Source organism: Pelomonas margarita (genome assembly GCF_043555875.1).
GTDB lineage: Bacteria > Pseudomonadota > Gammaproteobacteria > Burkholderiales > Burkholderiaceae_C > Pelomonas > Pelomonas margarita.
Genome location: NZ_JBIGHW010000001.1, coordinates 115343 through 170021, shown reverse-complemented (window position 1 = coordinate 170021; position 54679 = coordinate 115343). Strand labels below are relative to the sequence as shown.

Annotated in this window: 55 protein-coding genes and 1 pseudogene (2 of these 56 cut by a window edge); 34 read left to right on the top strand and 22 right to left on the bottom strand. The window is 68.9% G+C overall.

Annotated elements, in window-relative coordinates:
* On the bottom strand, positions 1-273 hold the beginning of the coding sequence (locus ACG0Z3_RS00760; RefSeq protein WP_394394504.1) for a glutathione S-transferase family protein. 450 nt of this gene lie to the left of the window's left edge; only the first 273 of its 723 coding nucleotides appear in the window; its start codon is at positions 271-273; the stop codon falls past the left edge of the window.
* A gap of 101 nt (positions 274-374) precedes the next feature.
* Here ACG0Z3_RS00760 and ACG0Z3_RS00755 point away from each other — a divergent pair, with 101 nt between their 5' ends.
* On the top strand, positions 375-1586 hold the full coding sequence (locus ACG0Z3_RS00755) for a polyhydroxyalkanoate depolymerase (protein ID WP_394394502.1): 1212 nt from the start codon (positions 375-377) through the stop codon (positions 1584-1586).
* A 12-nt stretch (positions 1587-1598) separates the two neighbouring features.
* Here ACG0Z3_RS00755 and glmM read toward each other — a convergent pair whose 3' ends face one another.
* The 4 genes from glmM to ACG0Z3_RS00735 form a co-directional block, all read right to left on the bottom strand.
* Positions 1599-2930 carry a phosphoglucosamine mutase gene (gene glmM, locus ACG0Z3_RS00750; RefSeq protein WP_394394500.1) on the bottom strand — a complete coding sequence of 444 codons (1332 nt, stop codon included), beginning with the start codon at positions 2928-2930 and terminating at the stop codon, positions 1599-1601.
* Positions 2927-3787 (bottom strand): dihydropteroate synthase, encoded by an 861-nt coding sequence (gene folP / locus ACG0Z3_RS00745; RefSeq protein ID WP_394394498.1) that lies wholly within the window; start codon positions 3785-3787, stop codon positions 2927-2929. Before folP ends, glmM begins: the two co-directional genes overlap by 4 nt.
* A gap of 59 nt (positions 3788-3846) precedes the next feature.
* A complete protein-coding gene (gene ftsH / locus ACG0Z3_RS00740; protein ID WP_394394496.1) occupies positions 3847-5748 on the bottom strand; it encodes an ATP-dependent zinc metalloprotease FtsH in 1902 nt (633 codons plus the stop codon).
* 85 nt (positions 5749-5833) lie between these two features.
* The gene (locus ACG0Z3_RS00735; protein WP_394394494.1) at positions 5834-6508 is read right to left on the bottom strand and encodes an RlmE family RNA methyltransferase; all 675 of its coding nucleotides are present in this window, start codon (positions 6506-6508) and stop codon (positions 5834-5836) included.
* 20 nt (positions 6509-6528) lie between these two features.
* On the opposite strand from ACG0Z3_RS00735, the gene ACG0Z3_RS00730 reads away from it, so the two are divergent.
* The gene (locus ACG0Z3_RS00730) at positions 6529-7002 is read left to right on the top strand and encodes a YhbY family RNA-binding protein (protein WP_394394493.1); all 474 of its coding nucleotides are present in this window, start codon (positions 6529-6531) and stop codon (positions 7000-7002) included.
* On the opposite strand, the gene ACG0Z3_RS00725 is transcribed toward ACG0Z3_RS00730, so the two are convergent.
* From ACG0Z3_RS00725 to ACG0Z3_RS00700, 6 genes are all read right to left on the bottom strand, one after another.
* Positions 6980-7423, bottom strand: a complete 444-nt coding sequence (locus ACG0Z3_RS00725) for a DUF4149 domain-containing protein (protein ID WP_394394492.1) — start codon at positions 7421-7423, stop codon at positions 6980-6982. The two genes, ACG0Z3_RS00730 and ACG0Z3_RS00725, sit on opposite strands and share 23 nt — an antisense overlap.
* Positions 7423-7899 (bottom strand): transcription elongation factor GreA, encoded by a 477-nt coding sequence (gene greA, locus ACG0Z3_RS00720; RefSeq protein WP_394394491.1) that lies wholly within the window; start codon positions 7897-7899, stop codon positions 7423-7425. The genes ACG0Z3_RS00725 and greA overlap by 1 nt, the downstream gene beginning before the upstream one ends.
* Before the next feature lie 86 nt (positions 7900-7985).
* Positions 7986-11261 carry a carbamoyl-phosphate synthase large subunit gene (gene carB / locus ACG0Z3_RS00715; protein WP_394394490.1) on the bottom strand — a complete coding sequence of 1092 codons (3276 nt, stop codon included), beginning with the start codon at positions 11259-11261 and terminating at the stop codon, positions 7986-7988.
* A 24-nt stretch (positions 11262-11285) separates the two neighbouring features.
* The gene (gene leuE / locus ACG0Z3_RS00710) at positions 11286-11927 is read right to left on the bottom strand and encodes a leucine efflux protein LeuE (protein ID WP_394394489.1); all 642 of its coding nucleotides are present in this window, start codon (positions 11925-11927) and stop codon (positions 11286-11288) included.
* 13 nt (positions 11928-11940) lie between these two features.
* Positions 11941-13101 (bottom strand): glutamine-hydrolyzing carbamoyl-phosphate synthase small subunit, encoded by a 1161-nt coding sequence (gene carA, locus ACG0Z3_RS00705; protein WP_394394488.1) that lies wholly within the window; start codon positions 13099-13101, stop codon positions 11941-11943.
* Positions 13102-13302: 201 nt separating this feature from the next.
* Positions 13303-13704, bottom strand: coding sequence for a GlcG/HbpS family heme-binding protein (locus tag ACG0Z3_RS00700; RefSeq protein ID WP_394394486.1), 402 nt, complete (start codon positions 13702-13704; stop codon positions 13303-13305).
* Positions 13705-13796: 92 nt separating this feature from the next.
* On the opposite strand from ACG0Z3_RS00700, the gene ACG0Z3_RS00695 reads away from it, so the two are divergent.
* Positions 13797-14489 (top strand): Bax inhibitor-1/YccA family protein, encoded by a 693-nt coding sequence (locus ACG0Z3_RS00695; protein WP_394394484.1) that lies wholly within the window; start codon positions 13797-13799, stop codon positions 14487-14489.
* Positions 14490-14581: 92 nt separating this feature from the next.
* Here the strand turns inward: ACG0Z3_RS00695 and ACG0Z3_RS00690 are convergent, their stop codons facing one another.
* The 6 genes from ACG0Z3_RS00690 to surE form a co-directional block, all read right to left on the bottom strand.
* Positions 14582-16090: a glycoside hydrolase family 5 protein gene (locus tag ACG0Z3_RS00690; protein ID WP_394394482.1), complete on the bottom strand. Its 1509-nt coding sequence runs from the start codon at positions 16088-16090 to the stop codon at positions 14582-14584.
* 174 nt (positions 16091-16264) lie between these two features.
* Positions 16265-17617 carry a 23S rRNA (uracil(1939)-C(5))-methyltransferase RlmD gene (gene rlmD / locus ACG0Z3_RS00685; RefSeq protein ID WP_394394480.1) on the bottom strand — a complete coding sequence of 451 codons (1353 nt, stop codon included), beginning with the start codon at positions 17615-17617 and terminating at the stop codon, positions 16265-16267.
* A 34-nt stretch (positions 17618-17651) separates the two neighbouring features.
* Positions 17652-18593 (bottom strand): RNA polymerase sigma factor RpoS, encoded by a 942-nt coding sequence (rpoS, locus tag ACG0Z3_RS00680; RefSeq protein WP_394395352.1) that lies wholly within the window; start codon positions 18591-18593, stop codon positions 17652-17654.
* 116 nt (positions 18594-18709) lie between these two features.
* Entirely contained in the window at positions 18710-19603 is an 894-nt protein-coding gene (locus ACG0Z3_RS00675; protein ID WP_394394478.1) for a peptidoglycan DD-metalloendopeptidase family protein, read from the bottom strand.
* 57 nt (positions 19604-19660) lie between these two features.
* Positions 19661-20464 (bottom strand): protein-L-isoaspartate O-methyltransferase family protein, encoded by an 804-nt coding sequence (locus ACG0Z3_RS00670; RefSeq protein ID WP_394394476.1) that lies wholly within the window; start codon positions 20462-20464, stop codon positions 19661-19663.
* Between the two features lie 4 nt (positions 20465-20468).
* On the bottom strand, positions 20469-21212 hold the full coding sequence (gene surE / locus ACG0Z3_RS00665) for a 5'/3'-nucleotidase SurE (protein WP_394394474.1): 744 nt from the start codon (positions 21210-21212) through the stop codon (positions 20469-20471).
* A 93-nt stretch (positions 21213-21305) separates the two neighbouring features.
* Between surE and ACG0Z3_RS00660 the strand changes: the two genes are divergently transcribed.
* Positions 21306-22283 (top strand): NADPH:quinone oxidoreductase family protein, encoded by a 978-nt coding sequence (locus ACG0Z3_RS00660; RefSeq protein ID WP_394394473.1) that lies wholly within the window; start codon positions 21306-21308, stop codon positions 22281-22283.
* Between the two features lie 100 nt (positions 22284-22383).
* Positions 22384-23130, top strand: coding sequence for a LuxR C-terminal-related transcriptional regulator (locus tag ACG0Z3_RS00655; protein WP_394394472.1), 747 nt, complete (start codon positions 22384-22386; stop codon positions 23128-23130).
* Here the strand turns inward: ACG0Z3_RS00655 and ACG0Z3_RS00650 are convergent.
* Both ACG0Z3_RS00650 and ACG0Z3_RS00645 read right to left on the bottom strand, forming a co-directional pair.
* Positions 23110-23811, bottom strand: coding sequence for a glutamine amidotransferase (locus tag ACG0Z3_RS00650; protein ID WP_394394471.1), 702 nt, complete (start codon positions 23809-23811; stop codon positions 23110-23112). The genes ACG0Z3_RS00655 and ACG0Z3_RS00650 overlap by 21 nt on opposite strands.
* A 31-nt stretch (positions 23812-23842) precedes the next feature.
* Positions 23843-24400, bottom strand: a complete 558-nt coding sequence (locus ACG0Z3_RS00645; protein WP_394394470.1) for a carboxymuconolactone decarboxylase family protein — start codon at positions 24398-24400, stop codon at positions 23843-23845.
* Between the two features lie 100 nt (positions 24401-24500).
* On the opposite strand from ACG0Z3_RS00645, the gene ACG0Z3_RS00640 reads away from it, so the two are divergent.
* The 9 genes and pseudogenes from ACG0Z3_RS00640 to ACG0Z3_RS00600 all read left to right on the top strand — a co-directional run bounded on the left by ACG0Z3_RS00640 (position 24501) and on the right by ACG0Z3_RS00600 (position 31046).
* Positions 24501-25361: an AraC family transcriptional regulator gene (locus tag ACG0Z3_RS00640; protein ID WP_394394469.1), complete on the top strand. Its 861-nt coding sequence runs from the start codon at positions 24501-24503 to the stop codon at positions 25359-25361.
* Between the two features lie 10 nt (positions 25362-25371).
* The gene (locus ACG0Z3_RS00635) at positions 25372-25728 is read left to right on the top strand and encodes a hypothetical protein (protein WP_394394468.1); all 357 of its coding nucleotides are present in this window, start codon (positions 25372-25374) and stop codon (positions 25726-25728) included.
* A gap of 76 nt (positions 25729-25804) precedes the next feature.
* Positions 25805-26071 (top strand): hypothetical protein, encoded by a 267-nt coding sequence (locus ACG0Z3_RS00630; protein WP_394394467.1) that lies wholly within the window; start codon positions 25805-25807, stop codon positions 26069-26071.
* The gene (locus ACG0Z3_RS00625) at positions 26068-27441 is read left to right on the top strand and encodes a TolC family protein (protein ID WP_394394466.1); all 1374 of its coding nucleotides are present in this window, start codon (positions 26068-26070) and stop codon (positions 27439-27441) included. Before ACG0Z3_RS00630 ends, ACG0Z3_RS00625 begins: the two co-directional genes overlap by 4 nt.
* A 16-nt stretch (positions 27442-27457) precedes the next feature.
* On the top strand, positions 27458-28831 hold the full coding sequence (locus tag ACG0Z3_RS00620) for a multicopper oxidase family protein (RefSeq protein WP_394394465.1): 1374 nt from the start codon (positions 27458-27460) through the stop codon (positions 28829-28831).
* Positions 28812-29321: a cupredoxin domain-containing protein gene (locus ACG0Z3_RS00615; protein WP_394394464.1), complete on the top strand. Its 510-nt coding sequence runs from the start codon at positions 28812-28814 to the stop codon at positions 29319-29321. Before ACG0Z3_RS00620 ends, ACG0Z3_RS00615 begins: the two co-directional genes overlap by 20 nt.
* A gap of 19 nt (positions 29322-29340) precedes the next feature.
* Positions 29341-29655 (top strand): copper-binding protein, encoded by a 315-nt coding sequence (locus tag ACG0Z3_RS00610; protein WP_394394463.1) that lies wholly within the window; start codon positions 29341-29343, stop codon positions 29653-29655.
* Positions 29652-30032: a hypothetical protein gene (locus tag ACG0Z3_RS00605; protein WP_394394462.1), complete on the top strand. Its 381-nt coding sequence runs from the start codon at positions 29652-29654 to the stop codon at positions 30030-30032. Before ACG0Z3_RS00610 ends, ACG0Z3_RS00605 begins: the two co-directional genes overlap by 4 nt.
* 116 nt (positions 30033-30148) lie before the next feature.
* Positions 30149-31046, top strand: a pseudogene (locus ACG0Z3_RS00600) (IS1595 family transposase).
* A 104-nt stretch (positions 31047-31150) separates the two neighbouring features.
* On the opposite strand, the gene ACG0Z3_RS00595 reads toward ACG0Z3_RS00600, so the two are convergent.
* Positions 31151-31924, bottom strand: coding sequence for a spermine/spermidine synthase domain-containing protein (locus tag ACG0Z3_RS00595; protein ID WP_394394461.1), 774 nt, complete (start codon positions 31922-31924; stop codon positions 31151-31153).
* Positions 31925-32095: 171 nt separating this feature from the next.
* On the opposite strand from ACG0Z3_RS00595, the gene ACG0Z3_RS00590 reads away from it, so the two are divergent.
* The 8 genes from ACG0Z3_RS00590 (at position 32096) to ACG0Z3_RS00555 (ending at position 39141) form a co-directional block, all read left to right on the top strand.
* Positions 32096-32281, top strand: coding sequence for a ribbon-helix-helix protein, CopG family (locus tag ACG0Z3_RS00590; RefSeq protein ID WP_394394460.1), 186 nt, complete (start codon positions 32096-32098; stop codon positions 32279-32281).
* 189 nt (positions 32282-32470) lie between these two features.
* Entirely contained in the window at positions 32471-32812 is a 342-nt protein-coding gene (locus ACG0Z3_RS00585) for a zinc ribbon domain-containing protein YjdM (RefSeq protein WP_394394459.1), read from the top strand.
* A 121-nt stretch (positions 32813-32933) separates the two neighbouring features.
* The gene (locus ACG0Z3_RS00580) at positions 32934-33362 is read left to right on the top strand and encodes a c-type cytochrome (protein ID WP_394394457.1); all 429 of its coding nucleotides are present in this window, start codon (positions 32934-32936) and stop codon (positions 33360-33362) included.
* Positions 33363-33364: 2 nt separating this feature from the next.
* The gene (locus ACG0Z3_RS00575) at positions 33365-34783 is read left to right on the top strand and encodes a cbb3-type cytochrome c oxidase subunit I (protein WP_394394456.1); all 1419 of its coding nucleotides are present in this window, start codon (positions 33365-33367) and stop codon (positions 34781-34783) included.
* Positions 34784-34867: 84 nt separating this feature from the next.
* Positions 34868-35695 (top strand): CbbQ/NirQ/NorQ/GpvN family protein, encoded by an 828-nt coding sequence (locus ACG0Z3_RS00570; RefSeq protein WP_394394455.1) that lies wholly within the window; start codon positions 34868-34870, stop codon positions 35693-35695.
* Positions 35676-36623, top strand: coding sequence for a 4Fe-4S binding protein (locus ACG0Z3_RS00565; RefSeq protein ID WP_394394454.1), 948 nt, complete (start codon positions 35676-35678; stop codon positions 36621-36623). Before ACG0Z3_RS00570 ends, ACG0Z3_RS00565 begins: the two co-directional genes overlap by 20 nt.
* Complete coding sequence (locus ACG0Z3_RS00560; RefSeq protein ID WP_394394453.1) at positions 36623-38407, top strand: nitric oxide reductase activation protein NorD; 1785 nt, start codon at positions 36623-36625, stop codon at positions 38405-38407. The genes ACG0Z3_RS00565 and ACG0Z3_RS00560 overlap by 1 nt, the downstream gene beginning before the upstream one ends.
* A 44-nt stretch (positions 38408-38451) precedes the next feature.
* A complete protein-coding gene (locus tag ACG0Z3_RS00555; RefSeq protein ID WP_394394452.1) occupies positions 38452-39141 on the top strand; it encodes a Crp/Fnr family transcriptional regulator in 690 nt (229 codons plus the stop codon).
* 13 nt (positions 39142-39154) lie between these two features.
* Here the strand turns inward: ACG0Z3_RS00555 and ACG0Z3_RS00550 are convergent, their stop codons facing one another.
* On the bottom strand, positions 39155-39973 hold the full coding sequence (locus tag ACG0Z3_RS00550) for an HDOD domain-containing protein (RefSeq protein WP_394394451.1): 819 nt from the start codon (positions 39971-39973) through the stop codon (positions 39155-39157).
* Between the two features lie 125 nt (positions 39974-40098).
* Between ACG0Z3_RS00550 and ACG0Z3_RS00545 the strand changes: the two genes are divergently transcribed.
* From ACG0Z3_RS00545 to ACG0Z3_RS00490, 12 genes are all read left to right on the top strand, one after another.
* A complete protein-coding gene (locus ACG0Z3_RS00545) occupies positions 40099-41415 on the top strand; it encodes a leucine-rich repeat-containing protein kinase family protein (protein WP_394394450.1) in 1317 nt (438 codons plus the stop codon).
* A gap of 26 nt (positions 41416-41441) precedes the next feature.
* Positions 41442-42608 carry an MlaE family ABC transporter permease gene (locus ACG0Z3_RS00540; RefSeq protein ID WP_394394449.1) on the top strand — a complete coding sequence of 389 codons (1167 nt, stop codon included), beginning with the start codon at positions 41442-41444 and terminating at the stop codon, positions 42606-42608.
* Positions 42605-43576: an ABC transporter ATP-binding protein gene (locus ACG0Z3_RS00535; protein ID WP_394394447.1), complete on the top strand. Its 972-nt coding sequence runs from the start codon at positions 42605-42607 to the stop codon at positions 43574-43576. The genes ACG0Z3_RS00540 and ACG0Z3_RS00535 overlap by 4 nt, the downstream gene beginning before the upstream one ends.
* A gap of 12 nt (positions 43577-43588) precedes the next feature.
* Positions 43589-44557 carry an MlaD family protein gene (locus ACG0Z3_RS00530; RefSeq protein ID WP_394394446.1) on the top strand — a complete coding sequence of 323 codons (969 nt, stop codon included), beginning with the start codon at positions 43589-43591 and terminating at the stop codon, positions 44555-44557.
* Positions 44554-45150, top strand: a complete 597-nt coding sequence (locus ACG0Z3_RS00525; RefSeq protein WP_394394445.1) for an ABC-type transport auxiliary lipoprotein family protein — start codon at positions 44554-44556, stop codon at positions 45148-45150. The genes ACG0Z3_RS00530 and ACG0Z3_RS00525 overlap by 4 nt, the downstream gene beginning before the upstream one ends.
* Positions 45151-45236: 86 nt before the next feature.
* A complete protein-coding gene (locus tag ACG0Z3_RS00520; RefSeq protein ID WP_394394444.1) occupies positions 45237-46193 on the top strand; it encodes a sugar kinase in 957 nt (318 codons plus the stop codon).
* Positions 46193-47533 carry a pectate lyase family protein gene (locus ACG0Z3_RS00515; protein ID WP_394394443.1) on the top strand — a complete coding sequence of 447 codons (1341 nt, stop codon included), beginning with the start codon at positions 46193-46195 and terminating at the stop codon, positions 47531-47533. The genes ACG0Z3_RS00520 and ACG0Z3_RS00515 overlap by 1 nt, the downstream gene beginning before the upstream one ends.
* The gene (locus tag ACG0Z3_RS00510) at positions 47530-49140 is read left to right on the top strand and encodes a family 43 glycosylhydrolase (RefSeq protein ID WP_394394441.1); all 1611 of its coding nucleotides are present in this window, start codon (positions 47530-47532) and stop codon (positions 49138-49140) included. The genes ACG0Z3_RS00515 and ACG0Z3_RS00510 overlap by 4 nt, the downstream gene beginning before the upstream one ends.
* Before the next feature lie 10 nt (positions 49141-49150).
* Positions 49151-50110, top strand: coding sequence for a TRAP transporter substrate-binding protein (locus tag ACG0Z3_RS00505; protein ID WP_394394440.1), 960 nt, complete (start codon positions 49151-49153; stop codon positions 50108-50110).
* Entirely contained in the window at positions 50110-50604 is a 495-nt protein-coding gene (locus ACG0Z3_RS00500; RefSeq protein WP_394394439.1) for a TRAP transporter small permease, read from the top strand. Before ACG0Z3_RS00505 ends, ACG0Z3_RS00500 begins: the two co-directional genes overlap by 1 nt.
* Before the next feature lie 10 nt (positions 50605-50614).
* Positions 50615-51910 carry a TRAP transporter large permease gene (locus ACG0Z3_RS00495; protein ID WP_394394438.1) on the top strand — a complete coding sequence of 432 codons (1296 nt, stop codon included), beginning with the start codon at positions 50615-50617 and terminating at the stop codon, positions 51908-51910.
* Positions 51895-52995 carry a dienelactone hydrolase family protein gene (locus ACG0Z3_RS00490; RefSeq protein ID WP_394394437.1) on the top strand — a complete coding sequence of 367 codons (1101 nt, stop codon included), beginning with the start codon at positions 51895-51897 and terminating at the stop codon, positions 52993-52995. The genes ACG0Z3_RS00495 and ACG0Z3_RS00490 overlap by 16 nt, the downstream gene beginning before the upstream one ends.
* On the opposite strand, the gene ACG0Z3_RS00485 is transcribed toward ACG0Z3_RS00490, so the two are convergent.
* A protein-coding gene (locus tag ACG0Z3_RS00485; protein ID WP_394394436.1) for a PAS domain-containing sensor histidine kinase crosses the window boundary here: on the bottom strand, positions 52983-54679 show its 3' portion. 1099 nt of this gene lie beyond the right edge of the window; the window shows 1697 of its 2796 coding nt (coding positions 1100-2796); its start codon lies off the right edge, out of view; its stop codon occupies positions 52983-52985. The genes ACG0Z3_RS00490 and ACG0Z3_RS00485 overlap by 13 nt on opposite strands.

The window sequence follows — 54679 nt, the reverse complement described above, 5'->3', positions numbered from 1 at the left end:
GTTGTTCCACACCGTGACACCGTCATGGCGCAGGCAGGGCACGCGGATGGACGGGGCCAGCAACAGCAGCTCCTTGCGCGCGTCCTCGTCGTCGAGCGAGACCATGACCTCCTCAAAGGCCAGGCCCACAAAGCGGGTCAGCAGCCAGCCGCGCAGCGACCAGGACGAGTAGTTCTTGCTGCTCAGCGTGAGCGTGGCAGCAACGGGCGCAGGCCGGGCGCTTTTGCGTGCCGGGGTCTTGGCCGGTTTCCGGGTCGGCGTGGCAACGGGCATGGGGCGTCTCCTGTCGGTCATGCACCCGTTCGACGCAAGCCCCATGCCATGTTGGCGCGCTCCTTGCGTTGTTCACGACGGAGACCCCCACGGAGCGCGCCATGTATACCGCCTACCAAGTCCACACCGACCTGCTGTGGCCGCTGCGCGAGGCCACGCGGCTGTCGCTGCCGCTGCTGCAAGACCCGCATGTCGTCGCCCACCACTGGTGGGCCAGGCCGGCGGCCGCCGCAGGCCAGGTGTTCGAGCTGGCGCAGGTCACGCATGCCCGGCCAGATTGGCGCATCGACGAGATCACGAGCGGCGGCGAGCGCTGGCCGGTGGCCGAGGAGGTCGCGCTGACGACGCCGTTCGCGACGCTGCGGCGCTTCGCCAAGACAGGCGCGCCGGCCCAGCCCAAAGTACTGGTGGTCGCACCGATGTCCGGCCACTTCGCGACGCTGCTGCGCGAGACGGTGCGCACGCTGCTGCAGGACCACGACGTCTACATCACCGACTGGCTCAATGTGCGCGATGTGCCGCTGGCCGCCGGCCGTTTCGGGCTGGACGAGTACACCCAGCACTTGATCGACTTTCTGGCCCACCTGGGCCCGAACTCGAACGTCGTCGCTGTCTGCCAGCCCTGCGTCAGCGCGCTGTGTGCCGTCGCGCTGATGGCCGAGGACGAGCACCCTGCCACACCGGCAAGCCTGACACTGATGGCCGGCCCCATTGACTGCCGTGTAAGCCCCACGGCCGTGAATGCGCTAGCCACGAGCAAGCCCATCGGCTGGTTCAGGAAGAACCTCATCAGCGTCGTGCCGTGGCAGCACGCCGGCGCCGGGCGACGCGTCTACCCGGGCTTTGTGCAGCTGTCGGCGTTCATGAGCATGAACCAGGACCGGCACGCCAATGCGTTCAAGGACCACTACAAGCACCTGGTCGCCGGCGAGTTCGACAAGGCGCGGATCACGCGCAACTTCTACGAGGAGTACATGGCGGTCGCCGACCTGTCGGCGGACTTCTACCTGGAGACGGTCGAGCGCGTCTTCCAGACCTTCGACCTGCCGCGCGGCGAGATGATGTTCAAGGGCCGACGGGTCAACCCAGCAGCCATCCGCCGCACGGCGCTGCTCACCATCGAGGGCGAGCGCGACGACATCTGCTCAGTGGGCCAGACGCTGGCCGCGCAGGACCTGGCGAGCAGCCTGAAGCTCTACATGCGCACTCACTACATCCAGCCCAATGTGGGCCACTACGGCGTGTTCAGCGGGCGGCGCTGGCAGCACCAGGTCTACCCGCTGGTGCGACACGTCATCCAGGTGTCGCAGTAGCGCCCGCTGGGATCAGACTGCCACGGCGTCCACGAGGCGCTGCGCACAGCGCTGCGCCAGGCCGGCGTCCGAGGCTTCCACCATGATGCGCAGCAGCGGCTCGGTGCCCGATGCGCGGATCAGGATGCGGCCGCGGTCACCCAGCTCAGCGGTCACGGCGGCCTGCTCATCGGCCAGGCGCGGGCTGCTCTTCCAGTCCTGGCCGGCCTGCAGGCGCACGTTGATCAGCGTCTGCGGGAACAGGTTGACGTCGGCCAGTTGCTCGGCCAGCGTGCGGCCACTGCGGCTGACGGACTGCAGCACCAGCAGCGCGCTGACGATGCCGTCGCCCGTCGTGTGCTTGTCCAGCGCCAGCAGGTGACCCGAGCCTTCGCCCCCCAGTTGCCAGCCGCGCGCGACCAGTTCCTCCATGACGTAGCGGTCGCCCACCTTGGCGCGCACGAACTCGACATCGCGCGCGCGCAACGCCAGCTCCACAGCCATGTTGGTCATCAACGTGCCGACGGTGCCCGGCACACGCTGGCCCTGGGCCAGGCGGTCCGTGACCATCGCGTACAGCAGTTCGTCACCGTTGTAGAGGCGGCCGTTGCCGTCCACCAGCTGCAACCGGTCGGCGTCGCCGTCAAGCGCCACGCCGTAGTGGGCCCCATGAGACTTGACGGCCTCGACCAGCGCGCCCGGCGCCGTCGCGCCGAAGCCGGCGTTGATGTTGAAGCCATCGGGCTTGCAGCCGATGGAGATGACCTCGGCGCCCAGCTCGTGAAACACATCAGGCGCGACGTGATAGGCCGCGCCATGGGCAGCGTCGACGACGATCTTCAGGCCCTTGAGCGTGAGATCCGAGCCGAAGCTGTTCTTGCAGAACTCGATGTAGCGGCCGCGCGCATCCTCCAGGCGCTTGGCCCGGCCCAGGCTGGCCGAGTCCACCCATTGCGGCGCCTCGTCCAGCGCGGCCTCAACGTCCAGCTCCCAGGCGTCGGGCAGCTTCTCACCCTTGGCGGAGAAGAACTTGATGCCGTTGTCCTGGAAAGGGTTGTGTGAGGCGCTGATCACCACGCCCAGATCCTGGCGCAGCGCGCGCGTCAGGTAGGCCACGCCCGGCGTGGGCAGCGGCCCCGTCAGCAACACGTTGACGCCGGCGGACGCAAAGCCTGCCTCCAGCGCCGACTCGATCATGTAACCGGAGATGCGCGTGTCCTTGCCGATCAGCACGGTGGGGCGCTGGCTGGTCCTGCGAAGCACACGCCCCACGGCGTGGCCCAGGCGCAGCATGAAGTCAGGGGTGATTGGGCTTTGGCCGACGGTGCCACGCATGCCGTCAGTTCCGAAATACTTGCGGCTCATCGAGCGCTTCCTTCTCGTGCGGAGGGCGGCATTTTCGCCGCATCGACGGCCGCCCAGACCTTGAGCGCGTCCACGGTCGCAGCGACATCGTGCACACGAACAACATTTGCGCCGGCGCTGACGGCCCGAAGCGCCGCTGCCAGGCTGGCCGGCAGCCGCTCGCCCACCGGACGGCCGGTGATATCGCCCAACGTGCGCTTGCGCGACCAGCCCACCAGCAGTGGATACCCCAGCGCCGTCAGCTGTTGCTGGCCGGCCAGCAGGCACAGGTTGTGTTCGGCCGTCTTGGCGAAGCCGTAACCGGGGTCCAGCGCGATGCAGTCGGCCGGCAGGCCCGCAGCCTGCGCCGCCTGCGCGCGCTGGGCCAGGAAGCCCTCGACCTCTGCCACGACATCGTCGTAAACCGCCAGGTCCATCATGGATGCCGGCTCGCCGCGCATGTGCATCAGGCACACGCCCGCGCCGCTGCCGGCCACGGCCGCCAACGCGCCGGGCAACTGCAGCGCCTGAACGTCGTTGATGACGTCGGCGCCGGCATCCAGTGCGCGGCGCATGACCTCGGGCTTGTAGGTGTCCACCGAGACCGGCACGCCCATCGTCACGGCGGCGGTCAGCACATCGGCGATGCGGGCCCACTCGCCGTCGGCATCCACCCTGGGCGCGCCTGGCCGCGTGGACTCGCCGCCGATGTCCAGGATGTCGGCGCCTTCGGCCAGCAGCCGCTCGCAGTGGGCAATCGCCGCACGGCGGTCATCGTGCCGGCCGCCGTCGGAGAAGGAGTCCGGCGTCACATTGACGATGCCCATGACCAGGGGGCGGCTCAGGTCGAGGCGGAAGCGGCGGGTCTGCCAGTGCATGGTCGTCTATTGAAAGAAAAACGGGCCCTCGCGGGGCCCGTCTTGTGGGTGTGGCGGTCTCAGGCCGCAGCGGGAGCGCCGTCGGTGCTGACCGGCGGCGTGCCGCCGGAGGGGCCGCTGCTGGGCGCCGAAGTACCGGCACCCGGCTCACGCGGCGGGCGGCCGGCCATGATGTCGAGGATCTGGTCGCGGTCGATGGTTTCCCACTTCATCAGCGCGGCCGTCATCACCTCGACCTTGTCACGGTTGTCTTCCAAGATCTTCTGGGCCACGGCGTACTGCTCGTCGAGGATGCGGCGGATCTCGCCGTCGACCTTCTGCTGCGTGCTCTCGCTGATGTTGGCCGTCTTGGTCATGCTGCGGCCAAGGAAGACCTCGCCCTCGTTCTCGGCATAGACCATGGGGCCCAGCGCCTCGCTCATGCCGTAGCGCGTGACCATGTCGCGGGCCATGCGGGTGGCGCGCTCGTAGTCGTTGGAGGCGCCGGTGGAGATGTCGTGGACAAACAGATCCTCGGCAATGCGGCCACCGAACAGGATGCTGATGCTGTTGAGCATCTGCTTGAAGTACAGGCTGTGCTGATCACGCTCGGGCAGCTGCCAGGTCACGCCCAGCGCACGGCCGCGCGGCATGATGGTGACCTTGTGAACCGGGTCGGTACCCGGCAGGCACTCGGCGACGATGGCGTGGCCGGACTCGTGGTAGGCCGTGGCACGCTTCTCGTCCTCGGTCATGACCATGCTCTTGCGCTCGGGGCCCATGTAGAGCTTGTCCTTGGCGCGCTCGAAGTCGATCATTTCCACGAGACGGCCGCCGCGGCGCGCCGCGAACAGCGCAGCCTCGTTGACCAGGTTGGCCAGATCGGCGCCGCTCATGCCCGGCGTGCCGCGGGCCAGGATGGACGCGTTGACGTCCTGGCCGATGGGCACCTTGCGCATGTGCACGTTCAGGATCTGCTCGCGGCCGCGGATGTCGGGCAGCGTCACGTAGACCTGGCGGTCGAAGCGGCCTGGGCGCAGCAGCGCGGGGTCCAGGATGTCCGGGCGGTTGGTGGCTGCGATGACGATGACGCCGAGGTTGGTGTCGAAGCCGTCCATCTCGACCAGCATCTGGTTCAGCGTCTGCTCGCGCTCATCGTTGCCGCCGCCCAGGCCGGCGCCACGGTGGCGACCGACAGCGTCGATTTCGTCGATGAAGATGATGCAGGGCGCGCTCTTCTTGGCCTGCTCGAACATGTCGCGCACGCGGGCGGCGCCCACGCCGACGAACATCTCAACGAAGTCGGAGCCCGAGATCGTGAAGAACGGCACCTTGGCTTCGCCGGCGATGGACTTGGCCAGCAGGGTCTTGCCGGTACCCGGGGGGCCGACCATCAGCACGCCGCGCGGGATGCGGCCACCGAGCTTCTGGAACTTCTGCGGGTCTTTCAGGAAATCGACGAGTTCCTTCACCTCTTCCTTGGCCTCGTCGCAACCGGCGACATCGGCGAAGGTGATGGTGTTGTTGTTCTCGTCCAGCATGCGGGCCTTGGACTTGCCGAAGCTGAACGCCCCGCCTTTTCCACCGCCCTGCATCTGCCGCATGAAGTACACCCACACGCCGATCAGCAGCAGCATGGGCGCCCAGTTGATGAGCATGCTGACGAGGAAGCTCTGCTCCTCGCGGGGCTTGATGTCGAACTTGACGCCGTTGTTGCGCAGGTCACCCACCAGACCACGGTCCTGGTAGGTGGCCAGCGTGCGCAACTTGTTGCCTTCTGTGTCCTCGGCGTAGATGTCACCGGTGATGCCGTCAGGCAGCGTCACGGACTTGATGCGGCGCGCCTGGACGAGGTCCAGGAACTCCGAGTACGTCACCTGCTTGCCCGGTGCCGTGGTGCCGCCGAACTGCTTGACGACCGTGAACAGCACCAGTGCGATCACGATCCAGACGGCGAACTTAGAAAACCATTGATTGTTCACTGCGACTCCTTGGCCCTGATGGCCCAGCGCGGGTTTCAGGACAGTGGGGGCGATTTTAGGGGCGGCAAGGGGGCAACCCCTGTAATCAGCGGTTTTTCACCCCGATGCCGACCAAGAATGTCTCGGATGAGCGCTCACGGGAGGCCTTGGGCTTCACGACCTTGACGATCTTGAACTGGGCGCGAAACAGCTGCACCAGCTGGTCGTAGCCGCTGCCATGGAAGACCTTGGCCACCAGCGCGCCGTCCGGCTTGAGATGCTGGCTGGAGAAATCCACGGCCAGCTCGATGAGGTTGGAGATGCGCGCACCGTCAGTGGACGCAATGCCCGACAGGTTGGGCGCCATGTCAGACACGACGACATCCACCGGCCGCCCCGCCAGCGCAGCCTCCAGTTCCGCCAGCACGGCGTCCTCCTGGAAGTCGCCCTGGATGAACTGCACGCCCTCGATGGGCTCGAAGTCCAGCAGGTCCAGCGCAATGATGGTGCCGTTGAGCTGGCCCACCGCCGCCCCACCCTGCCCCGCCTCCTTGGGCGCAAACTTGCGGCGTAGGTACTGGCTCCAGGCGCCGGGCGTTGCACCCAGGTCGACGACGACCTGGCCCGGGCGGATCAGCTTGAGCTCCTCGTCGATTTCCTTCAGCTTGTAGGCCGCTCGGGAGCGGTAGCCGTCCTTCTGCGCCTGCTGCACATAGGGGTCGGACACATGGTTGTTCAACCACGCCTTGTTGAGCTTCTTGCTTTTTGTCTGCGTTTTCATGCCTACGGGATAATACGGTGATGCCTCAAATCAATCTCACACCCGCCCAGCGCAAGGACAAGCGCGCCGACGCCCACCATCTCGACCCGGTCGTGATGATCGGCGGCGACGGCCTCACCCCTGCCGTCGTGAAGGAAACCGACGCCGCGCTGAAGGCCCATGGCCTGATCAAGGTGCGGGTGCTGGGCGACGACCGCACGGCCCGCGAGGCAATGTTCGTGCAGCTCTGCGACGAGCTGAACGCGGCGCCCATCCAGCACATCGGCAAGCTGCTGGTGCTGTGGCGGCCGATTCCGGAAAAAGCAGTGGTCGAACGTACCGATGCCCGGCCCGGCCCGCGCGTCGTCAAGATCGTCAAGTTCTCCAAGAACGGCAACGGCCGTCCTCAGGTGGCCAAGCTCAAGGTGCTGGGCAACGAGCGCGTGGCGCAGGGTGGCGAGATCAAGCGCGCCAAGCGGCGCATGACCAGCGTCAAGAAGAACGTCGCTGACTGATCCACGCAAGGGCCAGCACCGCCAGGCCCTTCACGCCGAACAGCGCCAGCGAGGCGCCATGCAGCGCACCGAAGGACGCGACGCCCACGCCGGCCTTCGCGTCCGCCATCAGCGGCTGCAGGCCGTAGTAGCCGGCGATCGTGCAGAACAGCGCGACACCCGGCAGCGCCAGCCGCATCGAGAACGGATGGGCTTGTTCGCCGGCATCCGCCAGGTCGCGCGTGATGCGTCGCTCAATCATCATCAACACCAGCCCGAGCGCCAGACTGATCTGCGCCTCCAGCGCGAACACGCGAGCGACATAGGCGCCCGCCTGTGCGCGCTCCAGCACGGCGAACGCGCTGGGCGTCGCGACAACGGCAATGCACAGCAAAAGGCCGCCCCAGAGGGCGGCCAGCAGGGCCTGAAGCCGGCCGAACATCAGACGTAGCGAACTTCGATGATCTCGTAGCGGCGCACGCCGCCCGGGGCCTGCACCTCGGCCGTGTCGCCGGCTTCCTTGCCGATCAACGCGCGCGCGATAGGCGAGCCGATGGAGATGCGGCCCAGCTTGATGTCGGCCTCGTCGTCGCCGGTAATCTGGTAGGTCACGGCGTTGCCGCTGTCCTCGTCTTCCAGGTCTACGGTGGCACCGAAGACCACGCGGCCGCCAGCATCCAGCGTGGACGGATCAATGATCTGCGCGACGGACAGCTTGCCCTCGACTTCCAGGATGCGGCCTTCGATGAAGCCCTGCTTGTCCTTGGCCGCGTCGTACTCGGCGTTCTCGCTCAGGTCGCCCTGCGCACGCGCCTCGGCGATGGCCAGGATGACGGCCGGACGCTCCACCGTCTTCAGGCGGTGCAGCTCTTCCTTCAGCGCCTCGGCGCCGCGCTTGGTCAGGGGAATGGTGCTCATAGCTCTATCTGGGTCAGGCAAAAAAGAGACCGCCGCTGCGATCCGGAGGGCCCGGACGGCGGCGGCGGAATCAATGGACGCGAAGTTTAGGCGAGTTCGGCGTGCAGCTCTTGCAGGGATTGCACGAGCAGGCCGTCCTGGTGCTTCATGCCTTCCACGGCGGCTTCGCAGCCGGCCATCGTCGTGTAGTAGGTGACGCGGTTGGCCAGCGCGGCCTGGCGGATGTAGCGGCTGTCGGCAATGGCCGTACGGGTTTCGTCCACCGTCGTGAAGACGAGCTGGATGTCGCCGCCCTTCAACGCGTCGACGATGTGCGGGCGGCCGTCCTTGATCTTGTTGATCAGCTTGACCGGCACGCCGGCGTCCGCGATGGCGGCCGCCGTGCCCTTGGTCGCGACGATGCCGAAGCCCAGCGCATGCAGGTCCTTGGCGATGGCGACGGCGCGGTCCTTGTCGTTGTTCTTCACCGTGATCAGCACGTTGCCCGAACGCGGCAGGCGCGAGCCGGCCCCGATCTGGCTCTTCAGCATCGCTTCGCCGAAGGTCTTTGCGGCGCCCATTACCTCGCCGGTCGAACGCATCTCGGGACTAAGGATGGGGTCCACGCCCGGGAACTTGTTGAACGGGAAGACGGCTTCCTTCACGCTGAAATACGGCGGCACCACTTCAGCGGGCACGCGCCCCTTGCGGTCGCGCTGGTCCTGCAGCTTCTGGCCGGCCATGCAGCGGGCAGCGATCTTGGCGAGCTGCTGGCCGGTGGCCTTGCTCACGTAAGGCACCGTGCGCGACGCGCGCGGATTCACTTCCAGCACGTAGATCGTGCAGGCCGACAGGCCCTTCGTCACGTCGCCCTGGATCGCGAACTGCACGTTCATCAGGCCGACGACCTTCAGCGCTTTGGCCATCGCGGCGGTCTGGCGGCGCAGCTCGTCCTGCACGTCGGCGGCCAGCGTGTAAGGCGGCAACGAGCAAGCCGAGTCGCCGGAGTGGATGCCGGCCGCCTCGATGTGCTCCATGATGCCGCCGATCATCGTGTCGACACCGTCGCTGATGCAGTCCACGTCGACTTCGACGGCGTCTTGCAGGAAATGATCCAGCAGCACCGGTGACTTCTCGGACACGCGCACGGCCTCGCGCATGTAGCGCTCCAGGTCCTTGTCGCCGTGCACGATTTCCATCGCGCGGCCGCCCAGCACGTAGCTCGGACGCACGACCAGCGGGTAGCCGATTTCGTTGGCCAGCACGACGGCCTGTTCTTCAGTACGGGCGGTGCGGTTCGGCGGCTGCTTCAGGCCCAGCTCATGCAGCAGCTTCTGAAAGCGTTCGCGGTCTTCGGCGATGTCGATGGAATCAGGCGTCGTGCCGATGATGGGCACGCCGGCGCGCTCCAGGTCCAGCGCCAGCTTCAGCGGCGTCTGGCCGCCGTACTGCACGATGACGCCGACCGGCTTTTCCTTGTCGACGATCTCCAGCACGTCTTCCAGCGTGACGGGCTCGAAGTACAGGCGGTCGGACGTGTCGTAGTCGGTGGAGACGGTCTCGGGGTTGCAGTTGACCATCAGCGTCTCGTAGCCGTCCTCGCGCATCGCGAGGGCCGCGTGCACGCAGCAGTAGTCGAACTCGATGCCCTGGCCAATGCGGTTCGGGCCACCGCCCAGCACCATGATCTTCTTCTTGTCCGTCGGGGCGGCCTCGCACTCGGCATCGGCACCTTCGTACGTGGAGTACATGTAGGCCGTCTGCGTCGAGAACTCGGCGGCGCAGGTGTCCACGCGTTTGTAGACCGGACGCACGTTCAACGCGACGCGGCGCTCGCGAACGGCGTGCTGGTTGGTGCCCAGCAGCTTGGCCAGGCGCTTGTCCGAGAAGCCCTTGGTCTTCAGCAGGCGCAGCTCGGCCTCACTGATGGACTCGAGGCTGCGGCCCTTCAGCTCGCCCTCGATCTGCACGAGTTGCTCGATCTGCGCGAGGAACCACGGATCCACCGCAGTCTCTTCATAAATCTCGTCCAGAGTCATGCCGATGCGGAAGGCGTCGGCCAGGAACAGGATGCGCTCGGGGCCGGCTTCGCCGATCTCCTGCACGATCTCTTCGCGATCGGTCGAGCGCTCGGTCAGGCCGTCGATGCCAGTCTCCAGGCCGCGCAGCGCCTTCTGGAACGACTCCTGGAAGGTGCGGCCCATGGCCATCACTTCGCCGACCGACTTCATCTGGGTCGTCAGGCGCGAGTCGGCCATCGGGAACTTCTCGAACGCGAAGCGCGGGATCTTGGTGACGACGTAGTCGATGCTGGGCTCGAACGACGCCGGCGTGGCGCCGCCAGTGATGTCGTTCTTCAGTTCGTCCAGCGTGTAGCCCACGGCCAGCTTGGCCGCGACCTTGGCAATGGGGAAGCCCGTGGCCTTGGAGGCCAAAGCGGACGAACGCGACACGCGCGGGTTCATCTCGATGACGACCATGCGGCCGTCCTTCGGGTTGATGGAGAACTGCACGTTGGAGCCGCCGGTATCCACGCCGATCTCGCGCAGCACCGCCAGCGACGCGTTGCGAAGCAGCTGGTATTCCTTGTCCGACAGCGTCTGGCTCGGCGCCACGGTGATGGAGTCACCCGTGTGGATGCCCATCGGGTCCAGGTTCTCAATGGAGCAGACGATGATGCAGTTGTCCGCCTTGTCGCGGACGACCTCCATCTCGTATTCCTTCCAGCCGATCAGGCTCTCCTCGATGAGCAGCTCGTTGGTGGGCGAGAGGTCGATGCCGCGCTTGCAGATGGTCTCGAATTCTTCCGGGTTGTAGGCGATGCCGCCGCCCGTGCCGCCCAGCGTGAAGCTGGGGCGGATGACCATCGGGAAGCCACTGCCGCCGATCTCGGCATGGATCTGCTTCTGCACCGCCCACGCCTCTTCCAGCGTGTGCGCGATGCCCGACTTGGCCGAGCCCAGGCCGATCTTGGTCATCGCATCCTTGAACTTCAGGCGGTCCTCGGCCTTCTCGATGGCGACCTCGTTGGCGCCGATCATCTCGACGTTGTACTTGGCCAGCACGCCGTGCTTGTGCAGGTCCAGCGCGCAGTTCAGCGCCGTCTGGCCGCCCATCGTCGGCAGCACCGCGTCAGGCCGCTCCTTGGCGATGATCTTCTCGACGACCTGCCAGGTGATGGGCTCGATATAGGTGACGTCGGCCGTGTCCGGGTCCGTCATGATCGTCGCCGGGTTGCTGTTGACGAGGATGACCTTGTAGCCCTCCTCGCGCAGCGCCTTGCAGGCCTGGGCGCCGGAGTAGTCGAACTCGCAGGCCTGGCCGATGATGATCGGGCCGGCGCCGATGATGAGGATGCTCTTGAGGTCTGTACGTTTCGGCATGGCGGTCTGCGCTCTTGGAACTTTTTAGAGGGTGGCCGTGGCCAGCTTGGCCCCGAATCCAACGAAAAGGGCTCCGACGCCCGCGTTGGCGGCGCCGGAGAGTCGACGCCGCGCACGGAAGGCCGCCGCGAGGCGGGCGCCGGCAAAGATCAGCGTCGAGAGATAGACAAAGCTCAGCACCTGGATGATGGAACCCAGGATCAGGAAGGTCAGCGCGGGATGCGGGTAGGCCGGATCGACGAACTGGATGAAGAAGGACAGCAAGAAGGCGATGGCCTTGGGGTTCAGCAGGCTGACGACCAGCGCTTTCTTGAACGGCTGGTTGGCATCGACGGCGCGCGGCGCCTCAGCGGCCTGCGCTTCACCGCGCCAGCTCTTCACGCCACCGCGCAGCAACTCCAGGCCCAGCCAGCCGAGGTAGGCCGCGCCAACCATCTTCACGACGAAGAAGATCTGCGGGCTGGCCATCAGCAGCGACGCGCCACCGGCCGCGGCCGCCGTCATCAGCACCGTGTCGCCCACGAACACGCCGCACGCAGCCGTGTAGCCGGCGCGCACGCCGCGCTGCGCCGCCACGGACAGCACGTACAGCGAGTTGGGCCCCGGCAGCAGGATGATGAAGATCGCTGCCGCGAGGTAGGTACCGAGGTCGGTGATGCCGAACATGCGAGGCTCCCGATCAGGCCTTGCTCATCAGGCCAATGAAGCGGTCGAACAGATAGGCGATGTCGTGCGGACCGGGGCTGGCTTCCGGGTGACCCTGGAAGCTGAAAGCCGGCTTGTCGGTGCGGGCGATGCCCTGCAGCGTGCCGTCGAAAAGGCTGATGTGCGTGGCGCGCAAGTTGGCCGGCAGCGTATCGGCATCGACCGCGAAGCCGTGGTTCTGGCTGGTGATGCCGACACGGCCACTGTCCAGGTCCTTGACCGGGTGGTTGGCACCGTGGTGGCCGAACTTCATCTTGAAGGTCTTGGCACCCGAGGCCAGCGCCAGGATCTGATGGCCCAGGCAGATGCCGAAGACAGGAATGCCGGTCTCGACCAGTTCCGCCGTGGCCTTGATCGCGTAGTCGCAGGGCTCCGGGTCGCCAGGGCCGTTGGACAGGAACACGCCGTCCGGCTTCAGCGCGAGCACGGCGCTGGCGGGCGTCTGTGCCGGCACGACGGTGATCTTGCAGCCGCGTTCGGCCAGCATGCGCAGGATGTTGTTCTTGGCGCCGAAGTCATAGGCGACGACATGGAACTTCGGCGCGGTCTGCGTGCCGTAGCCGCTGCCGAGCTTCCATTCGGTCTGCGTCCAGGTTTCGTTCGCAGTGCGGCTGACGACCTTGGCCAGGTCGAGGCCCGCCATGGACGGTGCAGCCTTGGCGGCAGCAACGGCCGTGTCGATGTGGGCCTGCGTCAGCGCCTCGCCGGCGGGCAGCGCCAGGATGCAGCCGTTCTGCGCCCCCGTCGTGCGCAACACGCGCGTCAGGCGGCGAGTGTCCAGGCCGGCGATGGCCACCGTGCCCTGCTCGCGCAGGTAGGCATCCAGCGTCTTACCAGCACGGAAGTTGGACGCGCGGATCGGCAGGTCCTTGATGACCAGACCGGCAGCGAACACCTTGCTCGCCTCGACGTCTTCCTCGGCGACGCCGTAACTACCAATGTGCGGATACGTCAGCGTGACGATCTGGCGGCAGTAGCTGGGGTCGGTCAGGATTTCCTGGTAGCCGGTCAGCGAGGTGTTGAACACGACTTCGCCGACCGTCTGGCCGGTCGCGCCGATGGACTGGCCTCGGAACACCGTCCCATCCGCCAGAGCCAGGATTGCTTGAGGGGGATGGAGCAGGTCGGTCAGCACAAAGGGTCTCCGCAAGTGGATCGCGTGCCCAGCATCAACCCGTCGGGCGACAGGTCAACTTGTAGAAACCGAGGGGTAGGTTTTCTAGAAACCTTACAGGTTTCCGCCGGGCAGCGTAGGGTTCAGGTAAACCCATCGAGTATAGCCGACCCGGGTTAGTACGGAGGCTTCGTGTCCGCTCCGCGACGGCTTCGTGACACCTCAAAGTGCCGCGATGCCCGCCTTGGCGATCTCTGCGTCCTCGCTGGACTTGACGCCGCTGACGCCCACCGCACCGACGACCTGCCCGTCGACGAGAATGGGCACACCGCCCTCCAGCGTGCCGTACATGCCGGGCACACTCAGGAAGGACACGCGGCCGCCGTTGATCATGTCCTCGTAGACCTTGGATTCGCGGCGACCCAGCGCCGACGTGTGCGCCTTGGCCGGTGCGAACATGGCGGAACTGGGCGAGGCGCCATCCAGGCGCTGCAGCCACAGCAGGTGGCCGCCGGCATCGACGATAGCGATGGACACGGCCCAGCCCTTGGCCAGGGCATGGGCTTCGGCAGCGGCGGCGATGCGCTTGACGTCGGAGAGTTCGAGTTGGGCTTGCTGTTTCATGGCCTTGCTTTCAAAGGGTCAGCCCCCAATGTAGCCCCCAAGGAGCGCCCTAGAATCTTCGCGGTTTCCCATTTGCTCCTCGGAGGACTCACATGAACGAAAGCATGCAAACCCACTACGGCTACGCCGCCCAGGGCCTCGCCGTCGACCGTCAGCGCGTGCTGCGCAACACGTACTGGCTGCTGGCCCTGTCCATGGTCCCGACCGTGCTGGGCGCCTGGATCGGGGTCAGCACCGGCTTCATGGCCAGCCTGGGCTTCGGCATCAGCACCCTCGTGTTCTTCGTCGGCGCCTTCGGCCTGATGTTCCTGGTCGAGAAGACCAAGAACAGCGCCATGGGCGTGGTGTCGCTGCTGGGCTTCACGTTCTTCATGGGCCTGATGCTGTCGCGCCTGATCGCCCAGATCCTGGGCTATCGCAACGGCGCCAGCCTGATCATGACCGCGTTTGGCGGCACTGGAGCCATCTTCTTCGCGATGGCCACGCTGGCCACCGTCATCAAGCGCGACCTGTCGAGCATGGGCAAGTTCCTGTTCGTCGGCGCGATCATCCTGATGGTGGCCGGCATCGCCAACATCTTCCTTCAGTCCTCGGCCCTGCTGCTGACGCTGCTGGTGATGTCCATGGCGATCTTCTCGGCCTTCATGCTCTACGACATCAAGCGCGTACTGGACGGCGGCGAGACCAACTACATCAGCGCCACGCTGGCCATCTACCTGGACATCTACAACGTGTTCCAGAGCCTGCTGTCGCTGCTGGGCATCTTCGGCGGCGAGCGCGACTGATTGAATCGCCCCGAAGGGGCTGTCCGTGGGCCGGCAACGCCGGCACCACGGCAGTCGCTGGATGAAGGAGCTCCGCTGACGGGCTCCTTTTTTTATGGCGCGGCCGGCTTGTAGTTCTTCAGCACGAAAGGCGCGCTGAGCACCACCGGCTGGCCCACCTGGCCCAGTTGCAGCGCCAAGTTGACGGTGCCGGCCGCGAAGTTCTCGGTGGCCACGCCGCCGATGGCAACCGCCTCCAGCTTGCTCGTCAGCGTGACGGCACCCGAGACGACCGCCGTGTACGGCGGCGCACCGATCTGCAGCAGCATGGGCACGACGGCCCTGGCCTTGGGATCTTCGCTATCCAGCCGCGCCCAGGCGATGACCTGCAGCTTGTCGCCTTTCGCGATCCCGCCCTGCACCGGCGCGACCGCACCGATGTCCCAGGGGTTGGGCTTGCCACCGGCCAGTGCCACGCGCAGGCAGACCTTGCCCGTGGCGGCGCAGGGCACCTGCCCGCTGGACTGGCCATCGCCATAGACCGACCAGGCGCTGGCCCGGGGCGTGTTGATCAGGTAGTCCAGTGCCGGGTCCGTCGCACGGGCCGGCGCGGCTGCCGTCGCCTTCTCCGGCACCAGCACACCGTGAATGGGCTTGACGAAGCCGTCGGCCTTCATGTCCCACAGCACGAAGTCCGAATCGAACTGCCAGTACGACCAGCCGAAGCCCCGCGCCTCGGCTGCACGCGCCACGGCCCCCGTCCAGGCCACGCGCTGCGCCATGCCGGCCGTCTCCAGCGCGCCGAACTCCCCCAGCAGGATGGGCCGCTGATGCTTGTCCGCCCACGCCTTGACCTTGTCCATGTCCGCCCTGAGTTGCTGCTGCTCGGCGGCCGTGCCCCAGGTCACGCCTGAGAGCTTCTGGAACTGCGGCGTCCACGACGCCCCCTGGTGCGTGAACTCCATCGGCGTGTAGTAGTGGAAAGTCACGATGAGGCGGCGGTCGCTCTCGGGCAGACGCAGGCTGTCCAGGTGGTCCAGCGAGTTCCAGAACTTCGGGCCGACGACGACGCGCCGCGTCGGGTTGGTCGCACGGATGATGGCCAGGTTCTCGGCCAGCATGTCGTTCCAGACCGCATCTGCCGCGCCGTTGGGCTCGTTCAGGATTTCGAACACCACGGCGTCCGGCGCCTTCTGGTAGCGCGCGGCGATCTGGCGCCAGAAGGCCTGCAGCTTCACGCGGCAGGCCGTGAGGTCGGCCTCCTTGGCGCACTCGTTGAAGTTGTGCTCGTCCAGGATGACCTGCAGCCCCGCCTTGAGACCAGCCTCCACCAACTCGTCCAGCGTCTTGAGCCACCCCGCGGAGAGTTGCCCCTGGTCGTCCATGTGCGCGAAGGCATGCAGGTTCAGCCGCACATGGTCGAAGCCGCCGTCACGGATGGCCTGCATGTGTCGAGACTGGAAGCGTGCCTTGGCGGGATCGGCCCACAGTGGGTCGTAACCCACGATGTTGACGCCACGCTTGGGCACGGCCAGGTCGGCCTGGGCCAGCGCGGCCCCTGCCAGGCCCAATGCCAGGCACGCCAGGCCCAGCGCACGCGCGATTCGGGAACGGATGTCCATGGATGTCCTCTGTCTCCGGTGAGATAGGTTCAGTTTGAAAACAAACTAAACAACGTTGTTTATTTATTTTGTCTACACCCTGACGCAGCGGACTCCGGACTTACACGGACGCAAAAAAGCCCACCCGCCGGGCCAGCGGCGGGTGGGCTGTGGGCAGGGAGAGCCTGCTGCGGGCTAGCGGTCGAAGACGGCGATGCTCTCGACGTGCGCCGTGTGCGGGAACATGTTCACCGCGCTAGCCGCCGTGCAGCGGTAGCCCGCCACGTTGACCAGCAGCCCGGCATCGCGCGCCAGCGTTGCCGGGTTGCAGCTGACGTAGACGATGCGCTTGGGCGCCGTCCAGCCCGGCGCCAGCGACGGATCCTGCGCGATGTCGGCCACAGCCTTGGCCAGCGCGAACGCGCCCTCGCGCGGCGGGTCGATGAGCCAGCGGTCGGCCGTGCCATCCAGCGCCAGCAGCTCGGGCGTCATGTCGAAAAGGTTGCGCGCGACGAAGCTCGTCTTGTGGGCCAGGCCATTGGCCGCGGCGTTCTCGCGCGAGCGCTGCACCAGCGTCTCGCTGCCCTCGATGCCCAGCACCTCGCGCGCCTGCGTGGCCAGCGGCAACGTGAAGTTGCCCAGGCCGCAGAACCAGTCGATGACACGGTCGTCCTTCTGCACCGCCAGCAGCCGCAGCGCGCGACCGACCAGCGCCGCGTTGATGTGCGGGTTCACCTGCGTGAAGTCGGTCGGCTTGAACGGCATCGTCACGCCGAACTCGGGCAGGCGGTAGGCCAGTTGCGCGCCGCCTTCGTCCAGCAGCTTGACGGTGTCCGGCCCCTTGGGTTGCAGCCACCACTGCACGCCATGCTCGGCGGCGAACGCGCGCAGCAGCGCGATGTCGCCATCAGGCAGCGGGTTCAGGTGGCGCAGCACCAGCGCAATGACCTCGTCGCCCATCGCCAGCTCGATCTGCGGCAGCCGGTCCCGCTCGGCCATGCTAGCGATCAGCTCGCGCAGCGGCATCAGCAGGTCGCTGACGACCTTGGGCACGACCTTGCAGACCTGCATGTCGGCCACGTAGCGGCTCTTGCGCTCGTGGAAGCCGATCAGCACCACGCCCTTCTTCTGCACATAGCGCACCGAGAAGCGCGCGCGGTAGCGGTAGCCCCAGGTCGGACCCTCGATGGGCCTCAGCAGCACCTCGGGCTTGACCTTGCCGAGATGCCACAGCTGGTCTTCCACGACACGCTGCTTCACCGCCACCTGCGCGCCGGCCTGCAGGTGCTGCATCTTGCAACCGCCGCAGGCGCCCGCGTGCAGGCCGAAATGCGGGCAGCCCGGCGTCACGCGCAGCGGGCTTTCCTTCTTGATCTCGATGAGCTGGCCCTGCTCCCAGTTGTTTTTGCGGCGGGCGATCTGCGCCTTGACGATCTCGCCCGGCAAGGCGCCGTCGATGAACACCACCTTGCCTTCGGCGTTGTGCGCCACGCCCTGCGCTTCAAGCTCGATGCTCTCGACCTTGAGCCAATCCGTTGTCTGAGTCATAGGGCCGGGATTATCCCGGCAGAGCTCGATGGCGCTAGAAGATGCTGTCGCGGTCGACACCGTGCCGCATCATGTTGCGCTTGAGCTTGGCCAGCGCCTCGATCTGGATCTGGCGGATGCGCTCGCGCGTCAGCTTCAGGCGGATGGCCAGCACGTCCAGCGTCTCGGGTTCGCGGTCGGACAAACCGTAGCGCCCGGCCAGCACCTCGCGCTCGCGATCGTTCAGGCTGGCCAAGCCGTGCTGCAGCAACGCCTCGACCTCGTGCGACAGCCGAAGACCCATCGGGTCGATGGCCTGGTCATCGGCAACGAGATCCAGCATCGACTCGCCACCCTCGCCATTGCGGTCAACCGGCGAATCCAGCGAGCTGGGCTGCTCCGCATAGGCCAACAGCTCGGCCACCTCGTCGACGGGCCGGCCCAGCGCCTGTGCCACGTCCTCGGCGCGCACACGGCTTTCCACCCCCTGCGCGCTCTGCAACGCCTCCAGCGCGCGGCGCGCCCTCAGCACCTGGTTGAGCTCGCGCACGATGTGCACGGGCAGCCGCACAAGACGGGCCTGGTGCATCAGCGCGCGCTCGATGCTCTGGCGAATCCACCAGCTGGAATAAGTGGAGAAGCGGAAGCCCCGCTCCGGCTCGAACTTGCCGATGGCGTGCATCAGGCCGAGGTTGCCTTCCTCAATGAGGTCGCTCATCGGCAATCCGCGTCCCAGGTAGTTCTTGGCGATGCTGACGACGAGCCGCAGGTTGTGCTCGATCATGGACTGGCGCGCCTGGAAATCACCGGCACGTGCTGCCGTGGCCGTCTCGAACTCCTCCTGCGGTGTCAGCAGTGGCGTGCGACGGATGTCGCGCAGGTAGGCCTGCAGCGCATTGCCCAGCTCGACCTCATGGCCGCTCCCGTTGCGCAGCGCCTGCGCGTCCTCGTCGGGGGCCTCGGCGCCGGGCTCGGTGTCGCCATTCATCGCGAGCATGACGGCGGGCTCGTGGGCCGCGCCAGCATGGCCCTGGTGACCGTTCGGCAGGGTGGGCGCAGCGCGTTTCATGACGTGGTCGCTGGCCCGGAGTACTGGGATGCTAACCGGCCGACTCAGCGCGCCGGCAGCAGCTTGGCCGGGTCGACGGGCTTGCCGAGCTTACGCACCTCGAAGTGCAGCTTGACGGTATCGCTCTCTGTAGAACCCATCTCGGCAATCCTCTGACCCTTGCGAACCACTTGGTCCTGCTCGACCAGCATCGCCCGGTTGTGGGCATACGCCGTCAGGTAGGTGTTGTTGTGCTTGATGATGACCAAGTTGCCGTAGCCACGCAAGCCCGAACCTGCGTAAACCACGCGCCCGTCGGCCACGGCCAGCACCGGGTCACCAGGCTTGCCGGCGAAGTCCAGGCCCTTGTTGCGCTGCTCGTCAAAGCCCGCCGTGACGGGGTGCGAGACCGGCCATCCCCAGGCCAGCGCGTCATCGTCAGCCGCGGCACCATCCTTGTCCTTGACCACCGGCTCCTTCGCCGCCGTGGCCGCGGCGGCCGATGCCGCGCTGGCCGACGCCGCAGCTGGCTTCGCATCCAGCGGACGGGCCTCGACCCGGGGGGCGCTCGCGATCGGGCGGGCGGCAACCGCGGCCGCATCCACGCCGGGCGGCACCACGCGCAACACCTGACCCACCTCGATGCGGTTGGGGTTCTCCAGGCTATTCCACTTGGCGACGTCGCGCCAGCTCTGGCCGTTGTCCAGCGCGATGCGGATCAGCGCGTCACCCGGCTTGACCGTGTAGTAGCCGGGCTTGCCGGCGTTCTCGGCGCCGGGGGCTGGCTTGGGTTCAGGGGTCGTGGGTGCCGGCGGCACAGGAGCGGATGCGGGCGCGGCCGTGCGTGCCGGCTGCGGATTGCGATCCTCGACGGGAGCCGGCTTCTTGGGCGACGAGACGCAGGCGCTGAGCAGCAGCGAGGAGGCGAGGACAGACAGGAGGCGCAGGCGTGAGGACATCGTGTGGGCACGTTGGGGGCCACCCGGATTGTGTGGCGCGGTGCGCCAGCGGCCCCGTCAGACGATGCCGGATTTTAGGGGGACGAACAGCACGGCCTCGTGCTCAGTGCGCAGCCAGCGGCTGACGCCCCCGTCCACCACATGGTCCAGCACCACCAGCACCTGGCCGCGGCCGCTGGATGCCGTCGGCGCGATGAGCCGGCCGCCGGGCGCAAGCTGCTCGGTCCAGGCGGGCGGGATGTCCTCGCCGCCAGCGGCGGCGATGATGCTGTCAAACGGTCCGCTGGGCGCATGGCCCACCCGCCCGTCGCCCCAGACCAGTCGCGGCGCACGCGGCAGCGCGATGCGCTGCAGGTTGAGCCTGGCCTTGTCGTGCAGCCCCTGAAGGCGCTCGATGGAGGTCAGCTGCCGCGCCAACATCGCGATGACGGCAGCCTGGTAGCCGCAGCCGGTGCCGATTTCCATCGCCCGCCCCAGCGAGCCGCGCTCGCGCGCCGAATGGCCGGCCATCAGCAGGCCCAACATGTGGGCCACGACGGAGGGCTTGGAGATGGTCTGTCCATGGCCGATGGGCAGTGCCGTGTCTTCATAGGCCTGCGCGGCCAGCGCGCTGTCGACGAATTCGTGGCGTGGCACGGCGGCCATCGCGGCCAACACGCGCTCATCGAACTGGCCCTCGGCGCGCAGCCGCTCCACCATGCGCCGCCGCACCGCACCGCCGTCCAGGCCGGTGCCACTGGGCCGTGCCAACCGGGCCGCGTCGCGCGTGGCCTGGTGCAGGTGGCGCTGCGGCATCAGCAGCTCCCGCTGCGGCGCGGCCGCCGGCTTCAGGCTGGCCGGGAAACGCTTGGGCGTGGACATCGGGTCAGAGACCCAGGCGCTGCGCCCAGGCGCCCAGCGACGCATGTTCGGTCAGGTCCACCTGCAATGGCGTGATGGACACCTGGCCGTTGGCGGTGGCGTGGAAGTCTGTGCCCTCGGCGGCATCTTTCGCGTCACCGGCCGGGCCTATCCAGTAGATGGTCTCGCCGCGCGGGTTGACCTGTTCGATGATGGCCTCGGCCGAATGACGGCGCCCCAGCCGCGTGATCTTGCGCGGCAGGCTGTCGGCATCGGGCCGATTGGGGATGTTGACGTTGAGCAGGAAGCTCTGACCCAGGCCGCCGGCAATGACCTGCTCAACGATGCTGCGGGCCGCGCGCGCGGCTGCATCGAGCTCCACCCAACCCTTCTCGGCCTGCGAGAACGCGATGGACGGGATGCCGAACAGGTAGCCCTCGGTGGCGGCGGCCACGGTGCCGGAATACAGCGTGTCGTCGCCCATATTGGCGCCGTTGTTGATGCCCGACAGCACCAGGTCGGGCCGGTAGCCCAGCAGGCCGCTCAGCGCGAGATGAACACCGTCCGACGGTGTGCCGCTGACATAGCGGAAGCCATTGGCGGCGCGGTACACATTCAGCGGGCGGTTCAGCGTCAGCGAGTTGGACGTGCCGCTGGCGTTCTGCTCGGGCGCGATGACATCGATCTCGCCCAGCCCTTCGCACGCCTTGACGAGCGCCGCCAGGCCCGGAGCAAGGTAGCCATCGTCGTTGGAAATCAGGATTCGCATGGGCTGCGATTGTAGGGAGCGCGTCACCTGCGAGACCGGGTGTAACCCCCTTGATTCCTATCATGGCTGCTCCATTCCACGAGGAGACAGAAGATGAAGGCATGGGTCTGCGAGAACCCGGTGGGCGTCGAGGCGCTGCAGTGGCGCGAGCTACCCGCCCCGGCGCTGGCGGCGGGCCAGCTGCGGGTGAGCGTGCGCGCCGCCAGCCTGAACTTCCCCGACCTGCTCATCGTGCAGAACAAGTACCAGATGAAACCGCCGCTGCCCTTCGTGCCGGGCACGGAGTTCTCGGGCGTCGTCACCGAGGTGGGCGACGGCGTCAAGGGCTTCGCCGTGGGCCAGCGCGTGGCTGCGTTCGGCGGGCTGGGCGGCTTTGCCACCGAGGTGTGCATCCCGGCCATGCTGGCCATGCCGCTGCCCGATGCGTTCAGCTTCGAGGACGCTGCCGCCTTCATCTGCACCTACGGCACCAGCCACCATGCGCTGCTGGACCGCGGCGCGCTGCAGGCCGGCGAGACCGTTCTCATCCTCGGCGCGGCGGGCGGCGTCGGCACGGCGGCCATCCAGATCGCCAAGGCGGCTGGCGCCCATGTCATCGCCGCTGCCAGCAGCGATGCCAAGTGCGCCGCCTGCCGGTCGCTGGGCGCCGACGCCACCATCAACTACACGACGCAGAACCTGCGTGACGAGCTCAAGGCCCTCACCGAGGGCCGTGGCCCCGACGTGATCTACGACCCGGTCGGCGGGGATCTGGCCGAGGCTGCCTTCCGCTCCATCGCCTGGCGTGGCCGCTACCTCGTCATCGGCTTTGCGCAGGGCGCCATTCCGGCGCTACCGCTGAACCTGGCGCTGCTCAAAGGCGCCTCGCTGGTGGGCGTGTTCTGGGGCGAGTTTGCCAAGCGCGAGCCAGGCCGCAACGCGAAGATGCTGGGCGAACTCGCCGCCTGGTATGCGGCCGGCAAGATCAAGCCAGTGCTCGACAGCGTGCTGCCGCTGGAGCAGTTGCCCGCAGCCTTCGCGCGCATGGCGGCGCGCGAGGTGGTCGGCAAGTTGGTTCTTACCCACGCTTGAAGCCTGAACCGGGGGCGTTGCCCCCCGCAGTCTCGGCCCGTTGCGGCCAGGGGGCTGCGCTACATTGCCCGGTCGACACGACTGCCGCTGTTGCTCCGCCATGACCGTCAAAGTCCTCATCATCGAAGACAACCCCGTTGCCCGCAGCTTCCTGTGCCGCGTCGTGCGCGAGAGCTTCAGCGATGCGATGGAAATCACCGAAGTCGGCGACCTGGAGAACGCACGCCGCCAGGTCGCCAAGCTCGCCGGCAGTTCGCCGGATGCGGGCTTCAAGCTCATCCTCGTGGATCTGGAACTCCCCGACGGCAACGGCATGGAGTTCCTGACGGAGCTCTCCGGCTCGCCGTCGCTGAAGATCGTCACGACGCTGTACTCCGACGACGACCACCTCTTCCCCGCGCTGCAATGCGGCGCCGACGGCTACCTGCTGAAGGAAGACCGCTTCGAGGTGCTGGTGGAAGAGCTGCAGCGCATCGTGCGCGGCCAGCCGCCGCTGTCGCCCGCCATCGCGCGTCGGCTGCTGTCGCACTTCCGTCCCTCGTCGTCGGGCGACAGCGGCACCATGCCACTGAACTCCGGCTTCGGCTCGCTGTCGTCGTCGCATGCGCCGTTCAACAACAGCCGCAGCGTCGCGCTGGACCCGCCGCCCGAGTGGGAACGCCTGACGCCGCGCGAAAGCGAAGTGCTGACCTACCTGAGCAAGGGCTTCACGATCAAGGAGATCGCGAACCTGATGGGCATCAAGTGGTTCACCGTCAACGACCACATCAAGTCGATCTACAAGAAGCTCAACGTCAGCAGCCGCGCCGAAGCGGCGGTGCTGGCGTCAAAGCAGGGCTTGGTCTAGCCAGCGCTGCATGAACCGCTCCAAGGCCTCGGCAAGTCCGGGGCCTTGTTGTTTGGCGGCGTCGCGAAGCAATTGGGGCTGGATGCCGGCCGCTGCCAGTTCGCCCGCGTGGCCGATCAGCCATTGCTCGATGCGCGCCGGGTCGACCTCCGGGTGGAACTGCAGCGCCAACGCCCGTTCGTGCGGCGCAAAAGCCTGGTGCGGGCATACAACCGTCGCGGCAAGCGACGGCAGGCCGGCAGGCAGCGCAAACTGGTCGCCATGCCAGTGCAGCACCGGCTGGCAACCCAGTTCGGCCAACACCGTGCCCTGCCCCACCTCGGTCAAGGCCAGTGGGGCGAAGCCGATCTCCTTGACGCCCATGGGCCGCACCTCCGCACCCAGTGCCCGCGCCATCAGCTGCGCACCCAGGCAGACGCCCAGCAACGGCCGACCCGAGTCCAGCCGGCGCCGCACCAGCGCCACCTCATCGAGCAACCACGGGTAGTTCGCATCGTCCTCGACGCTGATCGGCCCGCCGAGCGCAACCAGCAGGTCGACCGCATCGAGGTCGATGGCCGAGACATCCTCGACACCGGCTTCGACATAGCGCACCTCGAAGCCGCGCCTGCGCAGCAGCGGCTCGATGAGGCCCAGGTCTTCGAATGCGAGATGGCGCAGCGCGACGGCGGTCTGGGTCAAGGCAATCATCATCGCTGCACCACCTCGGCTATCAAGCGACCGAACGCAGCTTCACGCCGGGGAAATCCACCGGCACGGCGAACGCGACGTTCACGTAGTTGGTGAACAGGTTCAACGCGACGTGCGCCAGGATCTCGACGATCTGGCCGTCGCCGAAGCCCGCAGCGCGCAGCGCCGCGACATCGGCATCGCCGACCTGGCCGCGCTGCTCGACGAGCTTCAGCGCAAAACGCAGCGCAGCGGCCGTCGCCGGGTCGGCCGATTCGCCGACCTGGGCGGCGCTCATCTCGGCGGCCGACGCGCCGGCCTTGCGGCCCAGCGCCGTGTGCGCGGCCAGGCAGTACTCGCAGGCGTTGCGGTCGGCCACGGCAACGGCGATCTGCTCGCCCAGCGTGGCCGGGATGCTGCCGCCGCCTTGATCCGAAAGAGCGCCGAAGAAGCCCCACATCGCTTGCAGTGCGGCCGGCGAGTTGGCGACGGCGCGGAACATCGCGGGCGTGGCGCCGAAGGCTCCGTGCACGGCATCCAGCAGCGGGCGGCTGGCAGCGGGGGCATCGGCGGCGGAGACGAGAGGAATGCGGGAGGTCATGGAGTCACCTTTCGGTTGCACTGAAGGAAGGCCCCCACTGTGCGCGCCGAATCAGGCCGATAGGTATCATAAAGTCCAAACAAAATATCTATTCATCCCAATGCCCGACGTCATGCCGCTGGACCGCCTCAGCCCGCTGCTGGAGCGCTTCCGCGTGCGCGCCAGCCTGTTCCACACCGGGCCGCTGTGCGGCGTGACGCATTTCGACGCACAGCCCGGGCGCGGCTTCCTGCACGTCATGCGCAACGGCGAGATGGCCGTGCGACATGCCGCCGGCAGCGGGCTGGTGGAGCAGCTGGTGGTGAGCGAACCCAGCCTGGTGTTCTACCCGCGCCCGCTGGCGCACGACTTCCACAACGCGCCCACCGAGGGCGCGGACTTCGTCTGCGCGACGCTGGACTTCGACCAGGGCGACGCCCACCCGCTGGTGCGCGCGTTGCCGCCGCTGGTGGTGTTGCCGCTGGCCCGCGTGGACGGCCTCAACGAGACGCTGACGCTGCTATTCGGCGAGGCCGAGCGCGTGCGCTGCGGCCAGCGGCTGCTGGCGGACCGGCTGTTCGAGGTCCTGCTGCTGCAACTGCTGCGCTGGATGCTGGACCAGCGCGACAACCCGCTGCCAGTGGGCCTGCTGAACGGCTTGGCCGACGCGCGCCTAGCCCGCGCGCTGACCGCCGTGCACGCGCGCCCCGGCGAGGCCTGGACGCTGGAGCGCCTGGCCGCCGAGGCCGGCATGTCGCGCAGCCGTTTTGCCGAGGCCTTCCGCGACGCCGTCGGCACGACGCCTGCCGACTACGTGGCCGACTCGCGCCTGGCCATCGCCCGCGCCGAACTGCGGGCGGGCAAGTCGCTGAAGACGCTGGCCGCCGAACTGGGCTACGCCAACGCGTCAGCGCTGAGCCGGCTGTTCACGCAGCGGCACGGCGGGCTGTCGGCGCGGACCTGGCGACAGCAAGGCGGTTAAAGTGTTGCCCATGCGTCGCCCCGGCCGCTTCCTCGTCCTCTGCCTGCTGCTCGTGCTGCTGCCCTTGCGCAGTCTGCTGGCGGCCACGCAGCTGGAATGCGGGCCGGCGCAGCCGACGCCGGTCGTGATGGCCCATGCGGAGCATGAGCATCACGAGCACCATGACGCCGATCCAGCCGCCGATGCCCAGGCTGATGCCCACAGCCAGACCTGCAAGCTCTGCGCGCCCTGCTGCCTGGCCGCCGCGCCACCACCGGCGTTGACACTGACCGTGACGAGCACGCCGGCCGAGCAGGCCGCGCTGGCGCCAGCCGAGAGCTGGTCGGGCGTCGTGCCGCCCCTGCCCGACCCGCCGCCTCGGGCCTGAGCCCCTCCCAACGCTGCCCTCCCGCCGCGCGCTTAGTTGCGCCTGGTGGGTCGATCACCCGTTCCGAGAGGCTGTCATGCCCAAGTTATTTCCCCGCACGGGGGCGCTGTTCGCCGCCTGGCTGGCGTTGAACGCCACCAGCGCTGCTGCCCAGACTCCCCGCCCCGACCCTGCCGACGCGCACGCCAAGGTGCCGTCCGCTGTCGCCAGGAAGGCAATGCCGCTGCCGTCTGCCGATGACCCACCCCGCGTCGACTGGCGCGCAGCCAACGACCGCGTCGAACGCGTCGGCGGCTGGCGCACGTACGCCAGAGAGACGCTGCCGGCGGAGAAACCGCTATGAAGCGCACGCTGTCCCTGACGACACTGGCCCTGGCACTCGCCGGCTGCGCCAGCCTGAAGCCCGGCGACGAGGTCTCCGACGTCAACCGGCTGACCCAACACCACACGGGCCAGGCGCTGGCTGCCGAGCCGCTGCCGCCCGATGCGTTGACCGCCCGCCTGCGCGAGCCGCTGAGCGCTGACGCCGCCGTACAGCTGGCGCTGCAGAACAGCCGCGCGCTGCAGGCCCGCCTGGCCCGCCTGGGCGTGACGGCGGCCGAGGTGGACGAAGCCGGCCGGCTGCCCAACCCCGGCTTCAGCTTCAGCCGCCTCACGCGCGGCGACGAGGTGGAGCTGGAGCGCGGCTGGCACGTCAACCTGGCCCGGTTGCTGACGCTGCCGCTGGTGCGCCAAGCCGAGCAGCGCCGCCTGCAGGCCGAGCAGCGGCAGACCGCCGCCGACGTGCTGGCGCTGGCCGCGGACACGCGCCGCGCGTGGGTAGCCGCCGTGGCCGCCGAGGAAACGCTGACCTACCGCCGCCAGGTGCTGGAGGCCGCCGACGCCGGCGCCGAGCTGGCGCGGCGCATGCAGGCCGTCGGCAACTTCAACGCGCTAGCCCGTGCACGCGAGCAAGGCTTTGCGGCCGAAGCACGGCTGGCATTGGCCCGAGCCGAGGGGCAACGCCTCGCGAGCCGCGAGCGCCTCGTGCGCCTGCTGGGTCTGTGGGGCGACGATGCCGCCGCGCTGCGCGTGCCCGAGCGCCTGCCGGCGCTGCCGACGACCGCACGCGAGCAGCCCGACATCGAGACGCTGGCGCTCGCGCAGCGCCTGGACGTGCAGGCCGCGCGGCTGCGACTGGAGCAGGCTGCACGCCAACTGGATGCCGGCCGCATCAACCGCTTCGTGTCGATGCTGGAGCTGGGCGTCGTTCACAACACGTCCAACGAGGCGCCGGTGCAGCGCGGCTGGGAGGTCACGTTGGAGCTGCCGCTGTTTGGCCCCGGCCCGCTGCCGCGCGCGCAGGCGCTGGCCCGCGAGGCGGCGCACGATGCTGCCGACACGGCCATCCGCGCGCGCTCCGAGGTGCGCGAGGCCTACGGCCTGTACCGCGGCGCGTGGGACATCGCCCGCCAGCACCGCGACGAGTTGCTGCCGCTGGCCCAGCGCATCTCCGACGAGCAATTGCTGCGCTACAACGGCATGCTGATCGGCGTGTTCGAGCTGCTGGCCGATGCCCGCGCACAGGTAGCCGCCGTGGCCGCCGCGCAGGACGCGCTGCGCGACTTCTGGCTGGCCAAGGCCGACCTGGACCAGACGCTGCTTGGCCGCGCTGCGCCCGCCCTGCCCTCCGCCGGCGCCGCGCCGGCTGCCGCCGCTGCGGCGCCCCACTGAACCCCGAGGACACCCCATGTTCAACCGACGTTCCCTGCTAGCGGGGTCGACGCTGGCGTCGCTGGCCGCCGTCTCCAAGGCGGCGATGGCCGCCTTGCCCGAGCCAGTCATCCAGACCTCACCCGACACGCAAGCCCCACTGGTGCCCCCCACCGGACGCCCCTACAACCCCGTCGTCACGCTGAACGGCTGGACGGCCCCCTGGCGCATGAACAACGGCGTCAAGGAGTTCCACCTTGTGGCCGAGCCCGTCGTGCGCGAGATGGCGCCCGGCTTCAAGGCTCATCTGTGGGGCTACAACGGCCAGAGCCCCGGGCCCACCATCGAGGTCGTCGAGGGCGACCGCGTGCGCATCTACGTGACCAACCGGCTGCCCGAGGTGACCAGCATGCACTGGCACGGCCAGCGCCTGCCCAACGGCATGGACGGTGTCAGCGGCCTGACTCAGCCGCCCATCCCGCCGGGAAAAACCTGGGTCTACGAGTTCGTCGCGCGCCGGCCGGGCACCTTCATGTACCACCCGCACGCCGACGAGATGGTGCAGATGGCCATGGGCATGATGGGCCTGTGGATCACGCATCCCAAGGCGAAGCATCCGCACATCGCCGACGTCGACCGTGACTACGCCTTCCTGCTGAACGCCTACGACATCGAGCCCGGCAGCGCGACGCCCAAGGTCATGACGATGCTGGACTTCAACCTGTGGAGCTGGAACAGCCGCGTGTTCCCGGGCATCGCGCCTCTGGTGGCCCGCCAGGGCGACCGCGTGCGCATCCGCGTGGGCAACCTGACGATGACCAACCACCCCATCCACATCCACGGCCACGAGTTCGAGGTGACCGGCACGGATGGCGGCCCGGTGCCCAGGACCGCGCGCTGGCCCGAAGTGACGACGGACATCGCCGTGGGCCAGATGCGGCAACTCGAGTTCATCGCCGACGAGGAGGGCGACTGGGCCTTCCACTGCCACAAGGCGCACCACACGATGAACGCGATGGGCCACAACGTGCCGACGATGATCGGCGTAGATCACAGCGGCCTGGCCGCCAAGATCCGCAAGCTAGTGCCGGACTACATGGTCATGGGCGAGCGCGGCATGCACGACATGACCGAGATGAGCATGCCGCTACCCGACAACACGGCGCCCATGATGGCGGGCGAAGGCCCGTTCGGACCGGTGGCGATGGGCGGCATGTTCAGCATGCTGAAGGTGCGGCGCGGGCTCAAGCGCAGCGACTACACGGACCCTGGCTGGTTCCAGCATCCACCCGGCACCGTGGCGCGCGAGGTGGGAGACGCACCGCCCGCGACAAGCGCACCGACACCGGCCGCGCGCTCGTCGGACGTCGAGGTGCAGGTGCGCAAGCCGCATGGCCACCACAACCATTGAGGCCTACATGAAGACGCTACTCACTACCGTCACTCTGGCCCTCGCCGCCGTGGCAGCACAGGCGCATGGCGATCACGCCGCCAGCGCGCCGACTGCGGTCAAGAAGGAACAAAAAGCCTGGGGAATCTCTGGAGACCGCCGAAAGGCGCAGCGCACTGTCGAGATCCGCATGAGCGACGACATGCGCTTCACACCGTCGCGCATCGACGTGCGCCAGGGCGAGACCGTGCGCCTAGTGCTGCGCAACACCGGCACCGTGCTGCACGAACTCGTCATCGGTACGCCGCAGGAACTGGAAGCGCACGCGGCGCTGATGCTCAAGTTCCCTGGCATGGAGCACGACGAGCCCTACATGGCCCATGTGAAACCGGGCCAGAAGGGCGAAATCGTCTGGACCTTCAACCGTGCGGGCGAGTTCGACTTCGCCTGCCTCATCGCCGGCCACTTCCAGGCCGGCATGCGCGGCAAGATCGTCGTCCGCGCGCGCTGAACCCCGTCAAGGAAATTCCATGAAAAAGCTATTCCTTTGCGCCGCGCTGCTGGCACAGACCCTGCTGGCCGTGGCGGCCGAAGCGCCGGCCACGCCGGCCTCCGCTGCGGACGCGATGACCGATGCCGAGGTCCGCAAGATCGACGCAGCCGCAGCCAAGGTCACGCTGCGCCACGCCGAGATCAGATCGCTGGACATGCCGGCGATGACCATGGTGTTCCAGGCCCACGACAAGCGGCTGCTGGACGGCCTCAAGGTCGGCGACAAGGTGCGCTTCAAGGCGGCACACGAGGGCGGCCAGTTCATCGTCACGGCCATCGAGGCGGCCAAATGAGGGCGGCGCTCGCCCTGCTGTGTCTGGCCGCCAGCGGCACCGCGGCGGCGGCGGCCCAGGTCGTCGACATCGCCTGGACGCCCGAAGGCCGCTTCACGCATACGGCGACGCTGGCGCTGCGGGAGCTGCTGGAGGTGTGCGGCAAGCTGCCACGGGGCGGCCGCGTGGCCTGGTCCTTCGAGGCCGGCGCGCCGCTGCCGTTCAACATCCATGTCCACCAGGGCAAGGCCGTGGTGTATCCGGCGAAGCTGGACAAGGCCGAGAAGGCGCAGGGCCTGCAGGTCTTCGACGCCGAGCCGGCGCATTGCTGGATGTGGACCAACACGGCCGCCGAGGCCGTGAAGGTCAGCGTCGAGCTGCAGCAGACGCCTCGCTGAGCGTCCGGAAAAGAAAGGCTCTTTGCGCGTCAATTGCGGATGGCTCATCGGGTGAGCCTGTGAGCTGAGACATTGGCCGGCATGGCCCCCAATGGCTGGGGCCCAAGGAGCCGGTGATGCGCACCCGAGAACTCAAGAAACTGTTGGCAGAGGCGGCGAAGCTGACGCCATTGCAGAAGCAGGCGTTGATGAAGGCGCTGCGGGCTACAGACGACACAGCGCAGGTGGTGCAAGCGGTAGAAGCGCGTGAGCTGGTATGCCCGCACTGCCACAGCGAATGCATCGTGCGCAACGGCCACGCAAGCGGTTTGCAGCGCTACAAGTGCCGAGGCTGCGCGAGGACATTCAATACGCTGACGGCCACACCGCTGGCGCGGCTGCGCCACAAGGACAAGTGGGAGCGCCAAGCCGACGTGCTGCGCCAGGGCCTGAGCGTGCACCAGGCGGCCGACGTCTTGGCCGTCGCTCCGAGCACGGCCTTCCGCTGGCGCCATCGCTTCCTGCAACTCCCTCAGAACCTCAAGGCCCAGGCGCTGCAAGGCGTGATTGAGGCCGACGAGACCTACTTCCTGCGCTCCCACAAGGGCCAGCGGGTGGGCGCTCGCAAAGCGCGCCATCGTGGTGGCAATGCCGCCAAGCGAGGGCTGTCCGAAGAGCAGGAGCCGGTGCTGGTGGCGCGCGACCGCTCAGGCGCCACGGCGGACTTCATACTGGAGCGCTCGGACAAGACCCATACGGCTGAGGCCCTGGCCGGGTGCTGACCACGGACGCGGTGCTGTGCACCGATGGCGGCGCCGTGCTGGCGGCTGCGGCCCGACAACTTGGCGTCGAGCACCATGCCTTGAATATCTCCAGGGGTCCGCGCGTGCAGGGCGCTTGGCACATAGAACTTCAATGCGTATCACGGCCAGCTCCTACCTGGCCAGCTACCTCGGTTGGTTCCGCGCTCTGGATCGGTCGGCTCAGACCCCCGGCAAACCCGCGCCGTTCCTCACGATGGCCGTCGGCGTATGACGCCGTCACGAAGCAATGCGCAAAGAGCCTTTTTCTTGGCGCTTCGCGCTTGTCAGCGCACGCCTTCCGCCCTTTTGATAGAAGCGCACTCGCGTGCGGAGGCGTCAACCGCGCCCAACCCCATCAAATACCGCCTTCCGCAGTTCAACCATGACCTCAGTGAGGCTGGGCGCCAACTCTTCCCAGGCGGCCGCATCGAAGTGACGGGGCCGGCGAAGCTGCAACGTCTGGGCGCGCTGCAGCCGGCGGCCGTCACAGCCGAAGACGATGCTGTTGCCGCAATCCCGGTCGCACAGCACGAGCACGCGGCCGTCGAATGCGCGGCGGATGCGCTCGACGTGCAGGGCGTAGTCGCAGTGCCCCATGTGCAGGTTCACGACCAGCAGGCCTTCCGGCTGCAGTGAGTCGCGGCAGTCGTCGTAGAAGGCTTGCGAGCACAAGGCGGGCGGGATGCCGTCGGGGTCGTAGCCGTCGACCATCAACACGTCCAGGCGATGCGGTGGCGAGCGCACGAAGTCCGCGCCGTCGCCGCGGCGCACCGCGAAGAGGCCATCATCCGGCGGCACGTGGAACACGTCTCGCAGCGCGATGACATGCGGGTTGATCTCGACGACGTCGATGCGCGCCTTCGGCAGGTAGGCCCGGCAGAACTTGGCCAGCGAACCACCGCCGAGACCGATCATGCCGATGGTGTCCGGCCGGTCGTTGAAGAGCAGGAACCCCATCATCGTGCGGGTGTAGTCCAGGTCCAGCGCCAGCGGCCTGCGCGACTGCATCCGGCTCTGGATCTCACTGATGGAGAAGTGAAGCGCCTTCGTCGTCAGCGTCTCGTAGACGAAGGGCCTGACGTGGTCCTCGGCATTGGCGGTATCTGGCATGGTCAGCGAAGTGGTCAGGGATGGGGCAGGCTGCGCAGGGCGGCGTGGACAGCCGCCAGCGCACCAAGCCTGCGATGCCGCACCGCGGCCGGTCCAATCCCGACAAGCGGCCAGTTCTATTGGCATTTGATTTGCTCACAATTATCATGCCGTTAACATACAAGGCACACCATGGAGCAAAAAACCGCACGCCTGACCGTCCTCATCGACCCGGACAAGAAGAAGGCCTTCGAGACGCTTTGCGCACAGCAGGACGTCACGCCATCGCAGGTAGTCCGCCGCCTGATCCGCGACTACCTGGCGGCACACGGCGTCGACTTCAGTCCAGGTGGCGCCAAGGGGCCTGAAGCCGGCTGACCCGTTGCCACACGGAGCGCTGGCCCAGGGGTTGCCACCTGCACGGCTACGCAGCCACCGCCCCGGCAAGCCCGATGTCCGCAGCTGAGCCTCGAGGTAGAACACGGTCGCCCCGCCAGCCCGGCGAACTCGCAAGCGTCCGGCATGTGACGCGCTTCCATTCGACACACTGAATCCCGACCAGACCCAATGAGCACCCTGCCCGCCTGCCCCAAATGCCAGTCCGCCTACACCTACGAGGACGGCGCCCAGCTCATCTGCCCCGAGTGCGGCCATGAATGGTCGGAGCAGCCAGCTGAGGCGACCGCAGAGGAGGCGCGCGTCATCAAGGACGCTGTCGGCAACGTGCTGCAGGACGGCGACACGGTGACCGTCATCAAGGACCTGAAGGTCAAGGGCTCCTCGCTGGTCGTGAAGGTCGGCACCAAGGTCAAGAACATCCGCCTGGCCGATGGCGACCACGACATCGACTGCAAGATCGACGGCGTCGGCGCCATGGGCCTGAAGTCGGAGTTCGTGAAGAAGGCCTGAGCCCTCCCGACCTTCTGCGGCAGCGATCACCTGCCCTTCGCCACGATTCTTGAACCGCTTCAAGGACGCGCCCTCCCTCGGTCACTAGCCTCCCGGGCATCGCAACGACCGAGGGAACCCCATGGCCTCCGGCTTCACCAGCCAGGCAGCGCGCAACATCTTCTACGGCGGCACGGCCTTCTTCGTGCTGCTGTTCGCCGCGCTCATCCTGCACACCGAATCGCGCATTCCATCGCGCTCCACCGCCAAGGCACCGCTCACCGAAGCGGTGGTGCGCGGCAAGCACATCTGGGAGACGCGCAACTGCATCGGCTGCCACACGCTGCTCGGCGAGGGGGCCTACTTCGCCCCGGAGCTGGGCAACGTCTACCAGCGGCGCGGGGCTGATTTCATCAAGGCCTGGATGCAGGCCCAGCCCACCGGCGCCCCCGGCCGCCGGCAGATGCCGCAATTCCACCTGAACGACCAGCAGCTCAACGACCTCGTCGAGTTCCTCAAGTGGACCAACGGCGTCGACACCGAGAACTGGCCCCCCAACGTGGAAGGTTGATCATGCAGACCGCACTCCTTGCCCAACCCAGCCAGCGCGTGGCGCGGCTCTACTTCGCCGGCGCGCTGCTGCTGTTCCTCGGCCAGATCGTCTTCGGCGTGCTGCTCGGCCTGCAGTACCTGGCGGGCGACCTGTTCTTCCCGCACATCCCGTTCAACATCGCCCGCATGGTGCACACCAACCTGCTTATCGTGTGGCTGCTGATGGGCTTCATGGGCAGCGCCTACTTCCTCGTCCCCGAGGAAGCGCAGGTGCCGCTGCACAGCGAGAAGCTGGCCGTGGCGCTGTTCTGGATCTTCCTCATCGCCGGTGCACTGACCATACTCGGCTACCTGCTGGTGCCCTACGCCACGCTCGCAGCGGCCACCGGCAACGACGTGCTGGCCACCATGGGGCGCGAGTTCCTGGAGCAACCCCTGCCCACCAAGCTGGGCATCGTCGCCGTGGCCCTGGGATTCCTGTTCAACATCAGCATGACAGTGCTCAAGGGCCGCAAGACCGCCATCACACTGGTGCTGCTGATGGGCCTGTGGGGCCTGGCGCTGTTGTTCCTGTTCAGCTTCGTGAACCCGAGCAACCTGGTGCGCGACAAGATGTACTGGTGGTTCGTCGTGCACCTGTGGGTGGAGGGTGTGTGGGAGCTCATCCTGGGCAGCCTGCTGGCCTACCTGCTGATCAAGACCACCGGCGTGGACCGCGAGGTGATCGACAAGTGGCTGTACCTGATCATCACGTTCGCGCTGATCACCGGCATCCTGGGAACGGGCCACCACTTCTACTTCATCGGTCTGCCCGGCTACTGGCAATGGATAGGTTCGGTGTTTAGCGCGCTGGAGCCCATTCCCTTCTTCATGATGACGCTGTTCGCGTTCAGCATGGTGCAGCGCCGCAAGCGCGAGCATCCCAACCAGGCCGCCGTGCTGTGGACCGTGGGCTGCGCGGTGATGGGCTTCCTGGGTGCTGGCCTGTGGGGCTTCATCCACACGCTGAGCCCAGTCAACTACTACACCCATGGCAGCCAGATCACCGCCGCGCACGGCCACCTGGCTTTCTACGGCGCCTACGTGCTCGTCGTCATCGCGATGATCAGCTACGCCTGGCCGCTGATGAAGGGCCGCGCCGCCGCGCCGCAGCGGGCGCAGAGCATGGAGATGTGGAGTTTCTGGCTGATGACCATCGGCATGGGCGTGATGGTGCTGGCGCTCACCGGCGCGGGCATCCTGCAGATCTGGCTGCAGCGCATCCCCACGGACGGCAGCGCGATGGGCTTCATGGCCACGCAAGACCAGCTGCGCATCTTCTACTGGCTGCGCGTGGGCGGCGGGCTGGGCTTCCTGGCCGGACTGCTGACCTACCTGACGAGCTTCTTCGTGACGGACACGACGCAGGCCGGGCCATCGACTGCCGGCGCGAGCGCCTGACCCGACGCGCCGTCCTTGATGCACTTCAAGGACGGCCGCCCACCGCGCGCCTAGCCTTGCGCTCATCCGCTACCGGAGTTTTCCTTGTCACCCCGTCCCGTCCTGCAAGCGCTCGCAAGCCCGACCGCAGCGCCCACCCTGCCCCACTACCTACCCCAGGCGGATGAATGCACGCTGTTCGCCCAGGCCCATGCGGCGCAGCTGCCGCTGCTGCTGAAGGGGCCGACCGGCTGCGGCAAAACCCGGCTGGTCGAGCACATGGCCGCCCGGCTGGGCCGGCCGCTGATCACGGTCAGCGGCCATGATGACCTTGGCGCCGCTGACCTGACCGGCCGCCACCTCATCCAGGGCGGCGACACGCGCTGGGTCGACGGCCCGCTGGCGCGCGCCGTGCGCGCGGGCGCCATCTTCTACCTGGACGAGGTGGTCGAGGCCCGCAAGGACATCACCGTCGTGCTGCACCCGCTGGCCGACGACCGCCGCGTGCTGCCGCTGGAACGGCACGGCGAGCTGCTGCCCGCCGCACCGGGCTTCATGCTGGTGCTGTCCTACAACCCCGGCTACCAGCACCTGCTCAAGGGCCTCAAGCCCAGCACGCGGCAGCGCTTCGTCGCCCTGACGCTGGGCTGCCCCTCCCCCGAGCTCGAAGCCCGCATCGTGCAGAGCGAAGGCGGCTGCACGCCCGCAGTGGCGGCCCGGCTCGTGCATCTGGCCCAGGCGCTGCGCCGCCTCACCGAGCAGGACCTGGAGGAAACCGCCAGCACCCGTCTGCTCGTGATGGCCGCACGCCTGACCGGCCAGGGCCTGAGCCTGCAGCGCGCAGCCCAGGTGGCCGTCATGGAAGCCCTGAGCGACGACGCCCAGACCCTCGCCGCGCTGCAGGAGCTGCTGCATGCGGTGCTCGACGATTGACGTCGCCCCGTCCACGCTGACCCACACCGCGCGGCAGCGCCGCCGCCGCGCGCTGCAGGCGGCCTTTTTCGCCTTCTTCCTGCTGGCCCCGGCGCTGAACATACTGCGCTTGGACCTGCACGAGGCCCAGCTGTGGGTACTGGGCCAGCGCTGGACGCTGGGCATCGCCGCCTTCCGAGCCGGCACGCTGGACAGCACCGGCGTGACGCTGAGCATCCTGCTCAAGGCCATCCTGCCGGCGCTGCTGCTGATCGCCGGCTTCCTGTTCGTCGCGTGGCGCTGGGGCCGGCTGTACTGCGGCTGGCTGTGCCCGCACTTCAGCCTCGTCGAACTGCTCAACGAAGCCCTGTGGCGCGCCACCGGCCGGCGCAGCCTGTGGGAGGCGCGCTCAGGCCCGCAGCGCAGCCGCCGCTGGACGGCGCTTTTCCTGGCTGCCGTGCTGGGCTTCGGCCTGCTGTGGGCCGTCACGCTGCTGACCTACCTGCTGCCGCCACGCGAGATCTGGGCCAACCTGGCCAGCGCCAGCCTTACGCCCAACCAGGCGCGCTTCGTGTTCATCGCCTGGGGCCTATTCAGCGCGGAGCTGCTGCTAGCGCGCCACCTCTTCTGCCGCTTCGGCTGTGCAGTCGGCTTCTTTCAGAGCCTGGCCTGGATGGCCAACCCGAAGGCGCTGGTGATCAGCTTCGCCCGCGAGCGCGCGGCCTCGTGCAAGGGCTGCATACCACAGGTCGACGCCTGCGAGGCCGCCTGCCCCATGCGCCTGCGCCCGCGCCAGATCAAGCGCCTGATGTTCAGCTGCGTTCAGTGCGGCCAGTGCCTGCAAGCCTGCAGCGACTCCCATGGCGCACGCGGCAGCCCGCCCAGCCTGCAGTGGCAGATCGGCATAGCCGCCGTGCGCGAAACCCTGCGCCAACACCGGAGGACATGATGGAAGCATGGATAGGCGAGCACTGGCATCGCTTCATCACCGGCCGCGCCGACAGCGGCCATGCGCAGGCGGCCCAGCACTTCGCGGCCCAGCAGCGCGCACTCACGCTGCTGTTGCGTGCCGCTGGCGGGCGCCAGCGCCTGGCGCTTGCGCAGCCCATGCCCGCCGCCGGCCCAGTGCCGCGCAGCTGGCTGCAGCGGCTGGCCGGCAGCGGCCTGCGCCTGCCGCTGCCGCAGATCGACACCGACGTGCTGGCCCTGCCGGCGCGCCTGGCGCTGCATGCCGACCCGCAGCTCAACATGGCGCTCTACCGCTGGTGGCCCGTGCTGGCCGCCCACCTCGGCAACGAGGCGGGCTACTGCGCCGCGCAACGAGCCGCGACCCAGCGCGCGCTGCGGCAGTTTCCCGGCCTGCAACGGCCCTGGCGCCAGTTGCTGGCCGCCGAGCTGGAGCAGCGCGGCCCGGCGCAAGGCCCCGACGAGCAACTGCTGCGCGCCTGGCTGGACCTCGACGCCCCGCTGCCCGGCGCCGAGCCCGCGCTGCACCACGTCGCGCCGCTGTGGTGCTGGCTGCAGCCGGTGGCCAGCCCGCCCCTGCCGCTGGACGATGCCGAACCCGGGACCGGTGCCAGCCAGGCTGCCACGCCGATCGCCGGGCGACGTCGCGCCCGAACGCCGCCGCCGCAGACAGCCTCCCGCCACCCGCTGCTGCTGGCCGCCAAGACGGAATGGCTCAAGACCTTCGCCGACCCGCTGCCACTGGACCGCGCCCATGACGACACGCCGGAACCGGCCGACGCCCAGGCCGCCGCCGACAGCCTGGACACGCTCACGCTGCAGCGCGGCGGCTCGGGCAGCCGCTTGCGCTTCGATCTCGACCTGCCGGCCGGCGCCTACGACGACATCCCGCTCGGCCCGCCCGAGGCCCTGCCCGAATGGGACCCACGCCGCCAGTGCCTGCAATCCCGCCGGGTCAGCCTGCAGCGCCTCGCCCCCCGCGCCCCCGCTGCCTGGCCCGTGCCGCCCGCGCTGAGGGCGCTGGCCGCCCAGCTGCGTCGCCGCCTGGCCATCCAGCAGGCCGCATTGCGCTGGCAGCGCGGCCGCCAGGACGGCGAGGCCCTGGACCTGGACGCCTGGGTGCACGAGCGGGCCGAGCCGCCCGCCCAGGCCCGTGGCGCCGTCTACCAGCGCCTGCGCCGGCAACAGCGCGAGCTGGCCACGCTGCTGCTGGCCGACCTGTCCATGAGCACCGATGCCCACGCCAACGACCACCAGCGCGTGATCGACGTGATCCGGGACAGCCTCTACGTCTTCGGCGAGGCGCTGCAGGGCAGCGGCGACCCGTTCGCGCTGCTGGGCTTCAGCTCGGTACGGCGCCTGCTGCGCCTGCACGAGATCAAGTCCTTCGACGACCGCTGGGACAGCCGGGTGCACGACCGCCTCGGTGCGCTGCAGCCCGGCTATTACACGCGCACCGGCGCCGCGCTGCGCGCCGCCACCCGCGTGCTGCAGCAACGCCCCGAGCGCCAGCGCCTGCTGCTGCTGCTCAGCGACGGCAAGCCGCACGACCTGGACGGCTACGACGGCCGGCTGGGCCTGGAAGACACCCGGGAAGCGCTGCGCGAGGCGCGGGCCGTCGGACTCACTCCTTTTCTGCTGTCCATAGACAGCGAGCCACCCGCCCAGCTGGCGCCGCTGTTCGGCACCCACGCCCACGCCTGGGTACGCCGCCCGACCGAGCTGCCCCAGCGGCTGCTGCACCTGCACGCTCAGCTGCTGCGTTGAGCTGAGTCAAACCGGCGCAGACCGGCGGCCCGAACAATGCGGCCATGCTCGACACCCGCCAGTACGACCTGCAACGCCTGCTTGCCCGCATGCCCCTGTTCCAGGACGTGGGGCCGGCGGGACTGGAACGACTGGCCAGTGCCGTGCAGGTACGCCGCCTGGAGCGCAGCGAGTTCGTCTTTCACGTCGGCAGCGCCTGTGAGGCCTTCTTCCTGACGATCAGCGGACAGGTGCGCCTATTCGTCATCGCGCCCAACGGCAACGAGAAGGTCATCGAGATCATCGGTCCCGGCATGAGCTTTGCCGAGGCACTGATGTTCCTCGGCGCGCCCTGCGTGGTGAACGCGCAGGCGCTGACCGACACGGCCCTGCTGGTGGTGCCGCGCCATGCCGTGCTCGCGGAAATGGAAGCTGACAGCCGCTTCGCGCTGCGCATGCTGGCCGGCCTGTCGCGCCGCCTGCACGGGCTGGTGCATGACGTGCAGGCCCAGGCGCTGCAGTCCGGCGTGCAGCGAGTGGTGGGCTATCTGCTGCGCGACATCGCCCACGACGACAGCGCACCAACGGTGTCGCTGCCCGTCAGCAAGGCCACCGTGGCCTCACGCCTGTCACTCACGCCCGAATACTTCTCGCGCGTGCTGCACGAGCTCGAGGCGGCCGGCCTGATCGAGATCGACAAGCGCGAGATCCGCATCGTCGATGCCGGCGCGCTGGGGCGCTACCCGGCGCAGTAGCGCCCGGGCGCCGTCACAGGAAATCACGGGCCTCGTCAGCAGGCGTCCAGGCGATGACTTGGCCGTCGCAAAGCCGCTGCGGGTCCGTCAGCCCCACGGCCTGGGCGGCCTCGTGCGGAAAGCTGTCCAGCATCGCGTCGCCGTCGATGTCCAGCTCGTGCGCACGGGCGCTCCAGCTCGACAGGTACAGCAGGCTGGCGAAGGTGACGTCCTGGCCGGCAGTCGGGTCGCACTGGTGGCGGATCGCCTCGACGATGTCAGCCGGAAAATGCCACGAGGCCGCGAACGCGGCGCCCACCTCCGCATAGGCATAGCCCAGATCCGCCAGCTGCGCCTCGTAGCGGCCGTCGTCGGCCGGGAAGGCCGGCTGCAGGCTGGTTCGGTCGGGCATGGCCATGCGCATGATCAGGTCGCCCACGCCGTGCAGCAGCCCGGCCGTGAACGCTGCGCCGGTGTCCAGCCGGAACTCAGCGGCCAGGGATTGCGCGATCTTGGCCACATCCAGGCTGTGGCGCCAGAACTCGGTCATGTCCACACCCGGCACGCCCTTGAAAGCGCCGCCCACGGCAGCGGCCTGCACCAACTGACCCGTGGCCCGCAGACCCAGCAGCGCCGTCGCCGCCTCGACGGTGGCGATGCCGCCACCACCGCTGTAGCGGGCCGAGTTGACCAAGCGCAGGATGCGCACCGTCAGGCCGACCTCGCCGGACAGCAGTTGGTTGATGCGGCGCAGGTCGGGCTCGTCGCGCTGCAGCTCGACGAGGATCTGTTGCACCGCTTCGGGCAACGAGGGAATCCAGGCATCGGTCGCGAGAAGTTCGTTCAGTTTCACGGGGCACCTCCGAGCTATGCATGGATGCTACTGGGCTTCGCACCTCGCCAAGGCGGCGCCCCTGACGCAACGGCTAGAGTGCACGACTTTTTGACGGACGTGGGCAGGGCCTGCGCCGAGATGCCATGGACTCCCTTGAACAGCTGCGGGCCGGCGCCCTGGCCGGCGCGCAACGGCTGACCCTGCGCGCCGGCCTGCGCGAACTGCCCCGCGAGGTTTTCTCGCTGGCGGACTCGCTGGAGGTGCTGGACCTCTCCGGCAATGCGCTGCAGGACCTGCCGGCCGACCTGCACCGCCTGCACCGGCTGCGCGTGCTGTTCTGCTCGGACAACCGCTTCACGCGCCTGCCCGAGGCGCTAGGCCGCTGCGAGCAGCTGGAGATGGTGGGCTTCAAGGCCAACCAGATCACCGAGGTGTCGGCCGCCGCGCTGCCCGCGCGACTGCGCTGGCTGACGTTGACCGACAACCGCATCGCCGCGCTGCCCGAGGCGCTGGGCCAGCGGCCGCGGCTGCAGAAGCTGATGCTGGCCGGCAACCGACTGACCCGGCTGCCCACCAGCCTCGCGGCCTGCGCGCAGTTGGAGTTGCTGCGCATCTCCGCCAACCGGCTGGAGTCCCTGCCCGACGCGCTGCTCACGCTGCCTCGCCTGGCCTGGCTGGCACATGGCGGCAACCCCTTCAGCGCCGCCGCCGAGCAGCAGGCCCGCGATGACGCGGCCCTGCCACGGGTGCGCTGGCCCGTGCTGCAGCTGCAGGCCCTGCTGGGCGAGGGAGCATCGGGCCACATTCACCGCGCACTACAGCCAGACGGCCAGGCCGTGGCGCTCAAGGTGTTCAAGGGCGCGGTCACCAGCGATGGCCTGCCCGCCAGCGAGCTGGCGGCCTGCCTGCAGGCCGGCGCGCACCCACAGCTCATCCCGGCGCTGGCTCGCCTGGGCGAGCACCCGCAGGGCGCAGAAGGCCTGCTGATGCCGCTCATCCCGCCGGCCTTCCGCACGCTGGCCGCGCCGCCCAGCCTGGCGTCCTGCACGCGGGATGTCTACGACCCCGCGCTGCGTTTCACACCGACGGCCGCACTGCGGCTGGCTGCCGGCATGGCCGACGCGCTGGCGCACCTGCATGCCCGCGGGCTGACACATGGCGACTTCTACGCCCACAACATGCTGCATGACGGCACGGGCGAGGGCCGGCTCGGCGACTTCGGCGCGGCATCCTTCCTGGCCAGCGTGCCGCCCGGCCAGGCTCAGCGGCTGAAGGCACTGGACGTGCGCGCACTGGGCTGCCTGCTGGAGGAACTGGCAGCCTGCTGCGGCGAGGACGGCGCCGTTCGCGACACGCTGTCAGCCTGGGCGGCCAACTGCCTCGCCACCGAAGTCGACCACCGGCCCGCCGCAGTGGCGGTGGCACAGGCCCTGCAACACCTGACCCCACCGCCGCACTGAGCGCGCGACGCGCTATCGTTGCGGTCATGCACGACGTCGCTCCGCTGGAACGACCCGACCCGTCCGTCGACGGGCCGGCGGGTGCCATGGACGCCGAGCCGCAGCTGCTGCCCGCCGGCACCCGCGAATGGCAGGTTCGCGGTGACTGGACACTGATGGCGTTGCGCGGCCGGCACACGGAGTTCCGCCAACGCATCGCCCATGCGGCGAGCGACAGCGACGGCCCTGTGCTGTGGGACTTGCGCGCCCTGCGCCGGCTAGATACGGCCGGGGCACTGACCCTGTGGCAGGGCTGGGGCGGCAAGCCGCCGGCCCGGCTGCTGTGGCAGCCCGAGCATGTGACGCTGTTCGCGCAGTTCATGCAGCCCGAGGCGCTGGCCGCGCCGCCGCAGCGCCAGCGCCCGGGCCTGCGCAACGCGCTGCCGGGGCTGCGGGCGCTCTCGGCCCATGCCGTCGACCTGCTCGCGCTGGTGGGCCGGCTGCTGCTGGATGCTGGCCAGCTGCTGCGCCATCCCTCGCGCATCGGCTGGCGGGAAATCTCGGCCAATATCTACCGCACCGGCGCGCAGGCCCTGCCCATCACGGCGCTGGTGGGCTTCCTCGTCGGCCTCACGCTGTCCTACCTGATCTCGCGCCAGCTCAAGACCTATGGCGCCGACATCTTCGTCGTCAACATCCTCGGCCTGGCCGTGCTACGCGAGCTGGGGCCGCTGCTGGCGGCCATCATCGTGGCGGGCCGCTCGGGCTCGGCCATGACGGCGCAGATCGGCGTCATGCGTGTCACACAAGAGCTGGATGCGTTGTCGGTGATGGGCATCTCGCACACGGTGCGCCTGGTGGCGCCCAAGGTGATGGCGCTGGCACTGTCGCTGCCGCTGGTGGCGCTGTGGACGAGCGCCCTGATGTTGCTGGGCGGCGTGGCGGCAGCGAGTGCGCAACTGCGGCTGGACCCGGCGCAGTTCCTGCATACGCTGCCCGGCGTGGTGGAGCCCGTGAACCTGTGGCTGGGCTGGCTCAAGTCGGTGCTGTTCGGCGGGCTGATCGCGTTGCTGGCCTGCCACTTCGGCCTGCGCGTGAAGCCCAACACCGAGAGCCTGGGGCAGAGCGTCACGCAGTCGGTGGTGACGGCGATCACGATGGTCATCGTCGTGGACGCGATCTTCGCGGTGCTCTTCTCGGACGTGGGCCTGTGAGTACCGACACCGTCATCGAGGTCGACAACCTGACGACGGCCTTTGCCGGCCACGTCATCCACCGCCACCTCAACCTCACAGTGCACCGCGGCGAGGTGCTGGCGCTGATCGGCGGATCGGGCTCGGGCAAGACCACGCTGCTGCGCCTGCTGCTGGGGCTGGAGGTGCCGCAGGCGGGCAGCATCCGCATCTTCGGCCACCCGCTGGGCCGCTGTGCCGCGCAGGACCTGGAGCGTGTGCGCCACCGCTGGGGCGTGCTGTTCCAGCATGGCGCGCTTTTCTCGGCGCTCAGCGTGTTCGACAACATCGCGCTGCCGCTGCGCGAGCTCAAGAGCGTGCCGCCCGACATGGTGCGGCCGCTAGTGATGCTCAAGCTGGCCCAGGTCGGCCTGCGGCCGCAGGACGCGCACAAGGCGCCATCCGAGCTGTCGGGCGGCATGGTCAAGCGCGCCTCGCTGGCCCGGGCACTGATACTGGACCCGCAGCTGCTGTTCCTGGACGAGCCCACCGCCGGGCTGGACCCGGACAGCGCCAAGCAGTTCGTCAAGCTGCTGCGCCGGCTGCGCCAGGAGCTCGGGCTGACCGTCGTCATGGTGACGCATGACGTGGACACGCTGTTCGCCGTGGCCGACCGTGTGGCCGTGCTGGCCGAGCAGCGCATCCTGGCCTGCGGGCCGCTGGCCGAGGTCGCGCGCCTGCCCCACCCCTTCGTGCGCAACTTCTTCCTGGGCCATGCCGAGCGCTGCGCCGAAGAAGACGTCAAGCGCTTCCGTCTCAGCCTGGACGACACCAGCGACGATGGCGGCAGGGATGGCCAGCCCCTCGCCCAGGCTGGCCTCGCTGAACGCGGGCCCTCCTGGCCGGTCCCCCGGGGGGACGACGCTGCTGGCCGGATCAACCAGCCCGCAGCGCCAGACGGGCCGGCTTGGGAGCGGCCCGGCGCTCGGCCCGAATCCATGAACAGCTGACTGCAACACACCATGGAAAACAAAGCCCACGCCCTCGCCGCCGGCCTGTTCCTGCTCCTGCTGGGCTTGGCGCTGGCCGCCAGCGTCGCCTGGTTTCAGGGCGACCGCACAGAGCGCACGCACTACACCGTTGTGTCGCGCAGCGGCGTGCCAGGCCTGAACCTGAAGGCGCCCGTCAAGCTGCGCGGCGTGGAGGTGGGCTGGGTGGAGCGCATCGCTTTCGACCCGCAGGACCCGCGCCAGATCCTCGTCGACATCGCGGTGGACGCGGCTGCGCCGGTGTCCGCCACGACGCGCGCGCAGCTTGGGCTGCAGGGCGTGACTGGCCTGTCCTTCATCAGCCTGGACGATGCCGACGCGCAGGCGCCGCTGCGCCGCGCCGCGCCCGGCGCGCGCATCGCGCTGCAGCCCACGCTGCTGGACCGCCTGGCCGAGAGCGGCCCGCTGCTGCTTGCCGGCTTTGCCGAGACGGCGGAGCGGCTCAACCAGCTGCTCAGCGACGGCAACCAGGCCCAGCTGCACCGCTCGCTGGCGCAACTGGCCCAGGCCGCGGGCGACACCAGCCGGCTGATGAGTACGCTGCAGCCCGCTGCACGCGAGCTGCCGGGGCTGCTGCGCAACGCCGACACCACGGCCACGCGCGCCAGCGCCGCACTGCAGGAGATCGAGCAGCTAGCCGCCAGCAGCCGCGCACTCGCGCAGGACCTGCAGGCCCGCGTCGCCACGCTGGACCGGCTGGATGCAGCCGCCCGGCAGGTGCAGGCCACCAGCCGCCACCTGGAGCTGGCGCTGGTGGGCGACACGCCGGTGCGCGACCAGCCTCTCGTGAACGACCTCGCCGCGGCCAGCCGCAGCGTGGCGCGCACCGCGCAGCAGTTGGGCGATCAGCCACAGAGCCTGCTGTTCGGTCGCGGCACGCCGCTGCCCGGGCCGGGCGAGCCCGGGTTCGCCCCCAGGCCCCAGACCGCGGAGGCCCGATGAGACGCCCTGCCCGGCCGTCGCTGACGGCCCTGCTCCTCACGCTGGCCGCCGCCGGCTGCTCCTTCACACCATCGGCCCCGCCGCGCGTGGCCTTCGACCTGGGCCCAGCGCCCGCTGCCGCCACGGCCGGCGGCGGGCCGCTGGCCTGGCGCATCGCGGACGTCACCGCACCGCCCTGGCTGAACAGCGACGCCATGGTCTACCGGCTGAGCTATCTGCAGGCCCAGCAGCCGGCCCACTACCGCGACAGCCACTGGCGCGCACCGCCGCCCGCACTGCTGGCACAGCGCCTGCGCCAGCAGCTGGCGCCCCTGCCGGGCTGCGCCGGCCGCCACGCAGCGCTGCTGAGCGTGCACCTGGACGAGTTCGAGCAGCGCTTCACCAGCCCGACGCACAGCGAGGTGCTGCTGCAGGTGCAGGCCACGCTCTGGCCCGAAGGCAGCGGCACACCGCTGCAGCAGCGCTGGCAGCTGGCCCGCCCGGCAGCACCCGATGCCCCAGGCGGCGCACGCGCGCTCGCCCAGGCTGTGGACGACTGGCTGCTGCAGCTGCAGGCCTGGCTGGCCGATGGGGCGTGCCGCTCGTCTCGTTGAGCGTTACCCGCCGCCGGGGTAAACCAGAGGACAGGGAATGAACCGGTTACGCTATCTTATTGAACCGCTGTTTCATTTTCAGAATCGTGACTCTCTTTCCCTCGACCTCGACGCGGCCCGTCTCCTTGGCCGCGCTGGGCGAATGCATGCTGGAGCTGCAGGGCCCCGCCTTTGGCAACCTGCGGCAAACCTTTGGCGGCGACACGCTGAACACCGCCGTCTACCTGGCGCGCTGCGGCGGCGCCAACCTGCGGGTGCACTACGCCACGGCGCTGGGTGACGACTCGCTGAGTGCCGGCATGCTGCAGCGCTGGCAGGACGAGGGCGTGATGACAGGCCTGGTGCAGCGGCTGCCGGGCCGCGTGCCGGGGCTCTACCTGATCGAGCTGGACGAGGGCGGCGAGCGCCGCTTTCACTACTGGCGCGGCCAGGCCGCCGCGCGCTCCTTCTTCGACGCCGCCACCACGGCCCTCGAGGAGCAGGCCGATGCGCTGGACGCGCTGTACCTGTCGGGCATCAGCCTGGCCATCCTGCCGCAGGCCGGCCGCGAGCGCGTGCTCGCGCTGATGGCGCACATGCGTGCAGCCGGCAAGCTGGTGGCCTTCGACAACAACTACCGCCCGCGGCTGTGGGACTCGGTGGCCGATGCGCGCTACTGGTATGGCCGCGCGTTCGCGACGGCCTCCGTGGCACTCATCACGGCCGACGACCACCAGGCCCTGCACGGCCTGCCCGACCTGGCCGCCGCCGTCAGCGCCGCCCAGGCTCTGCCAGTGCCGGAGATCGCCATCAAGCGCGGCGGTCTGCCGGCCATCGTGGGCGGTGACGGGCAGTGGCAGGAAGTTGCGACCGAGACCGTGCAGCGCGTGGTCGACACCACGGCGGCCGGCGACTCCTTCGCCGCCGGCTACCTGAGCCGCCGCCTGGCCGGCGCCACGCAGGCAGAGGCTGCCGCCTTCGGCAACCGGCTGGCCGCGCGGGTGATCCAGCATCCGGGCGCGCTGATCCCGCGCGACGTGATGCAAGACCTGATGGCCGGCTGATGCGCGCCGCCCGGACGCTGACGCTGCTGCTGGGGCTGGCCTTGTCCACTGGCCTGTGCCAGGCCCAGGCCCAGCCCACGGCCGCCCTGCACCCGGCCAGCTTCGTGCACACCGGCTGGGCGCAGACCACCGGTGGCCAGGGCGGCAAGATCCTGCGCGTGACCACGCTGGCCGCCGACGGCCCGGGCAGCCTGAAGGCCGCGCTGGACACGCCGGGCCCGCGCATCGTCGTGTTCGAGGTGGGCGGCATCATCGACATGGGCGGCGCCAGCTACACGCTGCGCGAAGGCCGCGTCACCATCGCCGGCCAGACAGCGCCCGACCCCGGCATCACGCTGGTGCGCGGCGAGCTGAACATTGCGGCCGCCGATGTCATCCTGCAGCACCTGAGCATCCGCCCCGGCGCCTATGGCCGGCCCAAGCGCAGCGGCCGCGACCACGACGGCATCACCACGTCCGAAGGCGCGCGCCGCATCATCGTCGACCACTGCAGCTTCTCGTGGGCGACCGACGAGAACCTCTCCGTCGGCGGCCCGCGCTTCAAAGGCGCCACACCCGACGCCTGGCGAGACACCACCTCGCACGCCATCACCTACAGCCACAACCTGATCTACGAGGGCCTGGGCGAGTCCGTGCACGGCAAGGGCGAGCACAGCAAGGGCACGCTGGTCCACGACAACGCCAACCGCATCCTGCTGCTGGGCAACATCTACGCGTCCAACCGCGAGCGCAACGCGCTGTTCAAGGGCGGCGCCTGGGGCGCGATGGTCAACAACCTGATCTACAACCCCGGCTCGCGCGCGGTGCACTACAACCTCATCGCACACGAGTGGCTGGATCAGCCCTACCAAACCGGCAAGCTCACGCTGGTGGGCAACGTTTACCGCGCCGGCCCCGGCACGGCCGAGCGGCTGCCGCTGTTCACGCTGGGCGGCGTGGGCGACGTGCAGCTGTACGAGCAGGACAACCTAGCGCTGGACCGCCAGGGCCAGCCCCTGCCGCTCACCGGCCGCTACACCGCCGCCAGCGCGCAGATCATCCCGGTGCGCGAGCCCTATCTGCCCGTCGGCCTGACCTGGGTGTCGCCCCGCGAGCTGGAGCGGCTGCTGCCGCTGTACGTCGGCTCGCGGCCGTGGGCGCGCGATCCGCTGGACTTCAAGCAGCTGTCCGACATCGCAGAGGACCGCGGCACGCTGATCGACGACGAGACCCAGAACAACACCGACGGCCTGCCCAAGCGCCGCGCCACGCAGCGCGCCTTCGTCGAGGCCGACTGGCAGCTCGCCGACATGTCGCCCAAAGCCGGCTGGGCCTCGCTGTTCAAGCCGGGGGCGCGATGACACTGCAGCGCCGTGACCTGCTGGCGCTGCTGGCCCTGCCGGCCGCCACGCCCGCCCTGGCCGCTGCCGATTGCAGCGACACGCCGGGCCTGCCCTACCTGCCGCCCTGCCAGCCCTGGCCGCAAGGCCTCGAAGGCCAGCGCAAGGCCGACATGCGAGATGGCCGCTACCTGAACCCGGTGCTGGCCGGCGACCGACCCGACCCGTCGGTGCTGAAGGATGGCGACGACTACTACCTCACCCACTCAAGCTTCGAGGCCCTGCCCGGGCTTCTGATCTGGCACTCGCGCGACCTCGTCAACTGGCGCCCCCTCGCGAATGCGCTGCTGGAGCCAGTGGGCAGCGTGTGGGCCCCCGACCTGTGCAAGCACGGCGGCCGCTACTACCTCTACCTGCCCGTCAAGGCGCAACCCAACGACATCCTCGTCACCTGGGCGGACCGCATCGAGGGTCCGTGGTCCAGGCCGCAGCCGCTGGGCCTGCACAAGCACATCGATCCCACACATGTGGTGGGCGAGGACGGCCAGCGCTGGCTGTTCCTGAGCGGCGGAGACCGCGTCAAGCTCAGCGCCGACGGCCTGCGCGTGGTGGGCGCCGTCGAGCATGTCTACGACCCCTGGCGCTACCCGGAGGACTGGGACGTCGAGGCCTTCTCGCCCGAGGGCCCCAAGATGCTGTTCCACGGCGGCTGGTGGCACATGGTGCTGGCTGTCGGCGGCACGGCCGGGCCGCCCACCGGGCACATGGTCATCGCCGCGCGCAGCCGCAGCCTGGACGGCCCCTGGGAGCAGGCGCCTCACAACCCGCTGATGCGCACGCGTTCGTCGCGCGAGCGCTGGTGGTCGCGCGGTCACGGCAGCCTCGTCCAGGGCCCGCAGGGCGACTGGTGGATGCTATATCACGGCTACGAGAACAGTTTCCACACACTGGGCCGGCAGACGCTGCTGGCGCCCGCGCGCTTCAGCGCCGACGGTTGGTTCCATGTCGACGCGGACGACGGCCAGCCGCTGGCCAAGCCGCGTGGCGGCCGCGCCGTGCCCCACGGCATGCCGCTGTCGGACGACTTCGCCGGCAACGCGCTCAAGACGCATTGGCAGTTCCTCAGTGGCGGCGCAGGCCAGATGGCGCGCGTGCGCGTGGCCGACGGCCGGTTGCACCTGCGCGCCACCGGCAAGGACCCCGGCGACAGCCCGCCGCTGGGCTTCATCCAGGGTGACCCGGCCTTCGAGCTAGAAGTCGACGTCGACTTCGACGAGGGCGTGCAGATTGGCCTGATGATGTTTTACGGCCCGCGCCTGTATGCCGGCATGGGCGCCCACGCCAAGGGCTTCCGACTGCTGCGCTACGGCCAGGACCTGCGCGCCGCCGCCCGGCCCGCCGGCATCGAGCGCCACCTGCAGCTGAAACTGAAGTGCGTGCGCCATGTGCTCACCCTCTACAGCCGCCTCGATGCGAGCCAGCCCTGGGCCAAGTTCCCGGTGCAGATGGACGTGAGCGGCTATCACCACAACGTGGCAGGCGGCTTCGCCAGCCTGCGCCCGGCGATCTATGCCGCCGGCCAGGGCACCGCCCGCTTTTCGAATCTGCGCTACCGCGCACTCGGCTAAGGAGACAACCATGAACAAGACCCTCACCCTGCTGTCGGCGGCGCTGCTCGCTTCCAGTGCCAGCGCGCTGGAACTGAAATCCGCCGACGTGCACAACAGCGACGACTACCCCACCGTGGCCGCCGTCAAGCACCTGGGCCAGGTGCTGACCAAGAGCAGCGGCGGCTCGCTGACCGTGAAGGTCTTCAACAAGGGCGCGCTCGGCAGCGAGAAGGAGACCATCGACCAGGTCAAGCTCGGCGCGCTGGCGATGACGCGCGTGAACCTGGGCCCGCTGTCGGCCATGTGTCCCAAGACACTGGTGCCGGCACTGCCCTTCCTGTTCCGCGACACGGCCCACATGCGCAAGGCCTACGACGGCGCTCCTGGCGAGGAGATCCTCAAGGCCTGCGAGCACCAGGGCCTGGTGGGCCTGGCGCTGTACGACTCGGGCGCCCGCTCGGTCTACGCGCGCAAGCCCATCAAGACGCTGGCCGACATGAAGGGCCTGAAGATCCGCGTGCAGCAGACCGACCTGTGGGTGGCCGCCATGCAGGCCCTGGGCGCCAACCCGTCGCCCATGCCCATCGGCGAGGTCTACACCGGCCTCAAGACCAACCTCATCGACGCGGCAGAGAACAACATCCCCAGCTACGAGGGCTTCCGCCACTTCGAGGCGGCCAAGTTCTACAGCCGCACCGAGCACTCCATGACGCCCGACGCGCTGTTCATCAGCAAGCGCGTGTGGGACAAGCTCAAGCCCGAGCAGCAGGCGCAGCTGCGGGCAGCCGCCAAGGCCTCGGTGCAGGTGCAGCGCGAGAAGTGGGATGCCCAGGAAGCCAAGGCCCTGGCCGCCGTGAAGGCCGGCGGCGCGCAGATCGTCGACGCCGAGCGCGAGCCGCTGCGCCAAGCCGTGCAGCCCGTCATCGCCAAGTTCGTCAACACGCCCGACCTGCAGAAGCTCGTCAAGGCGATTCAAGACATCAAGTGATGACTGCGTACACGACGCTCTGCGCGGCGCTGTCGCGCTGGTCGCTGCGCGCGGCCGTGCTGGGCCTGGTGCTGCTGGTGGCCTGCGTCCAGTGGCAGGTGCTGGGCCGCTACGTGATGAACGATTCACCCACGTGGACCGAGCCGGTGGCGCTGCTGCTGGTGCTCTACATCACCTCGCTCGCCGTGGCGGTAGGCGTGCGCGATGCGGGCCACCTGGGCATGGAGTCACTGGTGGCGCTGCTGCCCCGCGGTGCGCAGCGCGTAGCCGAGGCACTGATCCACCTGTGCGTCATCACCTTCGCCGTGCTCATGGCCATGGCCGGTTGGGAGTGGCTGACGCTGAAATGGGCCGAGCCCAAGCCGCTGCTAGGCGTGCCCGAGGGGCTGGACTACCTGCCGCTGGTCATTGCCGGCGGGCTCATCGTGCTGTTCTGCATCGAACACCTGATCGCGCTGTGGCGCAACGAAGAAGTGAAAGAGGCGGGGGTCTGACGTGGAAGGTATGGAACTCTGGGTCATGTGCGGCAGCTTCGTGCTGCTGCTGCTCTTGGGCGTGCCCGTCGCCTTCTCCATCGGGCTGGCCTCCGTCGCCACGGTGCTGGCCGCCGATCTGCCCATGGCCATCGTCTTCCAGAAGATGGTGGGCGGCATGCAGATCTTCTCTTTTCTCGCGATCCCGTTCTTCATCTTCGCGGGCGAGCTGATGCTGCATGGCGGCATCGCCGAACGCATCGTCACCTTCGCCAACCGGCTGGTGGGCCATGTGCGCGGCGGCCTGGGGATGAGCAATGTGGTGGGCTGCACGCTCTTCGGCGGCGTCGCCGGCTCGCCGCTGGCCGACGTGTCGGCGATGGGCTCGGTGATGATTCCGCTGATGAAGCGCGAGGGCTACGGCGCCGACTACGCTGTCAACGTGACCACGCACTCGGCCCTGGTCGGCGCGCTGATGCCGACCTCGCACAACCTCATCATCTACGTGCTGGCCACGGCCGGCATCGCAGCGGTGAGCGTGTTCAACCTCATCCTGGCCGCGCTGCTGCCGGCGCTGCTGCTCACCATCGCCAACCTCGTGGCCGCCTACACCGTGGCCGTCAAGCGCGGCTACCCGACGCATGGCGCCTTCCCTGGCTGGGGGCTGGTGTTCTCGGCCTTCGTCGCGGCGCTACCGGGGCTGATGGTCATCGTCATCATCCTGGGCGGCATCTTGAGCGGCGTGTTCACCGCCACCGAGTCCGCCGCCACGGCCGTCTGCTGGGCGCTGATCGTCACCGGCCTGGTCTACCGCACGCTCAGCTGGCAGGGCTTCCTGGCCGCCTGCGCCAAGGCCTGCAAGACCACCGGCGTGGTGCTGCTGCTGATCGGCATCTCGGCCGCGTTCGGCTACTTCCTGGCGCTGTACGAGGTGCCGCTGAAAACTGGCGAGTGGCTGGAGCAGATGAGCGGCAACCAGGCCTGGCTGATCTTCCTGTGGGTCAACGTGCTGCTGTTCCTGCTGGGCACCTTCCTGGACATGGCGGCCACCATCCTGATCTGCACGCCCATCTTCCTGCCCATCTGCATGAAGGCCGGTATGGACCCGACGCAGTTCGGCGTCGTCATGCTGCTGAACTGCGCGCTGGGCCTGAACACGCCGCCCGTGGGCAGCACGCAGTTCGTCGGCTGCGCGATCGGCGGCGTCAGCGTAGGCGAGGTGATGCGCTCCATCGCCCCGTTCTACGGCGCGCTGCTGGTCACGCTGCTGGCGGCCACCTACATCCCGGCGCTGTCGCTGGCGCTGCCGGCATGGGTGGCGGGCTGAGACGTCGCGCGCTGCTGGCAGCCGGCCTGACGCCGGCGCTGGCGCTGGCCGACGGCCTGGACGACACGCTCGCCGCGCTGCAGCGTCGCTGGCAGCCGCGCCAGGCCTGGAGGCCCGAGTCGGGCTGGCGGGCGCCGGCGCTGGCCACGGCAAGCCGTCTCATGCTGCTGCCCGGTGACGACGGCAGCGGCTTCGCCACCGAGGTGCTGGCAGAGCAGGCCCGCGACGGCCACACCGCCCGCCAGCTGACGCTAAGCGGCGCGCTGGGCGACCGCGTACCGGCGCTGTACTTGCGCCCGGCCGGCCCCGGCCCGCACCCGGCCGTGCTGCTGCTGCACGACCACGGCGCACGTTTCGACATCGGCAAGGAAAAGCTGATCCGCCCTCTCGGCGACAGCCGCGCGGGCGCGCAGTGGGCCGAGCGCTACTTCGGCGGCCAGTTCATCGGCGACACGCTGGTGCAGGCCGGCTTCGCCGTGCTGGCCATCGACGCGCTGGGCTGGGGCGAGCGCAGCCGCCCGGGCTTCGCTCGCGACGACCAGCAGGCGCTGGCCAACCATCTGCTGCAGCTAGGCCGGCACTGGGCCGGCATCATCGCCAGCGACGACCTGCGCGCCCACCGCTGGCTGCGCGAGCAGCCCGAGGTGGATGCACGGCGCGTGGCCGTGCTGGGCTTCTCCATGGGCGCGTTCCGCGCCTGGCAGCTGGCCGCCGTCTGCGACGAGGTCTCGGCCTGCGTCGCTGCGCACTGGATGTGCACCCGCGAGGGGCTGCTGCGTCCGGGCGAGCACACGCTGGTGGGGCAGTCGTCCTTCAGCATGGCCCACCCGGGCCTGGCCGCCGAGCTGGACCATCCGGACGTGGCCGCGCTCATCGCGCCACGCCCGCTGCTGCTGTTCGGCTCGGCCGAGGACCGGCTGTTCCCGTGGGATGCCACTCAGGCCGCGTGGGCCGGCCTGTCGCGCGCCTGGCGCGGCAGCGCGGCGCTGGCCACTCAGGCCAGCCCGGGCGGCCACCGCTTCGCGCCCGAGCTGCAGCAGCTCAGCGCCCGCTGGCTGCGCGCGGCCGGCGCTCAGAGCGGCTGAGGCCGGGTGCTGGGCGGCGCCGGCAGCGGTGCCATGACCGGCAGCGTCAGCGTGAAGCGGGTGCCGCGGCCGGGCTCGCTGTCCACGTCGATCTGCCCGCCCAGCGACCCCACCACCAGGCCGTGCACGATGTGCAGGCCCAGGCCGGTGCCGCCGCGGCCCATGCGCGTGGTGAAGAAGGGGTCGAAGATGCGGCCCAACGCGTCGGGCTCGATGCCAACGCCATCGTCCTGCACCCACAGGCGCAGCTGCTCCGGCCCCAGTCGCTCGCAGCCCACACGGATGCTGCCCTGCTCTCGGCCCTCGAAGGCATGCAGCAGCGCGTTATTGATCAGGTTGGTCAAGACCTGGCCGAGCGGGCCGGGGTAGCTCTCCATCCAGGCCTCGGCATCGCCCAGCTCGACCTCGATGCGGTAGGGCATGCGGCGCAGCGAGGGTGTCAGCGTCAGCACAATCTCGTCCACCAGCTCGCGGACCATGAAGGTGCGGCGTTGCGAGGTGGTCTGGTCCACGGCCACCTGCTTGAAGCTGGTGATCAGCTCGGCCGCGCGGCCCAGGTTGCGGATGCCGATGGCCGAGCCCTGCGCCACCTGGGTCAGGAACTCCTCCAGCGTGGAGCGCCGCAGCCCGTTGGCCATGTCGGCGCGCAGGCGCACCACCTGGTCCTGCAGCGTGGACACCGCCATCAGGCCGTTGCCGATGGGCGTGTTCAGCTCGTGCGCCACGCCCGCCACCAGACGGCCCAGCGCCGACAGCTTCTCCGCCTGCACCAGCTGCTGCTGCGTCAGCTGCAGCTCGGCGAGGCGGCGCTCCAGCTCGTCGTTCACCCGGCCCAGCTCGGCCGTGCGCTTGGCCACGCGGGCATCCAACTCGGCGTTCAGCAGCCGGATCTCGTCAGCCGCGCGGCGCGCCTCGGTGATGTCCTCGGCCGACATCAGCGCCAGCCGCTGGCCGCCGATCTCCAGCACCTGGGCCACCATGTGCATCAACCGCGTGCGGCCATCGCCGTCCAGCAGCTCCACCTCCATGTCCGCGCGGCGCGCCGGGCTGCACAGCTGCTCGACGAAGCGCTCCCGCACCTGCAGGTCCTTCCACAGCCCGACCTCCGGCCCGTTCTTTCCCAGTGCCTGTGCCCGGTCGCGCCGCATCGCCGCCTCCCAGGCCCGGTTGACGGCGAGCAGCGCGTAGTTGCGGTCCATGTCCGACACCGACAGCGCCGCCGGCGACGACTCGAAGATGGCCTCCAGCTTGCGCTCGCTTTCGCGCAGCGCCGTCTCGGCCGCCAGCCGCTCGGTCACGTCGATGTCGATGCACGCGAAGATCTTGCCGCCGTCGTCGGCCGGGATGGCGAACACCACGCAGTTGGCCACCACTTCGCGGCCGCTCTTGTGGCGCAGCGAGAAGTCCGCCGGGCCAAAGGACCGGCCCGTGCGGTCCACCTCGGCCAGCACATCCAGGAACACACCCGCCTGCCCGCTGTCCGCAAACATCAGAGAGCGCTCCAGCACGCAGGCACCCATGGCCTCGTCGCGGCTGAAGCCGTAGATGGCCTCGGACGCCGCGTTCCAGTAGACGACACGCCCGTCCACCGAGTACCACTGGATGGCCACCGAGGGCACCAGCTCGATGACGGCGTTCAGCCGATCGGCCGTGTGCTGCAGCTGCACCTGGCGCTGCTCCAGGC

Excerpts from the sequence above, each read along its gene's own strand:
- ACG0Z3_RS00625 (WP_394394466.1), top strand. The coding sequence starts at position 26,068 with ATGAAGCGCACGCTGTCCCTGACGACACTGGCCCTGGCACTCGCCGGC.
- ACG0Z3_RS00620 (WP_394394465.1), top strand. The coding sequence starts at position 27,458 with ATGTTCAACCGACGTTCCCTGCTAGCGGGGTCGACGCTGGCGTCGCTG.
- ACG0Z3_RS00675 (WP_394394478.1), bottom strand. The coding sequence starts at position 19,603 with ATGTCCTCACGCCTGCGCCTCCTGTCTGTCCTCGCCTCCTCGCTGCTG.
- ACG0Z3_RS00610 (WP_394394463.1), top strand. The coding sequence starts at position 29,341 with ATGAAAAAGCTATTCCTTTGCGCCGCGCTGCTGGCACAGACCCTGCTG.
- ACG0Z3_RS00555 (WP_394394452.1), top strand. The coding sequence starts at position 38,452 with ATGCTCGACACCCGCCAGTACGACCTGCAACGCCTGCTTGCCCGCATG.
- ACG0Z3_RS00495 (WP_394394438.1), top strand. The coding sequence starts at position 50,615 with ATGGAACTCTGGGTCATGTGCGGCAGCTTCGTGCTGCTGCTGCTCTTG.
- ACG0Z3_RS00530 (WP_394394446.1), top strand. The coding sequence starts at position 43,589 with ATGGAAAACAAAGCCCACGCCCTCGCCGCCGGCCTGTTCCTGCTCCTG.
- ACG0Z3_RS00735 (WP_394394494.1), bottom strand. The coding sequence starts at position 6,508 with ATGAAAACGCAGACAAAAAGCAAGAAGCTCAACAAGGCGTGGTTGAAC.
- leuE (WP_394394489.1), bottom strand. The coding sequence starts at position 11,927 with ATGTTCGGCATCACCGACCTCGGTACCTACCTCGCGGCAGCGATCTTC.
- ACG0Z3_RS00545 (WP_394394450.1), top strand. The coding sequence starts at position 40,099 with ATGGACTCCCTTGAACAGCTGCGGGCCGGCGCCCTGGCCGGCGCGCAA.
- ACG0Z3_RS00695 (WP_394394484.1), top strand. The coding sequence starts at position 13,797 with ATGAACGAAAGCATGCAAACCCACTACGGCTACGCCGCCCAGGGCCTC.
- rlmD (WP_394394480.1), bottom strand. The coding sequence starts at position 17,617 with ATGACTCAGACAACGGATTGGCTCAAGGTCGAGAGCATCGAGCTTGAA.
- ACG0Z3_RS00565 (WP_394394454.1), top strand. The coding sequence starts at position 35,676 with ATGCGGTGCTCGACGATTGACGTCGCCCCGTCCACGCTGACCCACACC.
- ACG0Z3_RS00755 (WP_394394502.1), top strand. The coding sequence starts at position 375 with ATGTATACCGCCTACCAAGTCCACACCGACCTGCTGTGGCCGCTGCGC.
- ACG0Z3_RS00525 (WP_394394445.1), top strand. The coding sequence starts at position 44,554 with ATGAGACGCCCTGCCCGGCCGTCGCTGACGGCCCTGCTCCTCACGCTG.
- ACG0Z3_RS00490 (WP_394394437.1), top strand. The coding sequence starts at position 51,895 with ATGGGTGGCGGGCTGAGACGTCGCGCGCTGCTGGCAGCCGGCCTGACG.
- ACG0Z3_RS00615 (WP_394394464.1), top strand. The coding sequence starts at position 28,812 with ATGGCCACCACAACCATTGAGGCCTACATGAAGACGCTACTCACTACC.
- ACG0Z3_RS00635 (WP_394394468.1), top strand. The coding sequence starts at position 25,372 with ATGCGTCGCCCCGGCCGCTTCCTCGTCCTCTGCCTGCTGCTCGTGCTG.
- ACG0Z3_RS00605 (WP_394394462.1), top strand. The coding sequence starts at position 29,652 with ATGAGGGCGGCGCTCGCCCTGCTGTGTCTGGCCGCCAGCGGCACCGCG.
- ACG0Z3_RS00585 (WP_394394459.1), top strand. The coding sequence starts at position 32,471 with ATGAGCACCCTGCCCGCCTGCCCCAAATGCCAGTCCGCCTACACCTAC.
- ACG0Z3_RS00575 (WP_394394456.1), top strand. The coding sequence starts at position 33,365 with ATGCAGACCGCACTCCTTGCCCAACCCAGCCAGCGCGTGGCGCGGCTC.
- carB (WP_394394490.1), bottom strand. The coding sequence starts at position 11,261 with ATGCCGAAACGTACAGACCTCAAGAGCATCCTCATCATCGGCGCCGGC.
- ACG0Z3_RS00730 (WP_394394493.1), top strand. The coding sequence starts at position 6,529 with ATGCCTCAAATCAATCTCACACCCGCCCAGCGCAAGGACAAGCGCGCC.
- ACG0Z3_RS00660 (WP_394394473.1), top strand. The coding sequence starts at position 21,306 with ATGAAGGCATGGGTCTGCGAGAACCCGGTGGGCGTCGAGGCGCTGCAG.
- folP (WP_394394498.1), bottom strand. The coding sequence starts at position 3,787 with ATGCACTGGCAGACCCGCCGCTTCCGCCTCGACCTGAGCCGCCCCCTG.
- ACG0Z3_RS00725 (WP_394394492.1), bottom strand. The coding sequence starts at position 7,423 with ATGTTCGGCCGGCTTCAGGCCCTGCTGGCCGCCCTCTGGGGCGGCCTT.
- ACG0Z3_RS00630 (WP_394394467.1), top strand. The coding sequence starts at position 25,805 with ATGCCCAAGTTATTTCCCCGCACGGGGGCGCTGTTCGCCGCCTGGCTG.
- ACG0Z3_RS00655 (WP_394394472.1), top strand. The coding sequence starts at position 22,384 with ATGACCGTCAAAGTCCTCATCATCGAAGACAACCCCGTTGCCCGCAGC.
- ACG0Z3_RS00700 (WP_394394486.1), bottom strand. The coding sequence starts at position 13,704 with ATGAAACAGCAAGCCCAACTCGAACTCTCCGACGTCAAGCGCATCGCC.
- ACG0Z3_RS00590 (WP_394394460.1), top strand. The coding sequence starts at position 32,096 with ATGGAGCAAAAAACCGCACGCCTGACCGTCCTCATCGACCCGGACAAG.
- ACG0Z3_RS00595 (WP_394394461.1), bottom strand. The coding sequence starts at position 31,924 with ATGCCAGATACCGCCAATGCCGAGGACCACGTCAGGCCCTTCGTCTAC.
- ACG0Z3_RS00505 (WP_394394440.1), top strand. The coding sequence starts at position 49,151 with ATGAACAAGACCCTCACCCTGCTGTCGGCGGCGCTGCTCGCTTCCAGT.
- ACG0Z3_RS00515 (WP_394394443.1), top strand. The coding sequence starts at position 46,193 with ATGCGCGCCGCCCGGACGCTGACGCTGCTGCTGGGGCTGGCCTTGTCC.
- ACG0Z3_RS00540 (WP_394394449.1), top strand. The coding sequence starts at position 41,442 with ATGCACGACGTCGCTCCGCTGGAACGACCCGACCCGTCCGTCGACGGG.
- ACG0Z3_RS00640 (WP_394394469.1), top strand. The coding sequence starts at position 24,501 with ATGCCCGACGTCATGCCGCTGGACCGCCTCAGCCCGCTGCTGGAGCGC.
- glmM (WP_394394500.1), bottom strand. The coding sequence starts at position 2,930 with ATGAGCCGCAAGTATTTCGGAACTGACGGCATGCGTGGCACCGTCGGC.
- ACG0Z3_RS00645 (WP_394394470.1), bottom strand. The coding sequence starts at position 24,400 with ATGACCTCCCGCATTCCTCTCGTCTCCGCCGCCGATGCCCCCGCTGCC.
- greA (WP_394394491.1), bottom strand. The coding sequence starts at position 7,899 with ATGAGCACCATTCCCCTGACCAAGCGCGGCGCCGAGGCGCTGAAGGAA.
- ACG0Z3_RS00690 (WP_394394482.1), bottom strand. The coding sequence starts at position 16,090 with ATGGACATCCGTTCCCGAATCGCGCGTGCGCTGGGCCTGGCGTGCCTG.
- ACG0Z3_RS00670 (WP_394394476.1), bottom strand. The coding sequence starts at position 20,464 with ATGTCCACGCCCAAGCGTTTCCCGGCCAGCCTGAAGCCGGCGGCCGCG.
- surE (WP_394394474.1), bottom strand. The coding sequence starts at position 21,212 with ATGCGAATCCTGATTTCCAACGACGATGGCTACCTTGCTCCGGGCCTG.
- ACG0Z3_RS00500 (WP_394394439.1), top strand. The coding sequence starts at position 50,110 with ATGACTGCGTACACGACGCTCTGCGCGGCGCTGTCGCGCTGGTCGCTG.
- ACG0Z3_RS00580 (WP_394394457.1), top strand. The coding sequence starts at position 32,934 with ATGGCCTCCGGCTTCACCAGCCAGGCAGCGCGCAACATCTTCTACGGC.
- ACG0Z3_RS00510 (WP_394394441.1), top strand. The coding sequence starts at position 47,530 with ATGACACTGCAGCGCCGTGACCTGCTGGCGCTGCTGGCCCTGCCGGCC.
- rpoS (WP_394395352.1), bottom strand. The coding sequence starts at position 18,593 with ATGCTCGCGATGAATGGCGACACCGAGCCCGGCGCCGAGGCCCCCGAC.
- ACG0Z3_RS00560 (WP_394394453.1), top strand. The coding sequence starts at position 36,623 with ATGGAAGCATGGATAGGCGAGCACTGGCATCGCTTCATCACCGGCCGC.